57 protein-coding genes and 1 riboswitch (2 of these 58 cut by a window edge) are annotated in these 57,671 nt (G+C 28.5%); of the genes, 10 read left to right on the top strand and 47 right to left on the bottom strand.

Annotation, left to right across the window (positions count from 1 at the left end):
• The 13 genes from CLPU_RS08110 to gshAB form a co-directional block, all read right to left on the bottom strand.
• Positions 1–1,277, bottom strand: partial view of a nitrogenase component 1 gene (locus CLPU_RS08110; protein ID WP_050355159.1) — the 5' portion only. Its footprint begins 259 nt before the window's first position; the window shows 1,277 of its 1,536 coding nt (coding positions 1–1,277); the start codon lies at positions 1,275–1,277; its stop codon lies beyond the left edge, outside the window.
• Between the two features lie 11 nt (positions 1,278–1,288).
• Positions 1,289–2,629 (bottom strand): nitrogenase component 1, encoded by a 1,341-nt coding sequence (locus CLPU_RS08105; RefSeq protein WP_050355158.1) that lies wholly within the window; start codon positions 2,627–2,629, stop codon positions 1,289–1,291.
• 37 nt (positions 2,630–2,666) lie between these two features.
• Positions 2,667–3,467, bottom strand: coding sequence for an ABC transporter ATP-binding protein (locus CLPU_RS08100; protein WP_200898533.1), 801 nt, complete (start codon positions 3,465–3,467; stop codon positions 2,667–2,669).
• Positions 3,461–4,468 (bottom strand): ABC transporter permease, encoded by a 1,008-nt coding sequence (locus CLPU_RS08095; RefSeq protein WP_050355156.1) that lies wholly within the window; start codon positions 4,466–4,468, stop codon positions 3,461–3,463. Before CLPU_RS08095 ends, CLPU_RS08100 begins: the two co-directional genes overlap by 7 nt.
• Positions 4,469–4,502: 34 nt before the next feature.
• Positions 4,503–5,558 (bottom strand): ABC transporter substrate-binding protein, encoded by a 1,056-nt coding sequence (locus tag CLPU_RS08090; protein WP_050355155.1) that lies wholly within the window; start codon positions 5,556–5,558, stop codon positions 4,503–4,505.
• 172 nt (positions 5,559–5,730) lie between these two features.
• On the bottom strand, positions 5,731–5,892 hold the full coding sequence (locus CLPU_RS16665) for a YezD family protein (protein WP_082154145.1): 162 nt from the start codon (positions 5,890–5,892) through the stop codon (positions 5,731–5,733).
• A gap of 22 nt (positions 5,893–5,914) precedes the next feature.
• Complete coding sequence (locus tag CLPU_RS08085) at positions 5,915–6,103, bottom strand: hypothetical protein (protein ID WP_050355154.1); 189 nt, start codon at positions 6,101–6,103, stop codon at positions 5,915–5,917.
• Positions 6,104–6,164: 61 nt separating this feature from the next.
• Complete coding sequence (gene cysK / locus CLPU_RS08080) at positions 6,165–7,100, bottom strand: cysteine synthase A (protein WP_050355153.1); 936 nt, start codon at positions 7,098–7,100, stop codon at positions 6,165–6,167.
• A gap of 310 nt (positions 7,101–7,410) precedes the next feature.
• A complete protein-coding gene (corA, locus tag CLPU_RS08075; RefSeq protein ID WP_050355152.1) occupies positions 7,411–8,463 on the bottom strand; it encodes a magnesium/cobalt transporter CorA in 1,053 nt (350 codons plus the stop codon).
• A gap of 28 nt (positions 8,464–8,491) precedes the next feature.
• Positions 8,492–8,971, bottom strand: a complete 480-nt coding sequence (locus CLPU_RS08070) for a GNAT family N-acetyltransferase (RefSeq protein ID WP_050355151.1) — start codon at positions 8,969–8,971, stop codon at positions 8,492–8,494.
• Positions 8,972–9,010: 39 nt separating this feature from the next.
• Positions 9,011–9,841: a MerR family transcriptional regulator gene (locus CLPU_RS08065; protein WP_050355150.1), complete on the bottom strand. Its 831-nt coding sequence runs from the start codon at positions 9,839–9,841 to the stop codon at positions 9,011–9,013.
• A 149-nt stretch (positions 9,842–9,990) separates the two neighbouring features.
• Entirely contained in the window at positions 9,991–11,178 is a 1,188-nt protein-coding gene (locus CLPU_RS08060) for a cation:proton antiporter (RefSeq protein ID WP_050355149.1), read from the bottom strand.
• 65 nt (positions 11,179–11,243) lie between these two features.
• Positions 11,244–11,302: riboswitch (Fluoride riboswitch) on the bottom strand.
• A 73-nt stretch (positions 11,303–11,375) separates the two neighbouring features.
• Entirely contained in the window at positions 11,376–13,727 is a 2,352-nt protein-coding gene (gshAB, locus tag CLPU_RS08055) for a bifunctional glutamate--cysteine ligase GshA/glutathione synthetase GshB (protein ID WP_235436141.1), read from the bottom strand.
• A gap of 749 nt (positions 13,728–14,476) precedes the next feature.
• On the opposite strand from gshAB, the gene CLPU_RS08050 reads away from it, so the two are divergent.
• The gene (locus CLPU_RS08050) at positions 14,477–14,935 is read left to right on the top strand and encodes a hypothetical protein (RefSeq protein WP_050355147.1); all 459 of its coding nucleotides are present in this window, start codon (positions 14,477–14,479) and stop codon (positions 14,933–14,935) included.
• Between the two features lie 208 nt (positions 14,936–15,143).
• A complete protein-coding gene (locus tag CLPU_RS08045) occupies positions 15,144–16,151 on the top strand; it encodes a ketoacyl-ACP synthase III (RefSeq protein WP_050355146.1) in 1,008 nt (335 codons plus the stop codon).
• A gap of 89 nt (positions 16,152–16,240) precedes the next feature.
• Here the strand turns inward: CLPU_RS08045 and CLPU_RS08040 are convergent, their stop codons facing one another.
• Entirely contained in the window at positions 16,241–16,615 is a 375-nt protein-coding gene (locus CLPU_RS08040) for a hypothetical protein (RefSeq protein WP_050355145.1), read from the bottom strand.
• Positions 16,616–17,389: 774 nt separating this feature from the next.
• On the opposite strand from CLPU_RS08040, the gene CLPU_RS08030 reads away from it, so the two are divergent.
• Genes CLPU_RS08030 through CLPU_RS08020 form a run of 3 tightly spaced genes read left to right on the top strand, consistent with a single transcriptional unit; the run spans position 17,390 to position 19,191 of the window.
• Complete coding sequence (locus tag CLPU_RS08030; RefSeq protein WP_200898532.1) at positions 17,390–18,079, top strand: DUF1538 domain-containing protein; 690 nt, start codon at positions 17,390–17,392, stop codon at positions 18,077–18,079.
• Complete coding sequence (locus CLPU_RS08025) at positions 18,076–18,825, top strand: DUF1538 domain-containing protein (protein ID WP_050355142.1); 750 nt, start codon at positions 18,076–18,078, stop codon at positions 18,823–18,825. The genes CLPU_RS08030 and CLPU_RS08025 overlap by 4 nt, the downstream gene beginning before the upstream one ends.
• A gap of 33 nt (positions 18,826–18,858) precedes the next feature.
• Complete coding sequence (locus tag CLPU_RS08020) at positions 18,859–19,191, top strand: P-II family nitrogen regulator (RefSeq protein ID WP_050355141.1); 333 nt, start codon at positions 18,859–18,861, stop codon at positions 19,189–19,191.
• Positions 19,192–19,346: 155 nt separating this feature from the next.
• Here CLPU_RS08020 and CLPU_RS08015 read toward each other — a convergent pair whose 3' ends face one another.
• From CLPU_RS08015 to CLPU_RS07955, 13 genes are all read right to left on the bottom strand, one after another.
• Positions 19,347–21,074 carry a HAMP domain-containing methyl-accepting chemotaxis protein gene (locus CLPU_RS08015; RefSeq protein ID WP_050355140.1) on the bottom strand — a complete coding sequence of 576 codons (1,728 nt, stop codon included), beginning with the start codon at positions 21,072–21,074 and terminating at the stop codon, positions 19,347–19,349.
• A 229-nt stretch (positions 21,075–21,303) separates the two neighbouring features.
• Positions 21,304–21,735: a Fe-S cluster assembly sulfur transfer protein SufU gene (gene sufU, locus CLPU_RS08010; RefSeq protein WP_050355139.1), complete on the bottom strand. Its 432-nt coding sequence runs from the start codon at positions 21,733–21,735 to the stop codon at positions 21,304–21,306.
• A complete protein-coding gene (locus CLPU_RS08005; RefSeq protein ID WP_050355138.1) occupies positions 21,725–22,948 on the bottom strand; it encodes a cysteine desulfurase in 1,224 nt (407 codons plus the stop codon). Before CLPU_RS08005 ends, sufU begins: the two co-directional genes overlap by 11 nt.
• A gap of 1 nt (position 22,949) precedes the next feature.
• Positions 22,950–24,050, bottom strand: coding sequence for a Fe-S cluster assembly protein SufD (gene sufD / locus CLPU_RS08000; RefSeq protein WP_050355137.1), 1,101 nt, complete (start codon positions 24,048–24,050; stop codon positions 22,950–22,952).
• An 11-nt stretch (positions 24,051–24,061) separates the two neighbouring features.
• On the bottom strand, positions 24,062–25,471 hold the full coding sequence (sufB, locus tag CLPU_RS07995) for a Fe-S cluster assembly protein SufB (protein ID WP_050355136.1): 1,410 nt from the start codon (positions 25,469–25,471) through the stop codon (positions 24,062–24,064).
• Positions 25,472–25,483: 12 nt separating this feature from the next.
• On the bottom strand, positions 25,484–26,239 hold the full coding sequence (sufC, locus tag CLPU_RS07990; RefSeq protein WP_050355135.1) for a Fe-S cluster assembly ATPase SufC: 756 nt from the start codon (positions 26,237–26,239) through the stop codon (positions 25,484–25,486).
• Between the two features lie 331 nt (positions 26,240–26,570).
• Complete coding sequence (locus tag CLPU_RS07985; RefSeq protein WP_050355134.1) at positions 26,571–27,284, bottom strand: hypothetical protein; 714 nt, start codon at positions 27,282–27,284, stop codon at positions 26,571–26,573.
• Between the two features lie 431 nt (positions 27,285–27,715).
• Complete coding sequence (locus CLPU_RS07980; protein WP_050355133.1) at positions 27,716–28,279, bottom strand: hypothetical protein; 564 nt, start codon at positions 28,277–28,279, stop codon at positions 27,716–27,718.
• Between the two features lie 390 nt (positions 28,280–28,669).
• Positions 28,670–29,773, bottom strand: a complete 1,104-nt coding sequence (locus CLPU_RS07975; RefSeq protein ID WP_050355132.1) for an acyltransferase family protein — start codon at positions 29,771–29,773, stop codon at positions 28,670–28,672.
• Between the two features lie 383 nt (positions 29,774–30,156).
• Positions 30,157–30,846, bottom strand: coding sequence for a radical SAM protein (locus CLPU_RS07970; RefSeq protein ID WP_050355131.1), 690 nt, complete (start codon positions 30,844–30,846; stop codon positions 30,157–30,159).
• Positions 30,847–30,998: 152 nt separating this feature from the next.
• On the bottom strand, positions 30,999–31,739 hold the full coding sequence (locus CLPU_RS07965) for a DUF364 domain-containing protein (protein WP_050355130.1): 741 nt from the start codon (positions 31,737–31,739) through the stop codon (positions 30,999–31,001).
• Between the two features lie 590 nt (positions 31,740–32,329).
• Complete coding sequence (locus CLPU_RS07960) at positions 32,330–33,079, bottom strand: AAA family ATPase (RefSeq protein ID WP_050355129.1); 750 nt, start codon at positions 33,077–33,079, stop codon at positions 32,330–32,332.
• A 35-nt stretch (positions 33,080–33,114) separates the two neighbouring features.
• A complete protein-coding gene (locus tag CLPU_RS07955; RefSeq protein WP_050355128.1) occupies positions 33,115–33,555 on the bottom strand; it encodes an NUDIX hydrolase in 441 nt (146 codons plus the stop codon).
• 234 nt (positions 33,556–33,789) lie between these two features.
• Between CLPU_RS07955 and CLPU_RS07950 the strand changes: the two genes are divergently transcribed.
• The 3 genes from CLPU_RS07950 (at position 33,790) to ytaF (ending at position 35,643) form a co-directional block, all read left to right on the top strand.
• Positions 33,790–34,533 carry an AzlC family ABC transporter permease gene (locus tag CLPU_RS07950; protein WP_050355127.1) on the top strand — a complete coding sequence of 248 codons (744 nt, stop codon included), beginning with the start codon at positions 33,790–33,792 and terminating at the stop codon, positions 34,531–34,533.
• 1 nt (position 34,534) lies between these two features.
• Positions 34,535–34,837, top strand: coding sequence for an AzlD domain-containing protein (locus CLPU_RS07945; protein ID WP_050355126.1), 303 nt, complete (start codon positions 34,535–34,537; stop codon positions 34,835–34,837).
• 182 nt (positions 34,838–35,019) lie between these two features.
• A complete protein-coding gene (gene ytaF, locus CLPU_RS07940; RefSeq protein ID WP_050355125.1) occupies positions 35,020–35,643 on the top strand; it encodes a sporulation membrane protein YtaF in 624 nt (207 codons plus the stop codon).
• 495 nt (positions 35,644–36,138) lie between these two features.
• Here ytaF and CLPU_RS07935 read toward each other — a convergent pair whose 3' ends face one another.
• The 10 genes from CLPU_RS07935 to CLPU_RS07890 all read right to left on the bottom strand — a co-directional run bounded on the left by CLPU_RS07935 (position 36,139) and on the right by CLPU_RS07890 (position 45,188).
• Positions 36,139–37,020, bottom strand: a complete 882-nt coding sequence (locus tag CLPU_RS07935; RefSeq protein WP_050355124.1) for a metal ABC transporter permease — start codon at positions 37,018–37,020, stop codon at positions 36,139–36,141.
• The gene (locus tag CLPU_RS07930) at positions 37,021–37,926 is read right to left on the bottom strand and encodes a metal ABC transporter permease (protein ID WP_050355123.1); all 906 of its coding nucleotides are present in this window, start codon (positions 37,924–37,926) and stop codon (positions 37,021–37,023) included.
• Positions 37,913–38,677: a metal ABC transporter ATP-binding protein gene (locus CLPU_RS07925; protein ID WP_050355122.1), complete on the bottom strand. Its 765-nt coding sequence runs from the start codon at positions 38,675–38,677 to the stop codon at positions 37,913–37,915. The genes CLPU_RS07930 and CLPU_RS07925 overlap by 14 nt, the downstream gene beginning before the upstream one ends.
• A gap of 12 nt (positions 38,678–38,689) precedes the next feature.
• A complete protein-coding gene (locus CLPU_RS07920; protein ID WP_050355121.1) occupies positions 38,690–39,622 on the bottom strand; it encodes a metal ABC transporter solute-binding protein, Zn/Mn family in 933 nt (310 codons plus the stop codon).
• Between the two features lie 619 nt (positions 39,623–40,241).
• Positions 40,242–41,075, bottom strand: coding sequence for a putative beta-lysine N-acetyltransferase (gene ablB / locus CLPU_RS07915; protein WP_050355120.1), 834 nt, complete (start codon positions 41,073–41,075; stop codon positions 40,242–40,244).
• Between the two features lie 2 nt (positions 41,076–41,077).
• On the bottom strand, positions 41,078–42,391 hold the full coding sequence (gene kamA, locus CLPU_RS07910) for a lysine 2,3-aminomutase (RefSeq protein ID WP_235436140.1): 1,314 nt from the start codon (positions 42,389–42,391) through the stop codon (positions 41,078–41,080).
• Between the two features lie 300 nt (positions 42,392–42,691).
• The gene (locus CLPU_RS07905; RefSeq protein WP_050355118.1) at positions 42,692–43,060 is read right to left on the bottom strand and encodes a NifB/NifX family molybdenum-iron cluster-binding protein; all 369 of its coding nucleotides are present in this window, start codon (positions 43,058–43,060) and stop codon (positions 42,692–42,694) included.
• Between the two features lie 13 nt (positions 43,061–43,073).
• On the bottom strand, positions 43,074–43,445 hold the full coding sequence (locus CLPU_RS07900; RefSeq protein ID WP_050355117.1) for an ArsR/SmtB family transcription factor: 372 nt from the start codon (positions 43,443–43,445) through the stop codon (positions 43,074–43,076).
• Between the two features lie 231 nt (positions 43,446–43,676).
• Complete coding sequence (locus tag CLPU_RS07895) at positions 43,677–44,042, bottom strand: hypothetical protein (RefSeq protein ID WP_050355116.1); 366 nt, start codon at positions 44,040–44,042, stop codon at positions 43,677–43,679.
• Positions 44,043–44,273: 231 nt separating this feature from the next.
• Positions 44,274–45,188, bottom strand: a complete 915-nt coding sequence (locus tag CLPU_RS07890; protein WP_050355115.1) for a diguanylate cyclase — start codon at positions 45,186–45,188, stop codon at positions 44,274–44,276.
• A 149-nt stretch (positions 45,189–45,337) separates the two neighbouring features.
• On the opposite strand from CLPU_RS07890, the gene CLPU_RS07885 reads away from it, so the two are divergent.
• A complete protein-coding gene (locus tag CLPU_RS07885; protein ID WP_200898531.1) occupies positions 45,338–45,592 on the top strand; it encodes a helix-turn-helix domain-containing protein in 255 nt (84 codons plus the stop codon).
• 58 nt (positions 45,593–45,650) lie between these two features.
• Here the strand turns inward: CLPU_RS07885 and CLPU_RS18235 are convergent, their stop codons facing one another.
• Positions 45,651–45,833 carry a GNAT family N-acetyltransferase gene (locus CLPU_RS18235; RefSeq protein WP_115840406.1) on the bottom strand — a complete coding sequence of 61 codons (183 nt, stop codon included), beginning with the start codon at positions 45,831–45,833 and terminating at the stop codon, positions 45,651–45,653.
• Between the two features lie 137 nt (positions 45,834–45,970).
• Between CLPU_RS18235 and CLPU_RS07880 the strand changes: the two genes are divergently transcribed.
• Positions 45,971–46,786, top strand: coding sequence for an MBL fold metallo-hydrolase (locus CLPU_RS07880; protein WP_050355114.1), 816 nt, complete (start codon positions 45,971–45,973; stop codon positions 46,784–46,786).
• A 46-nt stretch (positions 46,787–46,832) separates the two neighbouring features.
• Here CLPU_RS07880 and CLPU_RS07875 read toward each other — a convergent pair whose 3' ends face one another.
• The 9 genes from CLPU_RS07875 to CLPU_RS07835 all read right to left on the bottom strand — a co-directional run.
• Complete coding sequence (locus CLPU_RS07875) at positions 46,833–47,285, bottom strand: hypothetical protein (RefSeq protein WP_200898530.1); 453 nt, start codon at positions 47,283–47,285, stop codon at positions 46,833–46,835.
• Between the two features lie 295 nt (positions 47,286–47,580).
• Positions 47,581–47,724 carry a hypothetical protein gene (locus CLPU_RS17230; RefSeq protein WP_157857715.1) on the bottom strand — a complete coding sequence of 48 codons (144 nt, stop codon included), beginning with the start codon at positions 47,722–47,724 and terminating at the stop codon, positions 47,581–47,583.
• Between the two features lie 161 nt (positions 47,725–47,885).
• Entirely contained in the window at positions 47,886–48,458 is a 573-nt protein-coding gene (locus tag CLPU_RS07870; RefSeq protein WP_050355113.1) for an AAA family ATPase, read from the bottom strand.
• A gap of 833 nt (positions 48,459–49,291) precedes the next feature.
• Positions 49,292–50,329: a sensor histidine kinase gene (locus CLPU_RS07865; RefSeq protein ID WP_050355112.1), complete on the bottom strand. Its 1,038-nt coding sequence runs from the start codon at positions 50,327–50,329 to the stop codon at positions 49,292–49,294.
• Positions 50,326–51,003: a response regulator transcription factor gene (locus CLPU_RS07860; RefSeq protein WP_082154142.1), complete on the bottom strand. Its 678-nt coding sequence runs from the start codon at positions 51,001–51,003 to the stop codon at positions 50,326–50,328. The genes CLPU_RS07865 and CLPU_RS07860 overlap by 4 nt, the downstream gene beginning before the upstream one ends.
• Before the next feature lie 36 nt (positions 51,004–51,039).
• The gene (locus tag CLPU_RS07855) at positions 51,040–53,205 is read right to left on the bottom strand and encodes an ABC transporter permease (protein WP_050355111.1); all 2,166 of its coding nucleotides are present in this window, start codon (positions 53,203–53,205) and stop codon (positions 51,040–51,042) included.
• Positions 53,195–53,974 (bottom strand): ABC transporter ATP-binding protein, encoded by a 780-nt coding sequence (locus CLPU_RS07850; RefSeq protein ID WP_235436139.1) that lies wholly within the window; start codon positions 53,972–53,974, stop codon positions 53,195–53,197. Before CLPU_RS07850 ends, CLPU_RS07855 begins: the two co-directional genes overlap by 11 nt.
• Positions 53,975–54,447: 473 nt before the next feature.
• Positions 54,448–56,277, bottom strand: coding sequence for a glutamine--fructose-6-phosphate transaminase (isomerizing) (gene glmS, locus CLPU_RS07840; protein WP_050355109.1), 1,830 nt, complete (start codon positions 56,275–56,277; stop codon positions 54,448–54,450).
• Positions 56,278–56,834: 557 nt separating this feature from the next.
• Positions 56,835–57,671, bottom strand: partial view of a DHHW family protein gene (locus CLPU_RS07835; protein ID WP_050355108.1) — the 3' portion only. The gene runs 300 nt beyond the window's last position; only the last 837 of its 1,137 coding nucleotides appear in the window; the start codon falls outside the window, past its right edge — the gene reads right to left on this strand; the stop codon is at positions 56,835–56,837.

The following is a 57,671-nucleotide window of genomic DNA, read 5'->3' as shown; positions in this document are numbered from 1 at the left end:
TGACCTATATATACATCTGGCTTTAATCTCTCAATAAGATTAGACTGTTCAAAAGGTTGCCCTGTAGCTGCATTAAATATAGTTTTGTCTTTATCACTTGGTAGAGATTCTATAAGCTCATCAGCAAAATGATCATAATGATATCCCCTCATACCAATTACAGAAACACCTAAATATTCTAGCAATTCAGCTGTAGCAAGAACACGTATTTCCCCACCTGTCAAAAGAGCAGTCTTGCCACTTAAATTCTTTTTAAAAGGTTCTAAAGCTTCTTTGAGAGCTCTATTCTCGACTTCTATAAGACTTTCAGCTTCCTTTTCTAGTCCAAAGAACTCTGCAATATCTCTGATCCACTTATTTGTATTTCTAATCCCTATTGGAATAGTTTTTAATATAAATGGAATATCATATTTTGCCTTTATATGCTCTACAAAATAATCATCATGAGTAGCACAAATTCCTATATTTAGTGCTGCATCTAACATATCTTGAAAATCCTCTGGGTGAGCATAACAAGGAAGTATTCTTACCTTTAATCCTAAATTCTCTAAAAGTCTCACTAATTCATGTTCATCTATTTTACTCATAGATGAAACATTGAGTAAATTAACTGTACGGCTTATTTTGTATTTTTCTTTGATTTCTTCTAAATCATCTTCAACGATTTTTTCAATCTTTTCTTTCTTATATACCAAGTTTCTTAAAATTCCGTGATAAACAGAGTCATATGCACTAGCCATTATCTTTGTTTTAAATCCCTCACAATGAACTGGTACAATCTTAGCTGCAACTTGCTTTTGAACTTCTTCAAGAATACCATCTATGTCATCTCCAATCAGTGCTGGAACACAACTATTTACAACAACTATAGTTTCAGGTCTGAATTCTTTTTCAGCATATAGTACTGCTTCTTTTAATTTTTTCTCTCCTCCAGTAATTACATCTGCTTCGTCTAAATTTGTATTAATCCATATTAATCCCTTTGCATTTTTATCTCTAAGTTTTTGAAAACCTGTTGTTACACCTGCAACAGAATTGTTCCCTCCTCCACAACCAATAGGTGAATGAACTATAATTACTGTATCTCTTATTGTACTTAGTATAGCTAGACTTAAGTTTAGCTGACATCCTTGAGTTTGATAAAAAGTTCTTTTGGTGTTATTGAGACAACCTTTTTTAGATTTATCTAAAAGTTTAGAACAGCATCCTCCAAAACTATTACAAGCCTTTAACCTGTCTTCACGCACAGGTGGAGTTTTTTCCTTTATATAATCCATTTAACTTCCTCCTATCTATTTGCAACAAGGGTACTAAATATATCTTCTACAAGACTCAAAGCTCCTCTATATCCTGCATAAGCTTTATCTAAAACTAATCTATTTGAGATTGGATAAGTTACACTTAAATGCGGCGCTCCTATTTTCTGAGCAAATTCTCTTTCAAAAGAACTTCCTACAATAAAAGCTGGACTAAATGAATCATAGTATCTGCTTCCGTTATTATCTGGCCATATGCTTTTGAAGTGTTTCTTTATACTAGAAGTATCAGTATCAAATACTACTTTAGGTTCAAATCCAGATTCGTAATTTTCAAATCTTTTAAGAACAGTTTCTTGTTCATTATCATTTAATGTATCAGTTATTACTACTAATTCTGGAAGCCATCCTAAATCATCTGCAAGAAATCTAGTTACACCTTGAGTATAGTTAGAGTCTCCTACTACAACAGCATATCTTTGAAGATCTATGTCACTATAAATATCTACTATTCTTTCAATATAGTCATAATAAACTTTTTTCTCTTCATCTATTACATCTTCTATCAGGATTTCTTCAATATTAAGAGCCTTTCCAATAGTTCTTAAAAATTCCGCAGTGACTTTTTCTCCTATAGGAAAAGGTGTAGTTATATAGGGTACTCCATGAACTTCTTCAAAAGCTTTTGCAGCTTCTATTCCAAAAGTATCAGATACAACTACATTTAATACTGCTTTAGATGATTGTTTCAAATCTTCAAGTGTTTCATCTTCTCCGAAAAATGTATTCACCTTAAAGCCTAATTTATTAATGAGACTTTTCAATACTCTCAAGTTTCCCTTCCAGAATACATCTTGAATAGGAACAACACCCCATAAGTTTATAGTTTTTTGTTCTTTCTCATCTGTTTTTTCTACAAAGTTTCTAAAAAGCGTTTCTAAAATAATGTCATAGCCTTTATAAGAATTTCCGCTAAATCCACCTGTTTCTGCAAATAATACAGGAACACTATGATCAGCAAATTCTTTAACTACACTTTCAGTATCATCACCTATCATATCTACCATACAAGCAGTAAGTACAAAATATATATCTCCGTCTACTATTTTAAGAGTATTTTTTATTTGTTCTCTTAATCTTTCTTCTCCTCCAAAAACTATATCTCTTTCAAATACATTTGTACTAGGAAGAGCTAAGCCAGAACAGTATCCACTTCCTACATAACCTGCTCCTCCATTTATAGCTGCTGTAAGATTTCCACCACATCCTGCAGCAGCATGTAAAATAGGTACTACTCTAGGTAAAGCTCTTATAGTTGCTAAAGCACCTCCAAGAGCACAGACATATCTTGGTCTATCTATAAATTTGCTCACTTAAATCCCTCCACCAATATCCTCTAAGTCTCTAAATCTATATATAATAACTCAACTGATTTTCTTTAGCAAAATTTAAAGTCTCAAGAATTTTTGAACGTATTTTAAAAAAGTCAGGATGATTTCTATTACGAGGTCTTCCCATTTCAACATTAATAATCTCCTTAACCTTACCAGGTCTAGGTGTCATTATGACTACCCTGTCACTCAAATATATAGCTTCATCTACATCATGTGTAACTAATATCATTGTTGTTCTACGTTCTTCCCATATTCTCAAAATTTCATCTTGCATATTCATTCTTGTAAATGCATCAAGAGCACCTAATGGTTCATCTAAGAGTAAAACTTTAGGATGATTTACCAAAGCTCTGGCTAGAGACACACGCTGTGCCATACCTCCAGATAATTGATGCGGATATGATTCTTGGAAACCATCTAGTCCTATGAGATTTATAAATTCCTCTACTTCATGACTCTTTTCTTTATATATCTTTCTAGCTTTTAACCCTACTGATACATTTCCTTTAACTGTTAACCAAGGGTATAGGGTAGGGTCCTGGAAAACAAGTCCTCTTAGGTAACTAGTTCCATGGATCTCCTCCCCATCTATATAAAGAGAACCCGATGTAGGTTTATCCAGTCCAGCAATTAGTCTCAATAGTGTAGACTTACCGCATCCACTTGAACCTACAAGTGAAATAAATTCCCCTGGTTTTATATGAAGATTAATACCATTTAATGCAATTACATCATTAGTATCTGAGCTTTTAAATACTCGATTAACATTATCTATCTTTATTTCCCCAACTGACGAACTTTCAAAACTTTTTACCATTTTATCACTCCTTTTTGCCATGAAAGAACTTTGTTTCTTAATTTAAATAGAAGTGTAATAATACTGGAAAAAGTTATTAGTATGAGGAATATGCTAGCATAAACTTTATCATATTCAGCCCATCCAGTAGCCCAGGTAATATACCATCCTAGACCTGCTTTTACTCCAAGCATTTCTGCAACTATCAATGTGGCACAAGCAACGCTCATTCCCTGGAAAAGCCCCAAGAATATATTTGGAAGTGCTGCTGGTATAGCTACTTTCAAGACTAGAAATCTTTCATTTGCTCCAAGTGTTCTTCCAACTTCAAAATAAGCATTTCTTACATTTGCTATACCTGAAGAAGTCATAAGTGTAACTGGAAACCATACAGCAAGAAAAATTAAAAAGCTACTTCCAAATATACCAGCTGGAAATAATATCATTATAAGAGGAATCCAAGTAACAGCAGGTATAGGCCCTACAGCTTTCATCAATGGATTAATCCAATAGTGTACTTTCTTATACCATCCCATTGCTACTCCTGTAATAAAACCTATAACTACTCCAAAGAAATATCCTACTCCTAATAATCTTAAAGAGTGGAGTATACTTATACCTAATACATTTCTATCTTTTATAAATGCATTTAAAATTTTATCAGGCCATGGAAAATAAGGAAGTGGAAGATGACCTGACTTTAAGGTCAAGCCATCCCACAATGTTAAAAATAGGGCTATAACAAACATAAGAGGTGCTTTTTCATCCAGCTTTATTTTTAGATTTTCGTTCCTCCTTGCTATAATTAAAAGTAATATATATATTAAAGCAAGAAAAGAAAGAATTGCTGGATAAACATTTGTAGTTTGTAAATCAAGCTTATTAGGTACTAGATAGTAAAACAAAATTACTATTAGAATTCCTATTAAAGGTGAAATGGTCCTTAGTTTTTTCTTATAAGAAGAAGCTAAGGGTATTTTTTGTTTAATATCTGTAACTTCCAAACTCACAGTGGTTTTCATATTATCACCCTTTCTAAAAATTAGTGTTACATGATTATTCTACATTTTTAAGCTCTTTATATATTTTTTCTGTTTCTTTATCTATGTCAATATTTTTATCGAATAACTCTAATTGTTTAAGTTCGTCTATTGAAGTTCTTATAGCTTCTTTGCCACCTGATATGCTTGGTTTATAGTTATATGATTTTAATAGATTTAAGTTATACTCATAATCTCCATTAACATGTTGTTTATCAACCATAATTTTTGCTGTTTCTTCTCTATTTTCATTAACCCATTTTGCAGCTTTTAAAACAGCTCTAGTTAAAGCTTCTGCTACTTCAGGTTCATCCCTTACAATAGGTCCTCTTATTCCAAGAAGACAGCAGTATTCATCCTTATAGTCTTCATCATGAGTACTTGATCTTATAACATTCACTTTTCCAGACTCAATCCATGCATGAGCTGTCTGATCCCCAGTTATAGCAGCTTGTATTTCTCCTTTTTCAAGGGCTGTAATAAGTTGTTGAGCAGGGAAGTCCTTCCAATTATAGTCTTTTACATTGAGTCCATCTCTCAAGATACTTCTATAACCAAAGTTCATAGATCCGCCACCGATTCCACCTGAAACTCCAATTGTCTTTCCTTTCAAATCTTCAAATCCTTTTACTTTAGAGCTTTTTGGTACAACAACTGAAATACATCCTGTGTGTATTCCTAAAGTAAAGTTTATATCTAAACCATTTTGTATGGGTTTAAGCCAAGTAACTACAAGACCATCACTAACATCTACTTTTCCAGTTGCAAGTCCGTCTCTAAGAGTAGGATAGTCGCCTTTTAAAAGTTCAACTTCGATACCTTCTTCTTTAAAAAATCCTTTTTCATAAGCCATAACTAAAGGTGCTTGACATATACCTCCATTTTGACCTACTACAATCTTTTTCTTAACTTTTTTGTCTTCTTTTTTATTTGTTTTTTTATCTACTTTTGATACATCTTCAGTCTTATTTGTCTGTTCATCTTCTTTACTTTTTTGACATCCTATAGAAACTAGGGCAATGCTCATTAATATTAAACACAGAGTAATAATTTTAAGTATTTTAGATTTCAATTCAATCACTTCCTTCTAATTATGTTTTCATTATTTATATGGATAAGTTCACTTAATATTTGCTAAATTTATATAAACAAAAAAGACTGTATCTCAATCATTTATAATTGAGACACAGCCTCTGATTATTCAGTCAGCAGTGTATATAAAATAAATTTTATTAAGCCAATATTTATTTAAGTCTTACTTTTTCATTTTTTTCTATCTGTACAATTTTCCCCTCTTGAATTACAGCCGTTACAGATCCATAACTTATGCTATCTATAACTTTCACAAGCTTTTCTAAGCTTTCATCGAAAGTACTATTAATACTACCATTCTTTTTTTCAGACACTCCTAAGCCCTCCAACAGAAAATTATTTGCAACAAAGATAGTTCCCTAATATATATTTTTCGTTCAAATTAACTTGGATAGCTTGGTTATCTTGTTTTACAATTGTAAAATTTCCGTCTTTTATCGTACTTAAATATCTTAGTACTATACTTCTAACACTATTATTTTTGAAAGATTTTTTTGTATCCCTCTCATGAAATCTAACAGCCATTATATACCCCCCTGCTTTATATATCCCCCTTTTTTTATTTCTTAAGTATATCTAATATAGTTTAGTCTTCTTGGAAAAGAATTGTTGATAAATATCTTTCTCCTGTGTCTGGTAATAATACTACTATATTTTTTCCTTTATTTTCTGGTCTTTTAGCTATTTGAGAAGCTGCAAATGCTGCTGCCCCTGAAGATATTCCTACAAGCAGTCCTTCAGTCTTAGCAAGGTCTCTAGCAGTTTCAAATGCTTCTTCATTTTTAACTTTAAATATCTCATCAATTACAGATTGGTTAATTATATCTGGAATAAATCCTGCACCAATACCTTGTATTTTATGTGATCCTGCTTCTCCTCCTGAAAGTACTGGTGAATCAAAAGGCTCTACAGCAACAATTTTTACATTAGGATTTTTTTGCTTTAGAACTTCCCCTACTCCTGTAACAGTACCTCCTGTACCTACTCCAGAAACAAATATATCTACTTTACCATCAGTATCTTTCCATATTTCTTCTGCTGTAGTTTCTCTGTGTATTTTAGGGTTAGCTGGATTTTTGAACTGTTGTAATATTATTGAATTAGAAGTTTGTGCAGATAGTTCTTCTGCTTTAGCTATTGCTCCCTTCATACCTTCACTTCCAGGTGTAAGAACTAATTCGGCTCCTAATGCTTTTAATAAATTCCTACGTTCAACACTCATTGTATCAGGCATTGTTAAGATTAATCTATATCCCTTTGCTGCTGCTACAAATGCAAGTGCTATACCTGTATTTCCACTAGTAGGCTCTATGATTACTGTGTTCTCGTTTAATAATCCTTTTTCTTCAGCATCTTTAATCATAGCGTATCCAATTCTATCCTTAACACTACTTGCAGGGTTAAAATATTCTAGTTTGGCTATTACTGTTCCTTCAAGTTTATTTAAAGAATTATAGTTTGTAAGTTCAAGAAGTGGTGTATTTCCAATTAGTTCAGTAAGATTCTTTGCTATATTAGTCATTTTTATCTCCCCCATAAAACAATTTTAGATTGATATTATTTTATTTAATATATATTATATTTTTTTCATTATATTCTTAAAATGTATTTTTCCTATCGATTTACTAGGAATTATCTGATAAAAAAAACATATAGACATTTACTTTGTTTAAACATTTATTTAATATATAGTATTCCTATATGTTTATAGTAATTTTACACTGGACGGTATCAAATGTCAATATATTTTCATGCGACATTTTTCTATGTTTTTTACATATGTTAAATATAAAGTTTTATTTAATATTTAATACTTCTTAATATATACTAAGTTACATCCAGTCTTTATTTTTGAAGAATCTATACATACCAAATATTATTCCTAAACATAGTATCCAAAATAAAGGATAGCTCCACTTAAGATAAAGTTCTGGCATATACTTAAAATTCATACCATAAATACCTGTTAAAAATGTTAATGGAATAAATATTGTAGAAAAAACCGTTAATGTAGTCATAATCTGATTCATCTTATTACTTGTATTAGATAAATGTATATCAAAAATACCTAATATCATCTCTCTATAAAAAGTAACAAGTTCTGTAATTTGAATTAGGTGGTCTCTTACATCTTTTAAGTATTTTTTAGTATCTTCTGATATAATGGAATCTTCATTAAGAATATCATATATAGTATCTTCTAGTGGCCAAGTCAATGCTTTAAAAATAACTAACCCTTTCCTTAGCTTATAAACTTCTTGTAGTTCATACTTTTGTGAATTACCTACGATACTTTCCTCTATATCTTCTATTTTCTCTTCTATCTTACTCAATGCAACAAAATATTCATCTACAACACCATCAATTAAAAAATATAGTAAATAATCTATATTCTTCTTTGCTATTAATCCTTCATTTTCACAAATTCTTTTCTTTGCCATATCAAAGGTATTATTCTTATCCTCTTGAAAAGTTATCAGAGTATTATGCATTAATATAAACGAAACTTGTTTCTGTATTATTTCTATATTATCTTCATCAAAAAAAAGAGTTTTTAGTGTTAAAAACATGTAGTTATTATAAAATTCAACTTTAGGACGTTCAGCTATATGCGTTATATTCTCTAATGTTAAGTTGCTAATTTTAAATATATCACCAATTTTTTTAATTAAGTCTATATCGTGTAATCCTCGTATATTTATCCATTTTAAATCATCAGATGAAAAATCCATTTCATCTAATGATTTAATATTTTTTATAGATGATTTTTCTTTACTATATGTAATTAGCTCAATCTCAACTTCTTTATCTAAATCATTTCCAGTATAAAGTATAGTTCCTGATGGATAACCAACTTTTTTTAAATGTTTTCTTGCTTGTTTCATTATTATCCCTTCTAAAAAGTATTTTTATTTAATCTTTGAGTTTAATTTCAAATTCTATTTCATGTAATATAGAAATATTATCATATCCCTTCAGCGGAATCTCAGGTTTTATCTTTCTAGATTCATTTACTGCATCTATATGAATTGCTTTTATATCAAAATCTCGTTTTTGATAAAATCGAATAGCTCTTGTATTATCGTTTGTAGTTATAAGCCATACTTTATGACATCTATTTTCCTTAGCAGTCTCGATAACTTTCTCTAATAATTTACTTCCTAATCCTTTATTCTCTTCTAAACTGTCTAAAGATACAACTTCACATTCTTTATTTTCAATATTATATGTTATAAGACCTATTATTTTATCATTTTTATATGCTATAAACCCAGGTAATTTAGATATATCATGTACTTTTCCCCTTGATACCATTATACTAGATCCCCAATTTTCTTTAATAAAACATACTAGCTGTGATCTATCTGAATCATCGACTTTTTTTATATACATACTGCTATCTCCTTATTAACTCTTTAGTATCTATTTAGTTTAAGTATTGCTATGTTTTACAGGTATTTGAATTTCTGTAATGTATTCATCTTCTACTCCTGAAAAAGATGCATCTGTAATTGTAACAATAAGTCCATCTCCTAATATTTCTAGTGAATTTTCTTTAATCCAATTTATAAGATTATGATAGTGCTCTTCTCCATTTTCATATGGACCATTAAAAACAATTGTAGCAAATTCACCTTCAGGTATTATACTGAATTCTTTAACTTCTGATATATCTTCTTCAAATAACAAAGATACTCCCTTCCAATACCCGTAATTATTAGTCATAAGTTCTTCTTTTCCAAGTATGACACTAATTAATCCATTAAATAAGCATAATTCATCTTTTAATAAATTACTAAGTTTCTTTATTGTATATTCAAATGCTATATTATCCCTGGAGTTTTTAAAGTCTAATTTTACCATTTTCCTCTTAGAAAATCTTTTTAATCTACACTTACCAAAGTTATTAATATTTTTATATTTTTTTATTAATTTTACTTTATTTTGAATGCTATTTAATCTTACATTGAGTATTTCAATTTGATTCTTGATTCTTTCTTCATTTTCTTCTAATATATCTATTACTGTATTTAAATTACGATTTTCAAAGTATTGTCTTATATCTTCTAAAGGCATTCCTAATTCTTTAAGAAAAAGAATAGAATCAAGATAGGCAAATTGCTCTATACCATAGTAACGATAATTATTATTTTCATCAATATATGCTGGTTTAAATAAGCCTATCTTATCATAATATCTTAAAGTTTGAGATGAAATATTATGAAGTCTAGCCATTTCTCCTACTAATATTTTAGGATACATTTATTTTCACTTCCTTAAAGTTTCTCATTTAAAATAGATTCTTCCTATTACTAAGTTTCTATCTCTTAATATGTGATATAAAACATCCTTCTAGTCTTTTCCTCTAATTTTATCAAATTTTTATAATAATAGTTAAAAAACTTTTTTATTTATTCGGCTTCTTTTGTTAATAGCTTATTAGAAGTTATACTAATTCCTAATGCACCTAAAGGTGCTGTAATTATTATAGATAGAATAGCTATTGCAAGTATGATGTCTCCTGATTTAACTCCCATTGATAATGGGATAGCTCCCATAGCTGCTTGTACTGTAGCTTTAGGTAAATATGATATAATGCAAAATAGCCTTTCTTTCCAACTTAAATTAGTCCCTATAACTGATATCATCACTCCTATACTTCTTCCAATTAATCCTACTAATATTATAACAACGCCTTTAACTCCTGCCTCTAATGCTATACTAGTATTTACTTCAGCTCCTACTAAAACAAATAAAAGTATTTCAGCAAATGTCCATATTTTATTAAACTTTACAGATAAAGTTTTTCCTAAGTTAGGTGCCTTATCAAAGATTATGAATCCTATAGTCATAACACCTAGCAAAGAAGCTATCTCAATTTTATTTTTTAATATATTTTCTAATGTAGTAAGTAATATAGCTAATCCAAGTACAATCAAAATCTTTTTAGTATCATGTATATCAAATTTCTTTAGTATTCTAATTATTATAAGTCCAACAACAACTCCTAATACAATTCCTAGTATTATTGATATTGGAATACCTAGTATCTTCATAGCTATATTTATATTTTTACCACCATATAGCCCTAAAAACGTACTAAATATTGTTATTGCAAAAACATCATCTATAGAAGCTCCTGCTAATATTAAGGTTGGAATTCCTTTATTAGTCCCTATTTTTTCTTCCATAAGATTTATCATTTGTGGTGTTACTACAGCTGGTGAAACTGCTGCTATAATGAATCCTAACATACCTCCTTGTATAAAAGAAAATCCTAAAACTTTTATAGATATAAATGCAATTGTAAATCCCTCTATTAATCCTGGTATACAACTTAATTTAATAGCTGTTTTCCCTACTTTTTTTAAATCATTTTTATTTATACCTAGCCCTGCTCTTAATAAAATAATTATTAAAGCAATTTTTCTAAGGTCTCCAGATATCTTCATCATTTCAATATCAAGTAAATTAAGTCCATAAGGACCTATCAACACTCCTAATATTAGCATTCCTAGAAGTCCTGGAAGCCTTAACTTAGAAAAAATCCAATTTGCCATCATTCCTAATAACATAATAATTGCTAAACTTGTAGCCATATTATAAACCTCCTTAATAAAATAAGTTCAAAAACATAAAAAACTCCTACAAGTATACCATAGTATTTCTTGTAGGAGTCATTAGCATTCAGCGATTCTGGTGAACTCCATCACCATTATTAAGTTTAACAGTAATATATCACAGTATTTAATTCTTTTCAAGTATCTAACTTAAGTAATTTTTAAGTAGTTAGTACTTATAAATCTAAAAGATCTAATATCTTTTCTCCAATATTCCTATTAACACCTTTATATGGATAACAGTGCATATATACAGCGGGATTAAAGTTAAGCTCAATTATTCCATAATTATCTTTAGTAGCATCTTGAGATATATCTTCAATAATCATATCCACACCACAAATAGAAGCTCCTACTGTTTTTGCAGCTTTAATAGCAATATCCTTATAGCTTTTTAGTATATCTTCTGTACAATCTATACTATCTCCACCTGTACTTATATTAGAATTCTCTCTTAGGTATACTGTTTCTCCATCTAAAGGAACATAATTTATATCTTTTCCTTGTTGATTTAAAAACATTTTTTCAATCTCACCAATAGTTATTATTTCAAGTGGTGTTCTATGTCCTTCACCTCTAAGAGGACTACTATTTTTTCTATTAATTAATTCTTCTATACTGCTTTTTCCATCTCCAACAACATTAGCTGGTACTCTATTAAGTACACCTTCAACTTTATCCCCTAGTACAAGAAATCTATATTCATTTCCTTTTAAAAATTCTTCAATTAAAATAGAATCATCGTGTTCAAATGCAATGTCTATAGCTCTTTCATAACTTTCTTTAGAAAATGTATCTTTAAAGATAGTAATTCCTACCCCAAAGTTCGTAAATTTAGGCTTTATAACGATACTTTTGTCCTTAAATAAAGTAAAATCTTTCTTAGCAGATGAACTATTAAAATAATCTTTTCCTATTGGAACTCTAATTCCTACTTTATCTAAAACATGTTTTGTAACCAATTTATTCTCCATTATCATTACAGAACTATAAGGATCAAGTGAAGTTTTAGTAGCTTGTTTAGTGTATTCTACTTTTTTACCATTATCTAGTGCTATAAAGTTATCTTTTCTGTCTAAGATTTCAAACTTAATTCCTCTTTTTATAGAAGCTTTTAAAAGCACTTGAGTAGATAATTCTAGATCCTCATATCCTGTAAGCTTAAATTCGTTTTCTTTACTTTCTTTAAGGTATTCTTTAGCTAGCTCTATGTGAAAATCCATGTAGGATTTTTCTAATACTTTTTCTACTATTTTATTTGCTATAGTTTTATTTGGATTTTCAAGCTTGTCAATAGCATCATCTACTACTTTTATTAAGAATTCTTCTTTTTCCCCTATGACTGATATTAATTTTCTTATCTCTTCAAATATATTTTTTCCCATATTACATAATAAGTTTTTTGTATTAAAGTTCTCATATAGCTCTAAGTTTTTATTCCTTCCAAAAGATGCTACTAACTCATGATTTTTATATGCTACCTTTTGACTTTCTTCATCAAAAGGTTCATCTTCCTGGAACAAACTAAATAGAACTAGTAAATGTACTAAATACAAAGTTTCTAAGTCTATTCCATTTTTATTAAATGGATTTAGATCTATAAATCTTAATTCTAAATATTTAATTCCATCTTTTAAAAGAGAATTTAGTGTATCTTTATTTTCCTCTGCTTTAAGTCTTACAGGACTATAAAATTCTCTAGCACTATCCAATTCACCGCTACTAATAAGCTCTTCTATATCTCTAACGTATGACTCAACATTGTCATATGATATAATGAAATCTTTTTCATTTTTATATCCATAGCTTCCATTTCTAAAGGATACTATGTCTTCAATATGGTAACTTTCTTCATTAATATTTTTCATATTATTAATTATTTTTTCATCATAAGTCTTGTGTACAATAGGACTAGCTCCAGTAAGATATATTAGTAACCATCTATATCTTAATAAGTTCTTAGCTATTTTTAAATATACTTTGTTTTTAAAGTCAGTAAAAGTTAATCCTTTTCCAAACTCTTTATATAGATTGTCTAAAAATTTATCTTTTAAAGAAAAATTATAGTGTATTCCTGAAATAAGTTGAATTTTCTTTCCATATTTTTCAGCTAATGTGTCTCTATATCTTCTAGCCTCTTTACCATCACTCGTATCATTGAAATTCGCTATATATATTTTTTCATCATCAGGTAAAATTGGTGGATTACTTTGTGGCCATAAAAGCTCTTCCTCTAGCTCTAAACTAACTATATTTTGAAGATTATCTAAAAATTCATAAGTTTCTTCAAGAGTGTCCACTACAGGTGTAACCATTTCAACTTGACTTTCTGCAAAGTCAGTTGTTATATATAAATTATTTAACCTATCGCCAAATACTTTTGGATGTGGGGTAGTCGACAATCTTCCATTCTTATCAACTCTAACATTTTCTTTCTCTATACCAAAATTACCTTTTAACAAATCTCTTTCTAAGTTATTTTCACATATATATTTAATGATTTCTTTATCTAGTCCCTTCACATCCATAACCTCCTTAAAGTGTTCATAAAATTTCCCTTTCAATTAAGTACCCTATTTATTTAATACTCTAACAATTTATTAGATTACACTGATTTATAAACATATATCATATATATCCATTTAACTATGTATATAAAATATTATCTTTGCTATTATTTAATGTATTTATTATACATTTGTAAATTACTGCGCAATAAGTATATAATAAAGATAACTATTTTATAAATTATCTTAAAAGAATACATGTGGCTAAGTCATTCATACTTGCCACACGAAATTTTCGCAGTTTATTTAAATGTTTAATACTACTTTGAATAGTTATTTCCTCTTTTTACTAGTATCATATTCTATACTTTTTAAATACAATTATATTACAAAAATTGTTCAGTATAGAATAATATACGTATCATAGTTTATTATATATAGTATATATTAGTATAATGATAATCGTAAATTAAAATTTTTATTTCTTATTATCTTGAATTATAAAAGTATATAAACTGTTTATATATCAATATCAAATTTATTAGATATTTTTTATGCTTTATCTTCATTTGATATTATAATCAAAACACATGTTCTCATCAATGTTTTTAATAAAAATTGGTGAGATAAAAGTTATTTATGTACTTAATTTGTCATATATATCATTTGTAAACAGTCTATTATCAAATGGATATGTAATAATAAGTTTCTGTTAATATCTTAACTTTTACTCTTATATATCTATACTAACCTTTAGGAGGTATATTTTTATGAAAAAGTTTTTTAAGAATATAGTTGTAGTCATACTAGTGTCTGCTGTATTCCACACACTGTGGGAATATTTAGCCTTCGAGATGTTTTATAGTACAAGTTTAGGTTCATCGTATTTTAACTCAATGCTGATTGCTGTTGCTACCGATATCGGTATTACTGTAGTTTTATACATTCTATTATCACTACTAAATAGAAGAGTTAACTGGATAATTAAAAGATGGGATTGCAAAGATTTTGCTATTATGATTTTGTATGGACTGTTTCTTAGCTTTTACCTTGAGGTACAAGCTCTTAATATAGGCAGATTGACATATTCAAAATTAATGCCATTATTTCCTGGAACAAATATAGGTTTAATACCAGTTATACAGTTTGTAGTTCTATTTCCTTTAACATTTATTATAAGTAAATTAATATTAAAAGTAGTGTACAGAAATGACAGAAATATATTTTAAATAACTTATATTTCATATCTAAAAAAATGTAGTTAATAAGATTCAATCTTATTAACTACATTTTTTTATTATTTTATCCTATATATAAGTCAACATTTAATCTTTTTACATTATTATGAAATATATTGACTATCAAGTAATTTTTCCTTAACATATATTAATACATACTAACAAATTTAAACATTTTTCCTAAAAGGAGGAATAAAAGATGGGATATCATAATATTGTCATAGAAGGAACTGGCATATATCATCCAAGTAATAAAGTTACTAATGATTACTTTATTAATCACTTTAATAATTTAGATATAGAAGTTGACGGCCTTTTAAATCATTTAGAAAGAAATTCTCGTTATCTCTCCAACGATCCTACTGAAACAGTCATCACTATGGCATATCAGTCATGCTTAAATGCATTAAAAAACTCTAATACAGATATAAATGAAATTGATATGATCATATTTGCCACAGACACTCCTGAATATACCTCTCCTTCTAATGCACTAAAATTAATGGACTTGTTAAAAGCTACAAATGCAAAAATGGTATACGATACAAATAGTAACTGCATAGGTATGTTATCTGCAATTGACCAAGCTTCTAGAATACTTAAAACTCATAGAAAATATAAAAAAGCATTGATAGTTGGAAGTTTACTTATAAGTTCTGTAGTTAGTCATAATGATCCAGTAACTTATCCAAATTTTGGAGATGCAGCAGCAGCATTAATTTTAACAAAGAAACTAGAAAGTATAGAACGAGGTTTTATAGATTCAACTCATTATACTAAAACTACTGAACATAATAATATATTAATGCCTAAAATAGGTTATTCCAAAGTTATAAGGGATAATATGGTAAATGAAGAAGATAAAAAATGGTTTTGGGATCCTTTCGATGCAGATTTCGTTTCAGAATATTGGACAAGACTTATAAACGAAGTCACAGAAGATAATAATCTAACCCCTAATGATATTGACTACTATTTCTTCTCACAATTTACAAACCCAGGTGCTAAAGAGACACTTAATCAATTAAATGTACATATAGATAAACTTGTTTATGTAGGAGATAAATATGGATATACAGGTGTTACTAGTCCTATATTAGCATTACATACTAGTTTAGAACAAAATAAGATTAAAGATGGAAATTACGCTATATTTTGTTCTGTAGGATCTGGATCTACAACAATATCAATTCTATATAAATTTTAAAAAATAAAACCCCATTTAAGTAGATTCTAAAGTTTTTTCTTACATTATCTACTTTTAAGGGGTTTATTATAATTATGTACTTTTATTTTTTATAATAATGATTTTGCATCATCAACGTATTCAACATCCCATCCTGGAATCTGACTCCCTAATCTTCTAAATTGACTTTTAGTTGTAATACTTTTTGAAACCAAATATCTTTGTTTAAAAGGTACTTCTATATATCTTCTTAGTAAAACTTCTAATATATCTGCTACTTGTGGAGTTGACGCTTTTAATTCAGATGCATCAATTATTAATTTATAATCATTGGTAGAAAATGTCTTTACAATTTTATTATAATCGTTTATAAATGATTTTCCATCCTCTTCAGTGAAAAATCCAGTTGCTTGTAAATGAATATACTTCTTCACATTATTCAAGTCCATGGTATAAGTAACATTAGCATTTTCATATTTTATCATTTTATATATTCCCCCTTCTAAAATGAGCTATGATTATTATATATTAAATTTGTGGAAATTAAAAGTTATTATTGGTATTTTATCAAAATATGTTTTAATTTAAATAATTTGTAATATTATGGTACATATCATTTCTCGACATTAAAATTATTTTTAAAATTTTTAATCTTCAATTATAAGTAAATAAAATATTAGTTGCATTTTTAGTATCTATTTTTAATATTATAGGTTATTGAATGACTATTTTTATAAATGGAAAATAAATTATATTTTCTATACCTTTGTTCCAATTTGATTAAATATTGGAAGTATAATATAATTAAGACAGTGGAGGTGATTGATTGATTAAAATCAAGAAGATCAAAGCCCTTGCTTTTATATTAATATTATCTTATATAATTTCATTTCTCATTAATGTTGATTATTATAGAGATTATATATATATATACTCAAATAATTATTCTCATAGATTATTATCTGTTGCACATATTTCTAAAACTGGATTCTCTTCAGCCTTAAATCATATAGATCATAAGAAGTTAAGTTTATCTCCTTATGAAAATGGACTTTATTATGAAAATCTAATACATGGATTCAGATTATATCCATGTCGTTATATATCTTTAAAAAATTCAAAACTTAATAATTTAATAAATTTTAAAGAAGAATTTTTTATGTCATATTTTCATGGGAGTAGTCATAAATGACTCATCTAGTTATTTATAAGTTATTTGACAATTGAATATGACTTATATGACTAGGAGGGATCGACTATTGAACCTTAAAGAAGTTTTCTTAGAAGTTATTTATGCGATACTACCAATAACTATAATTGTACTATTACTTCAAATGACTATGTTGAAATTTCCCAAAGATACCTTAATACAGTTTATAGCTGGTTCTATTATGGTTATGGGTGGATTATTCTTATTTCTCATTGGAGTAAAAGTTGGTCTATTAAAAGTAGGTGAACTAATTGGAAGTTCCTTAATGGAAAATGGTAAACTATGGCTAATACTACTTTGCAGCTTTGTTATAGGACTTGTTATTACAGTAGCTGAACCCAATGTACAAGTATTAGCAAATCAAGTTGATAATATATCTGAGGGAACTATTTCAAAAAACCTATTAATTGCTGTTGTAGCATTAGGTGTAGGTATATTTATCATAATATCTCTAATTAGAATTATATTTAATGTTCCACTTGCATACCTATTTGCAACTTGCTACGGAATATTATTCATACTTGCAAGTTTTACTTCACCAGAATTTGTTCCAATTTCTTTTGATTCTGGAGGAGTTACTACTGGACCATTAACAGTTCCCTTTTTCATATCACTAGGAGTAGGTATTACCTCTGTTACTCAAAGTAAAAAATCGTCAAATGACAGCTTTGGAATAGTAGGATTAGCTTTTATTGGACCTATTCTTTCTATGCTTATTCTAGGGGTGATATTCAAATGATACAGTCTATTTTTACGGGTTTTTCTACTATATTTAAAGACGTATTATTAGCTTTACTTCCTTTGTTTGCTGTATTTAGCTTATTCCAATTTTTCTGGATTAAGCTTCCAAAGAAGCAATACCTAAATATTTCAAAAGGTTTTTTGTTTACTTTCTTTGGTCTTGTTTTATTTCTCCAAGGAGTAAATATTGGTTTCATCCCTATTGGAGAATATATAGGTACAACTATTGGTTCTACGAGTTACAGTTGGGCGCTAATTCCCATAGGCTTTGTTCTAGGTTTTGTTGTAACATTCGCTGAACCTGCAGTTCGTGTATTAAATATAGAAGTTGAAAAGGCTTCATCCGGACATATTAGAAATGAAATAATGCTCTATTTCCTTTCTATAGGAGTAGCCATATCTGTAGCATTGTCTATGTTTAAAATTTTAAAAGGTATATCTCTATGGTATTTTATTATACCTGGATATATATTAGTTTTTATACTAACTAAATTCGTTGATAGTACTTTTGTAGGAATTGCTTTTGATTCTGGAGGGGTTGCTACAGGTCCTATGACAGTTACCTTTATTTCATCTTTGGCTGTAGGATTTGCTTCTGTATTAGAAGGAAGAAATCCTCTTGTAGATGGTTTTGGTATGATTTCATTAGTAGCTCTAACTCCTACTTTATCTATTTTAATCTTAGGGGTTTTGTATGAATTAAAAGAAAAAAGACGTAATGAGGAAACTAATCAAGAAAGTTAGTATAAAATAATAATACGGAGGGATTTAACAATTATGGAAGCTAATAATGAGTTTGATTTGATTGTTACGATTGTAAATAGAGGCTATTCTTCTGATGTAATTGACGCTAGTAAAAAGGCTGGTGCGGAAGGAGGAACTATTATTAGCGGACGTGGTTCTGGTATTCACGAGACAAAGAAGCTCTTTGGAATCTCAATAGAACCAGAAAAAGAAATAGTCCTAACTTTAATTGATAATAAAAAAACTGAGAAAGTTTTAAAAGAGATATCTGATGCAGTAGACATTAATAAGCCTGGAAAAGGTATTGCTTTTGTACTAGATGTTAAAAAGATAATAGGAATATGTCACTTGTTAAATAATCTTTAAAGATTATCTACTAATATAGTTATTTTTCAGATTTATAACTCTTTTGAAAATACTTCTATACTATGACTTTGTTCAAATGTATAAAAAGCTTTTGAGGTATCACATGATACTTCAAAAGCTTTTTTATATTAATAATACGTATCCAATATGTATCTTTAGATATTATGCATGTTTAATTTAAACTTTCTAATCATGTTATTAAGTTTTTCAGAAAGTTCAGATTGAGTTTGAGCCAATTTAGATACTCCTTCTATTGCATCTGTAGTTTGGTTTATACTATTTGTTATAGTATTTGAACTAACAGCCGACTGTTCAGATGTTGCAGAAACGCTTTGTATTGATTCTGAAATTTGCGATATAGTTTGTGCCATTGTTTGAGTTGATAGTTCAATCTCTTCTGACATATTGTTTACAATTTTAGAATCTTCTTCATAATCTGTACCTGTCTTTAAAAGTAATTCATAATTAGGTCTTACATTTTTTTCTATGAACCCTAAAATTTCACTTGAATTTTTAGAAAGATTATCAAAAGCTTGATGAACTTTTTCTACTATGTCTGTAATATTTGATACAGTTGTTGTTGATTGCTCTGCAAGACTACGTATTTCTTCAGCTACTACTGCAAATCCTTTACCATGCTCTCCAGCTCTTGCAGCTTCTATTGCTGCATTTAGAGCAAGTAAATTTGTTTGAGATGCTATATTTCCTATAGTTTCAGCCATAACTTGAATTTGATCTACAATTTTTCCAGCTTCTATTGCTTTAATTATTGTCTCATATTTTTCATTATAAATAATGTTTGCGTTCTCTATAGAGCTGGCTCCTTTATTCTTAACATTGATAGAACGACTAAATATCTCTTTTGCTAATTTACTACTGTTATTAGCTTTACTTTCCAAATCTTTAGTCATGATATTTATCTCTTCTGTTGAAGCATTGACTTCTTCTATTGTCGAACTAAGTTCTTCTATACCACTTGCAATGTCATTAGATGAAAGATTTATCTCTTCTATACTTGACAATATTTCTTCCATAGTGGCTGATAATTCTTGACTTGAAGAACTCACATCATTAGAACATGATGCTATTTCAAGTAATAACTCTCTTGTATTTTCTACTGCTTTATTTATGTACATACCTAATTCAGATATTTCGTCATTCCCATTAATATCTAATTTTTGCGTTAAATCTCCATCTCCAAATTTATTAGTAAAATTAATTATATTTTTTAACCTATTTGAAATATTAAATGATATTAAAAGTCCTAGTATTACAGCAAGACATATAGTAAATATGCCTATAACATTCGTAATGCTTACAGATTTTTTATAAATGCTTTCATTAGCTTTATCTGCTTCCTTAGCTTTTATAGTGTTTATGCTTAAAATTTTATCAAGTGAAGTAAACATTTTATCTCTAAATTCTTTTACTTCTGTAAAAGCTTCTTGTGCTTCTTTATAATTACTTTGCTTAATTAAATCAACAACTTTACTACTAGCTTGTCTATAATCATTTAACTCTTCCTTAAACTGATTTACTTTTTCTTTTTCTTCTGATGATAAATTCATTTTTTCAAATTCTTCTATATATTTATCATCTTCCTTTACATATTCATTAACCTTTTTTTCTACCTGATCAATCTGATCTCTATTTACTTCAAGAAGAATAAATAGTAAATTTTCATTTATTTCTAAAAGTACTTCTTTTATATTATGTGCATTTGACAGTGCCATAAAATTATCCTTATACATTGAACTACCATTGGAATCTATTTTTCTCATATTAATCAGTCCAATTGCTCCTATTATTCCTATAAATGAAGATATTATAAGAAAAGATATTATGAGCTTGTGTGATATTTTCAACCTATTTATCCACTTCATTTTTTACCTCCTTTGTTTATTTAATTTTTTATATATTTTCTTCTTGAAATAATAGACTATATCATTATAATATAAATCGGCTGTTAAAAACAATTTTTTGCATTTTTGTTGCGTTATTTACAAAATTGGATATTTTCATATTAAAGCGTCTATTTAAATATGAAAACTCCTTTCTGTCAAAATAATTATAAACAGAAAGGAGTTCTTATCTTCTTTTATTATTTCATTTTTATTTAATTCTTTCTAATGATACCTTTAAAGAGTGCCAAGGAAGTGCACAACATTTTACTCTTGCTGGCATGTTAGATATATTTCTTAAGTATATTGCATCTCCTAATATATTTAGTTGATCTTCATCTTCTACCTCTTTTTTTATCATACCTAGAAAAGTATTTAGTATATTCTCAACTTCATTTATATTTTTTCCTTTTATTAAATCAATCATTATAGACGTTGAAGCCTGAGAGATCGCACATCCAATCCCTGAAAATCCAGCATCTATAATAATATCTTCTTCTAGCTTTAAATGTAGTGTTATGTCATCTCCACAGCTTGGATTATGTCCTCTTTCTGATATAGTAGCATTAGGTATCTCTTTTTTATTTAATTGATTCTTGTTATGGTATCTTATTAACTCACTATATATTTCGTTAAGACTCATATCCTAGATACCCCCTAACTTTTTCAATTGCTTCTATAAATCTATCTATGTCTTCAAATGTATTATAAAAATAGAAGCTTATTCTACAAGTAGAGTTAAAACCCATAGATTTCATAAAAGGTTGTGCACAATGATGTCCTGATCTTATGGCTATATTGTACTCATCTAATATTGTGGCTACATCATGAGGATGAACGTCTTTTATATTAAAAGACACTATCCCAGTTCTATAGCTGGTATCATTACCACCATGTAATTCAATAAAATGTTTGTCTTTTAATCTACTTAAAGTATATTTTAATAATTCTTTTTCTTTATTTTCTACGTTTTCCATACCTATATTATTAAGATAGTCTATAGCTACTGAGAGAGAAACTACGCCTTCTACATTTTGAGTACCAGCTTCAAATCTATAAGGAATTTCTTCATATGTTGTTTTATAAAGGTCAACATACTCTATCATATCTCCCCCAAATAAAAATGGACTCATCTCTTTAAGTTTTTCAAACTTTCCGTACAGGACCCCTATTCCCATAGAAGCTAACATTTTATGACCAGAAAAAACTAGAAAGTCTGGATCAAGTTTGCTTACATCTATTTTTAAATGGGGTATACTTTGAGCTCCATCTATTATTACTGTTGCTGAAAATTCTTTTGCTTTTTTAATAATTTCTTCTACTGGATGTATTATTCCAAATGTATTACTTACATGGGATACACTTACTATTTTGGTTTTTTTGTTAATCTTACTTTCTATTTCTTCTTTTTTCAATTGACCATTCTTATCACTCATTATATATACAATTTTTGCTCCAGTTTTTTCTGATATCATTTGCCAAGGTACTATATTGCTATGATGATTTGTAATACCTAATACAATCTCATCTCCTTCTTTTAACTGATTTAATCCATATGAATAAGCTAAAAGATTCAAGGATTCTGTAGCATTTTTTGTAAATATGATCTCTTCTGATTTGCTAGCACCTATAAATTCTGATACCTTTTTTCTAGTTTCTTCGTATATTTCAGTTGCTTTTATACTTAAATAATGAGCTCCTCTATGAGGACTACCATTATAATTTTTATTATAGTTTCTAATGGCTTCTATTACTTGCTTAGGTTTTTGAGTAGTAGCTGCATTATCCAAATATGCAATTGTACTTCCATTAACTTCTTTTTGGAGGACTTCAAAGTCTTTTTTATAATTAATCATCTTATTTTCCTCCTAACATACGTCTAACATGCTTAACTATTTCTTCTCTCATTCGTTCATTTGGTAGTCTATCTAGTATAGGTTTAAAAGTAGATTCTACTATTAAAATCTTAGCAATATTTTTATCCAAGCCTCTACTCATAAGATAAAACATTTTATTATCATCTATTTGTCCTGCACTAGCAGCATGTTCTCCTATAACATCATCTTCTGTACAAAATAGTGCTGGTATGGCATGCGCTTTTACGTTTTTACTTAATAAAGTTACATATTCACTTTCTCCACCTCGAGATTTTTTACATCCTTTTACAAAGTTTATTGTACTTCTAAAAACTTTCCATGCATTATCAGAAAGTGCTCCTTTTGATTCTACATAGCCGTTAGTTCTTTTTCCTAAAAACTTAATATCATAACTAAAGTCCATTTTGTCATCTTCTGTTCCAGTATATAAGGATTTTATTTCACAAGAACTATTGTCCCCTATTAGTTCAACATTATAGTTAATTCCTTTTAGTTTAGACCCTAGCTGAATATCTATTATATTTACATTAGCATTTTCTTCTACGAAAACTACATTAGAGTCAAAATTTTCTGTGTTCTTTGAATATTTTTGTACCTTATATATATTTATATTACATCCTTTTTCAACATATATTTTTGTAAATCCATTATGAAATCCGTTAGTTTCATCATCTTCATATTTTATATATAAATCTAAATTACTATTCTCTCTACATACTATAAGATTGTGATCAATTATCATAGGATTCTTTTTATCTATACTAAAATCTATATTGACTTTGTTTTCTCTACTATTAGGAGAAACATCTATTAAGAATCCTGTATTTGAAAAATATTCTGATAATCTTAGAAATTTCTCACCTAGTCCATATCTTTTATTTGTATTTAAATATTTCATATATCTAATATCTAGATTCCTGATGCTGTCTATAATTCCATCAGTCTTCTTATCTAGAATAATATTTTTATTATATGATAAAACATCTTCTGGTAGTAATATCTCTTCCTTTATTCTTTTCCAGAAAGGATTTGGGATTGACTTATATTCTTGTAATTCTTTGTTTGTGAGTTCTCGTAACATTTTCATCACTCCTAACCTATAGTCCCTTCCAATTCTATATCTATAAGATTATTTAACTCTACAGCATATTCTAATGGTAGTTCTTTAGTTATAGGCTCTACAAATCCTCTAACTATCATTGATTTAGCTTCTTCTTCGCTTATCCCTCTACTCATTAGATAGAATATACTTTCATCACTTATTCTCCCTATTTTGGCTTCGTGCCCTATGTCTATATCATCATTATCTAAAGCTATTATTGGTAAGGTATCTGATTTAGACTCATTATCCAACATCAGAGATTCGCAATTTACAGAGGCTTTAGCTCCAACGGCATTCTTTGAGACTTCTAAAAGACCTCTATAAATTGCAGTTCCACCCGATTTAGATATGGATTTTGAATTTATAGTACAAGATGTTTCTGGTGCAGCCATTAATACTTTTGCTCCAGTATCTAATATTTGACCTGTAGATGCAAAAGTTATTCCAGTAAATTCTGATTTTGCTTTTCTTCCTTTAAGAATACTCATAGGGTAAAGCATTGATATCTTTGATCCAAATGATCCTGAAACCCACTCTATTATTCCATTCTCTTCAACTAGTGCTTTTTTAGTATTAAGGTTATACATATTTCTTGACCAGTTCTCTATAGTAGAATATCTTAATCTTGATCCTTTTTTTACAAATAGTTCTACTGCACCTGCATGAAGATTTTGAACAGAATATTTTGGTGCTGAACATCCTTCTATAAAGTGAAGACTAGCACCCTCATCGACTATTATTAATGTATGTTCAAATTGTCCTGCTCCTTTTGCATTAAGTCTAAAATATGATTGTAATGGAATATCTACATCTACACCTTTTGGTACATATACAAATGATCCTCCTGACCATACTGCTCCATGTAGTGCTGCAAATTTATGTGTTTGAGGAGTTATAAGAGTCATGAAATGTTTCTTTACTAATTCTTCATATTGTTTAATTCCACTTTCCATATCAAGATAAACTACTCCTTGTTTTATCAAGTCTTCTTTAAGATTATGATATACAACTTCAGAATCATATTGAGCTCCAACTCCTGCAAGTGATTCTCTTTCTGCTTGTGGAATTCCTAATCTTTCGAAAGTATCTTTTATATCTTCAGGTACTTCATCCCATGAATGATTCATTTCAGTATCAGGTTTTGCATAATGAACTATATTATCTATATCTAAATCCGAAAGATCTGGACCCCATTTAGGTATTGGCTTACTATTATATATCTGAAGAGATTTTAACCTAAGATCCAGCATCCACTTTGGCTCATCTTTTTGTCTTGATATTTCTTTTATTACTTCTTCACTGAGTCCTTTCACTGTAGTAAATCTATGTCTTTCTTCATTAGCTATGTCATATATGCTTCTATCTATATCTTCAACATAAGTCTTTTTTCTATCTTCCATTTTTATCTCTCCTTATTGACCTAGTTGCTTTTTAAAATTCTCATATCCCATTTTTTCTATGTCCTGTGCAAGTTTTACATCACCTGTAGTTACTATCTTTCCGTCTACTAGTATGTGAACATAGTCTGGATTTAAATAGTCTAATATCTTATTGTAATGTGTTATTACTAAGAAAGATTTTTTACCATCTGAAAAGTTTTTTATTCCTTCATATATTATTTTTACAGCATCTACATCTAATCCTGAATCTGTTTCATCCAGTATAGCCAATTTAGGGTCTAATATAGACATTTGTAAAATTTCATTTTTCTTTTTTTCTCCTCCAGAAAAACCTAGATTTAAATATCTATCCTTATAATCATGTGGTATCTTGAGTAAATCCATCTTTTCTTTAAGTTCTTTTTGAAATTCCATTATTGATATGAACTTTTCAGAAATTGCCATCTTAGCAGTTCTTAAAAAGTTTTCTACTGTTACTCCTGATATTTCCTCTGGATATTGAAATGAAAGAAATATACCTTTCTTCGCTCTTTCATCTACTGGAATATCATTTATGATTTGGCCTTCAAAATTGATACTACCACTATTTATCTGGTATTGTGGGTGACCCATTAATACATTTCCAAGTGTTGATTTTCCTGCACCATTAGGTCCCATTATTACATGCACTTCTCCTTGGTTTATTTCTAGGTTAAGTCCTTTTAATATATCTTTCTCTTCTATAGATACTACAAGATCTTCTATTTTAAGTAGTGGACTACTACACATATATATCTACCTTCTTTCTGATAATGATTTTCATTATTATATACCCATGTATCATTTATATTACTCACATTTTACAAGTTCGTATAAAATAATTTATATATTTTAAAATATTCCATTACAACATCAGAAATCATAATGAAAAGATAGTTCTACTTTTGAAAATGCTTGAATCTTAATTAATGTATTTGAATGCTTTAATTGTTTCTGTTGAGATCTAGTTTATTCAAATAAAAAACCTTATAAATATACTTAAATGATTTAAGTACATTTATAAGGTCACAATTATAGTATTCTTTTTTATATTAAGATCATATATATTATTTTTATATTTTTACGAGCACAACATATAATTTATTTGATCTGATAGATTTAAATTTTTAATATCCCATTTTCTCATTGGACAGTCAATTACCTCATAAGGTATATTGAGCTCTTTTATAAAGTTATAGAACTTTTTATCCAACCATGGTGGTGTCCAAGCTCCAGACCTACAAATATGAATTACTGTGATTTCTTCATTTTCATTTTCTTTTATACTCTCTAAATTTGCAAAATCCAAACTATATTTTTTACTTATTTCTTCAAAATCTTCTTGTTTTTCAAATGAATATGGACTATATATGATATGAGCTTTTTCTATAAGATTATTTTTGAGTAGTTTCCCTAGCCAGTTAGAACAATTAGTTTGAAAATAAATGGAATCGCAACTTCCGTATCCTAAGTCGGAATGTGCATCAAAAGAATATACACATTGGCATGAATGGTCTATTGCTAATTTATACGATAATTTATGGGATTCAGAAACATATACTTTTACATCTTTATTAATTCTAAATTTTTTACGTATTTTACTCCAAAAATCATTTACTTCATTACTTACATCTACTATTTTTTCTATATCTTCTCCATGAAATTTACATTCTAAATATCTACGGTACCATTGATCGTTTATATTGTTTTGATTTTCAAGATAAGAACCATTCCACTCATTTTTCATCGGTATAAAATAGTCCCAATCAATACTCAAAAGACCTTTTTTCCTCATAAAATCACCCCATTAAATTTAATTATCTTATGAGTAGTGCTTATAAGGTAGTACTAAAAAAGATATATCTTATACATAACTTTATAGTATACATAAAAACTTATCAATCTCTATTAGTAGTCCAATAACTAATATTTAAAGAGTAGAGTTTTATCATCAGTGTTTATAGTAAATTTTTAACTATTTTTATGATTTTAATCTGCATTTCTTACTATGATATGTAATAAATCACAATATATAAAGTACGGTATTATAAAAAATTTTTATATTTCTTATATTAGTCAATATCGTAAATATTAAATAAAAATTTTAATAAAATTCATATAGTTTTATTTTATAAAGAAGCTTTTCTAAATATATAAATATAAAACTCCTTTCTATTAGAATTAAATATCATTGAGAAAGGAGTTTATATTAATATAATTAATAATTTATACACTAGCTAATAATCTACTTGATTCATATTCTTTTAAGTATCCTTCATATACAACTTTAAGCTTTTCACATTTTATAAAATCTTCTAAAGTAATAAGTTCAACAGGTTTATCAAATAAATAAATATTACTATTTTTTAAGACCGTCGATACAAATTGAGAACAAAAAAAGTGATTTTTTCTTTTAATCTTAATGTTCAAAGGAATTCCTACTATTCCTAAAAGATTATATCTATAATTGTTACTATTAAATTTAAAAGCTTCTATGTTTTCTTTTAATTTATTATATTGTTCATCTGAAATTTCCAAAGAGTACACTGCACATATAGTATCTGAAAAGATAGAATACACACCTTCTTTAATGTCTTCTTTAACAAAACCTGCTATAAAAGGGTTCCTAGGAACTTTTCTACCAAAGCTATATAATTCTGTTAGATCCTTATCTAACGAGATAGATGCATGAGAATATTGTATCTTTGTATATAATCTTATTAATTTGCTTAAAAGAGTTCCTGTATAAGTTAATAATATATATACCTCTTTAGATTTACCCTTTTTCAAGTATACTCCCCCCTACATTATAACCTAAATAATATTTTAATGATTTTTAGTAAAATTTCAAATTACATTATTTTAATTTAAACTCAATTTCTCTATATAGACGGTATATTTTTTAATAATACTTTAATATCTTATATATAAATGTTATTTTTTTAGCATTTCATATTTTATAATATAGAAGTCTTTTCATACAACAAGTAACAATTTACATGTAAATAATACAATGTACAGATTCTGTATTAAATATACAAAATAATAAAAGTTAGAATGAACTTTATATAGTTATTAATTCATTCTAACTTTTAAAATTAGATCAAAACTATTAAACTTTAAGATAGTTGCTTTATTGATTATATCAAAATTAATAACTCAAATCCATTGTTCTCTATCTTAATTTTTTCTTAATTTTTTCTTTACTTTATTTACATATAAAAATGTCACTCTATCTGTAATAATTACACTCAGTATCATAGCAATTATAGTACTTAATAGGTCCATTTTATTTAGACCAAGTATTAGAATAGCTATACCAATTAATATCCAATGGATTACAAAAATTTCTGTTACATATCTACTCCAAAAATACATAATAGACTTAATAGCCTTTGGAATTTTATCTTTTACATAATTTAATATGGTAGTCCAAATTAAAACTATTGAAGTAAACATACAAACACCTAATATTCCATGTCTATAGTAATTCCCCTCATCTTTTAATCCTAAGTCAATACTTGGATTGTTATACATATATACTGCACCTATAACAAAAACAACTATAGACAATATAGCACTTATATTATAAAGTCTATCTTTATTTTCTGTTCGTATTAAAAAGTATCCAAAGAAAGCTCCAAAGAGTGGATAAACTATCCAAGGAAAGAATGGGAAATATATATAATATTCAGTTCCAAATAACGGATAAGTAAGTAAATCAATAGCGAATATACCACTTTTAGCTCCCCATAAAAAAGGAGAAACAATAGATACTAGTATCCCTATTATTGGATAAAAAATAATATTTGTATTTAGTTTTTTAAGTATGGCAATGAATATAAGTGCCAGCCCAGCAAATTGAAGAATATCAAAATCAAGAGTATTAAGAACAGAAGTATAATTTGGATCTCCTGCTTTAATTATATTAAGATAAACGCCTAGATAATATGGTATGGTACTACGAAATATATTATGTACATATCCTCCAATAAATAAAAATACTCCTCTTTTAACTAGCTTAGATGGAGTTTGTCTTTTTGAATATATAGTTCCAATTCCTAAGAGAAACATAAATACAGGTGCAGCTGGAGGTGATCCCAAGAATTCTATAAATACTCCAAACTTTGAATAATAAACTAAATCTGTAGAAAAGGTTTCAAGAATGTGAACTATAATCATAAATAAAATCGCAAATCCTCTTGCAAGATCTAGTTCTTCTTGTCTACCATCATTTAATAATTTTTCTGATGTGTCTACTATTGCAGACCCTGTCTTTACCACTAATTTCTCCCCCTTAAACGCTTTTAATTTATTAAGTTATAAAATATTTTAATAACTATAGCAAATTTAGAGACAATTAAAGTGTAAAAATTATAATATTGACATAATTTATTTAATTATGGCAGATAAATTATTTTATAACTAATTTGTATATTTTATCCTATAAAAATCAAAGTGTCAACAAATGCATACTTTTATATATAGTTATAATAGTTAAAAATTAAAATATATACTTTTTTCATTTTGATTCTTGTTTATATTACAAGAAATAAAATCATTAAATAATAAAAAAAGCTATAGTAAAACTTTACTATAGCTTTTTTTTATTATTTCCTAAGTATTCCCCAGGAAATATATTTTTTCTACTTTATTTTTTATTATAATTAATGCTTTAAATGACTACTTATTTCTTTAAGCTTTTCTTCACTAACTCCAAATGCTTTTCCTAATTTACCTTTTGAAGGAGTTTCTACATAAATTTCATCTGGCTTAATCATATTAATAGCATTCTTAAATTTCTGAATAGAATCATAATCATCTGAATAGTTTTTTAATATAGTTATATCAAGTATAAATTTCCCATTATATTGATTGTTGAATTCTTCCATATTAGATATATAGTTTTCAAGAGTATATCCATTTATAGGTCTTTGTAACTTCTGAAAGTCTTTTTCATTAGTTACTGCAAGTTCTCCAATTATTTCATCGCATTGATTTAATATGTGTTTAAATTCTTCAATATTAAATATATAACCATTAGATAATAGTTTTACATTAGCCTTATACTTTTTAATTAAGTTTATAACATCTAAGATTCTGTTATTTGCAAGTGATTCTCCATCTGGATTGATAAAAACAATATCAATTTTTTCAGTTTTAAGTATAGCTTCAAGTCTTTTTATAAAGCTTTCAGTTTCATTAAAGCTAAATGTCTTATCAGTTTTAACTTTAGTTCTTCCTAATGGACAAAAAACACAGTCAAAGCTACAGTAGTTTTCTGAAAGAGGATTTATATCTAACGTTCGTCTACCATTTTTATCAAGATATACATCACTTATTGAAAATGGATTCATCTTATCACCACCTATACTTTTATGTTTAATTATTAATCTACAATTTGTGTATATTGGTAATTCTTATTTTGTAGTTTTTTATATTACATTGTCTTAATATATTATCATATTTATTATATCTTTTACTATAATATTTAAGTAGTGATGTATTATTAGTCTTTCTTCTTAATCTTTGCCATCTTTCCACCTAAATCAAATATTTGATGACTTCCACCTTCCTTAATTGCTTGTTGAATTAAATTATCATTAACTATAACAGCACTTGCTAGAGTGTTCACTCCATAGTCAAACAAAATAGGAGCCACAGGTACACTTGGTCCAACTAAAATTACCTTTGCATTCTTTGATAATTCAAGTAATCTTGGTAACGTTTTATTTGCTAATGTGCTTCCTGTTATAAAAACAAAATCTTGATTTTTTAATATGTATTCACAAGCACAATCTGGTAAATCACCTTTGCTAGGTCTTCTTTCTAATATAGACAAGTTACATATAGATTCTATTTTTTCTAAATCTGGAAAATGCCCTATAACAGCTACATTCTTACCTCTAATTTCATCTATTGATTCTGTAAATATATCATTTTTTCTACCTTCCGAAAAGTTTGCTCCTAATTTTTCTGCATGCTCAACTGTATTGTAGAAAGAGTTTATAGCTGAAAGACCTAAGCTTGCTTCTGTAAAATTCCATGACTTAACATAAGTTGATAATTCTTTTAGTCTCATCCCTTTAATTTTTCCTAAAATACTACTCTCTCTTAGACCATCTCTAAAAGTCAAAGCAATTCCAGAGTTTTTCCCTTTTATATACGTCCATCTAAGTCCCATTATACAATCTTCAACATATATATCTTCTGGTATAGGTTCTATTAATTTATCATAAATTTCCCACATATTAATCTCCTTTAATACTAATTAATTATTTTATGACATCTTTTCATCTATATGAATAATTAGCTCTTTATATTCGCATAGAATATCAATATTAAATATTTTCATTCTGACAACAACATTCTAGTTTCATGATTTGTGAATATATAAATATTTATGATAATATATGATTCCTATAAATTTTCTTTAAAATCTACTTGAATTTTAATAGTATTTATTTATTCTTTAATAGAATTAATTCTGAGTAAGTATTTGTTTTGAAAGCTATTTCTTATGAGGTGAATTATAACTAAGTATCAGTTAATATCATTCATTATTTTGAGTTGCTAATCATAATTTATAATGCCATATATTTAACGTTATGTTTTTATAAGTATATCGTAGGTAAAAAAATAATACTTTATTGTATATATTCTTATTATCTTGATTGAAAAAATATCAATTATATTTTAAAGCTATTATATTTAAATAATATCACCAGTATTGTAAAAAATCAAAATATATTAGGTTTTAATGTCTAATAATTTATTGCTTTTATAATTATTTACTAATTTTATCTTAACGTATATTTATCTGTTCTATATTTTATTTTACTATCCTAGAAGAATCTCTAACATTTTACCTTTATTATTTAAAAAAGCATGCATAGTCTCATAATGATCTGTTTCCTCATATCTAGTTATTTCAAATCCATTCTTTATCTGATATATAATTGAGTTAGGATATGCCATTATAATTGGCGAATGCGTAGCAATAATAAACTGATATTCTTGTCTAACTAATTCATGTATCCTAGTAATCATAGTCATCTGTCGTGAAGGAGATAATGCTGCTTCTGGTTCATCTAATATATAAAGTCCTTGACCACTAAATCTATTTATAAAAACTGAAAAAAATGATTCACCGTGAGATTGTTCATGTAGAGAACATCCACCATACGAATCTATGATTTTAGGCCCACCAACGTCTTCATCAAGTTCCTCAATAGTAGTTGCAAGATTATAGAAGCTTTCTGCACGTAGAAAAAATCCGTCCTTAGGTCTTTTAATTCCTTTAACCATTTTAATATGATTGCAGAGCTCTGAATGAGAAGCTCTTGAAGAAAAATTGAAGTTCCTTGTACCTCCTTCTGGATTAAAACCATAGGCTGTAGCGATTGCTTCTAAAATAGTTGACTTTCCCATTCCATTTTCACCTACAATGAATGTAACATTAGGATGGAATTTTAGATTTGATAAGTTTTTAATAGCAGGTAAGTTAAATGGATATTTTTTAAAAGATTTTATCTTTTCTCTATTTAGCTGTATACTTCTTAAGTATTGATTTTTATCTGTGAGTTCCAATACATATCACTCCTAATTATTTAAAATATATAGGCCTAGATTCTCATATTATTAAAGCTGTTATCTAAAAATAAAATAGTCTGTTCATATAGATATGGCTGAATATCCGGATATGTTAAATTACTTGGTGGCTCATTAAAATATCTTAATTCACCTATTTCTAAGTTAGGTAAATCTGTAAACTCACTAACTTCTGAAATAAACAATCTACCAAATGATGTTACACTCTCCTTTGTAACAGAATAATCGCATACTGGTTCTATTTTAAAAATTTTTGCACCTGTTTCTTCAAATAGCTCTCTTTTAGCTGTATCATTTATATTCTCATCTATTTCTCTATGGCCTCCTGGTATCTCCCATGTATCTCTATCTTTATGTCTCACAAAAACCCATTTATTTTGAAAACGAGTGCTAATAACTGCAAACTTTAATTTACTTTCTTCTACTTGTCCAATTTTTAAGATTTCAACTTTCATATATACCTCCATCTAACATCTTCTTATATCTATATATTACCATATTCTTATTTAATATTTTCGATACTTTATTGTTCATTAAAAGCCTAATAATCTAATATGGTATATTGCTTAAATCTAAGTATTATAGAAAATTCTATTCATTTTAAATCTATATCTTCATTTAAATAAAGACTTATTTATAATTTATGGTACAATATATTGGAAATAATTAAAGGACAGGGTGATACTAAATTGAAACAAACTGAACAGATTTTAGAAAAAACATTAGATTTTAATTCTAATGATTCGAAAAGTAAATTTTTAATAGGAGTAAAAAAATCACTTCCTATAGCAATGGGATATTTTCCAGTTTCATTTACTTTTGGAATTATGGCATCAAATGGAGGAATGGATCCATTAACTGCACTGGTGATATCCTTAACTAACTTTACTTCAGCAGGACAATTTGCAGGAACTAATATTATTCTTTCAAATGGAACTTTCTTAGAAGTTGCAGTAACTACATTTATTATAAATATAAGATATATGCTCATGTCATTATCTCTTTCTCAAAAAATTGTTAAAATGCCACTTTCTAAAAAACTTATTATGGCATTTGGAATAACAGATGAAACATTTACAGTAGCATCTCTTGAAAAAGAAAAAGTTACTTTTCCATATATGATGGGACTAATAATTACTTCATATTTAGCATGGGCTTTAGGTACGCTTACGGGAGCAATTTTCTCTACATTTTTGTCTACAAGACTTCAAAATGCTATGGGAATAGCTTTGTATGGAATGTTCTTGGCTCTTATAGTGCCTGAAGCTAGAAATAGTAAAAAGGTTCTAGGTGTAATAGTTGTATCTGTATCTATAAGTCTGATTTTTAGATATGTACCTTTAATAAGTAAAATTTCTAGTGGATGGGTAATCATAATTGCAACTATAATTGCCTCAGCATTTGGTGCAATAGTTTTTCCAAGGGAGGATTAAAATGACTAAAACTTTTATATATATACTTATTATGTGTATAGTAACGTACATACCTAGGGTAATTCCTATAGTCCTTATGAAAAGAGAAATTAATTCAAAGTTCCTAAAATCTTTTTTATATTATGTTCCTTTTGCTGTTCTAGGAGCTATGACCTTTCCAGCAATAATATATTCAACAAATAATATTTATACAGGAATAGCAGGAACTCTTGTAGCCATAATACTAGCATATTTTAATAAAGGTCTTATGAGCGTAGCAGTTTTTAGTGTTCTCATTGTTTATATCTTAGGATTTGCCATTTAAAGTTATTAGCAAATTAGCAATCATTTGTTAGTTTTATCAATATAACTTATACACTAATTCTTTATTTTTTATTTAATCTTATAATTGAATACAGGATTTTAACATATAGTAACTCCCCTTGTAACCATTTATAAATATCTTAATAACATATTATAACTGGATTAATTTAAGGGGGTGCTATTATGCTTCAATCTATATTATTAGTATCTGCACTATGTTTAGATGCATTTGTAGCTAGTATTGCTTATGGAACAAATAAAATAAAAATACCTTTTAAATCAGTAACTGTTATCAATATTGTTTGTTCATCAATTCTTGCTATCTCCTTTTTCTTGGGCTCTATAGTAAAAAAGATTTTGCCAGAAAATGTTACTATAATAATAAGTTTTACAATACTAATGGGACTAGGTATATATTACTTATTTGAAAGTATTATTAAGGCCTATTTAAAGAAAAAATCATATACAAATAAAAAAGTAAATTTTAAGTTATTTGATTTTAGATTTGTACTAGATATATATGCTGATGAGACTAAAGCTGATTTTGATAATTCAAAATATCTTAGCTCAAGGGAAGCTTTATATCTTGCGCTAGCTCTTTCCTTAGATGGTATGGCTATAGGTTTTGGAAGTAGTTTAGGAAATATTAATTATATACAAGTAGTGTTATTGTCTTTAATTTCTGATATGATTGCTGTATTGGTAGGATCATTTATAGGTAGAAAAGTTGTTGAAAAAGTAAAGATTAATTTATCTTGGCTATCTGGACTAATCTTGATAGTTCTAGCCATTATGAAGTTACTATAAATATAATCTCAATTATGGTTTAAAAATATATTACTTTATTTTTTTAATTAAATTTAACTATATCCTAACAAATTATATATGACTTCTTTTTTGAAGTCATATATTTTTTATATTTAAACTTATAATATCTAATTTCTAAATATTCTTCATTTCATCTACCCTAATTGTAAATTATGCGATATGGCTTATTACTAATTTCATTCTTTCTTAATTAATTACTAATGTATTCATGACTCTAGTCCATTATTCTAAAATAAACTCTTTTTAATTTAGTCATTTATCGAACAAATATATAATTTTATCTTTCTTACATATTTAAGTTCTAACTTATAAAATGATTAAAATATAAAATTTATTAGACAAAAAAGGTTCACCTCTTAATATTAGACACATTAAACAACAAAATCTAATATACTAAGTCAGTGAACCTCTTTATTATTAAAAAAATATTTAGTTAATAATTAACTTAAAAGTAGAATCTCCATCTTACTTAAGTTAATTATGACTTTCTATAATTATATTTTGTGTTCTATTTCTTAATTTCATATAAACTGAAATAACAAAGCAAACTATGAAAGTCACTAATGTTGTAGATGCTATAGTTCCTGATATAGAAATATCCAAGTTTATAGCTACTATATAACCTATAATACTATTTATAACCCCTATTCCACAACTTGTTAAAATCATCGGTAATAATCTAGAAGTTAATAAATATGCTGAAGCAGGAGGACCTACCATGAAAGCTACTACTAAAATTGCTCCTACTGCATCGAATGCACCTACAGAGGTAAATGATACAATTGACATCAAGCTATAGTGAATAAATAATGTTGAGAATCCAGCAGCTTGAGCAAATTGTGGATCGAAAGTACCCAATTTTAATTCTTTATAAAATAACATAAAGTAGCCAATATTTATTATAAGTATTATAGACATAACTACCATAGATTTTGGACCTATATCCATTCCAAAAGCTTGTATTCTTTCTAAAGGTGCAAATGCTAATTCTCCTAAAAGTACAGAATCTGTATCTAAATGAACATTACCTGCAAATCTTGTTATAAGAATAATAGCTATACTAAAAAGGAAAGGAAATACTAATCCAATAGAGGCATCTTCTTTTATTAATCTAGTTTTAGATAAAACTTCTACCCCATATGCTGTTACTATTCCAAAAGCTCCTGCTCCTAAAAATAAAATTGGAGAATCTAGTCTTCCTGATATAAAGAACCCTAGAACAATTCCTAATAGAACCGTATGTCCGATAGCATCAGTCATCATACTCATTCCTCTTAAAACTAGAAAAACACCGGAGAGAGCGCAAGATAATGCTACTAATATTACAATAATCTGTATTTCAATTTGAGGTGTCATTTACTCTCCTCCTTCCACACAAAATATTTCTCTATCTCTTTTTAGTTTTTTATTTCTAAATAAAATACCTCTTTTTGGAGAAAAAACTATAGAAAATAAAGCTATTATTGTCATGATAACTACAATCAATGGTCCTGTAGGCATCTTATCATAAGCTGAACTAATAATTGTCCCTGATACCCCACCAATAATTCCAAATACTCCTGATAATACAACCATTATAGATAGCTTATCTGTCCATTGGCGTGAAGCCACTCCTGGAGCTATTAAAAGTGAACTTATAAGTATCGCTCCTACAGTTTGTAGTCCCACAATTATTATCATTATCATCATGAAAGAAATTATCATTTCTATTACTGATTTATGAAAACCTTGTGTAATTGCATATTCTTCATCAAATATATAGAGTTTTATTTCCTTCCAAAATAATATAATCATAGTTAAGCATATTATAGAAACTATAGATATTATACTCACATCTTTTTTAACTAGTGTTGAAGCTTGCCCAAAGATAAATTTATCAAGACCTGCTTGATTTGCATTTGGTATTTTCTGAACATAAGTTAGTAGTGTTATTCCAATTCCAAAGAATCCAGAAAGTATAATTGCTAGTAAGCTATCATATTTCAATTTCGTATATTTCTTTAATATTTCTAGAAAAATTACTGATAAAAGTCCAGTCATCAATGCTCCTAATAATAAAACTTCTGTATCTTTTATACCTGTAAATAAGAATGCTAATACTATACCTGGAAGTGATGCATGAGATACCATATCTCCTAGTAGTCCTTTTCCTTTTAATAGTGCAAATGTTCCTACAGTTCCTGCTGAAAAACCTAAGATTGCTGATCCTATTAAAACTATTTGCAAAGTATAGTCTGAAAAAAATTCTCTAATTAGCTCCATATACTCCCCACCTTTCTTCGAGTATATTTTGATTTATTCCATAAGCTTTCTCAATGTTAACACTATTAAATTTCTCCTCTGCAATTCCTTGAGTTATAACTGTCTTGTTAAGCATAATCACCCAATCAAAATATTTTTTTACAGTACTTAGATCATGGTGTACCACAATTACTGTTTTTCCTTGGTCTCTAAATTCTTTTAATATATTTATAATTACCTTTTCAGTTAAAGCATCTACTCCTTGTAAAGGCTCATCCATAAAATAAATATCTGCATCTTGAGCAACAGCCCTTGCTAAAAACATTCTCTGTTGTTGTCCGCCTGATAGTTGACCTATTTGTCTTTTTCTTAAATTCTCAATTTTAAGTCTTTTTAAAGCTAAATCAACTCTCTTATGATCTTCTTTTTTTAAACGTCTTATCCATCCGATTTTACCATATAACCCCATAGAAACTGCATCTTCTACTGTAGTTGGAAAGTCCCAATCTACTGCTCCTCTTTGAGGAACATATCCTATAGATTTTCTCATTTGTCTATAACTCTTTCCGTAAAAATCCACTGTACCTTTTATCAGTTTTAGAAAACCTAATATACTTTTTAGTAAAGTTGACTTACCAGCTCCATTAGGTCCAACAATTGCTACTAATGTTCCTTTTGGAACTGAAATATTTATATCCTTAAGAACTAATTCATCATGATATGCTGTTGAAAGATTTCTGATATTTAAAGCATTTTTTTGTAATTCACTCATTTTAATCTCCTCCTATTTTAGAGCATTTACAATCGTATCAATATTTTTCTTGTACATTCCTATATATGTTCCTTCTTCTGTTCCATAGTTTCCTAATGCATCAGAATAAAGCTCTCCTCCTATTGATACTTCAAATCCTCTACTTTTTACTGCTTCTTGTAAAGCTTCAATGCTTTTTTTAGGAACTGATGATTCTATAAATATAGCTTTAATTTTTCTATTAACTATAAAATCTGCTATTTGTTTCACATCACCTGTTCCTGTTTCTGATGCTGTACTAATTCCTTGTAATCCTTTAACTTCTACCCCGTATGCTTTTCCAAAGTAAGTAAAAGCATCATGTGCAGTAATTAGTACCCTAGAATTAGGATCAATTTCTGAAATCCTACTATTGGCATATTTCTCTAAGTTCTCTAATTCTTTTAGATAGTTATTTAGATTTGACATGTAAAAATCTTTATTTTTAGGATCATTATCAGCTAACACATTTGAAACATATTTTGCTGATTCACTCCAAAGCTTAATATCAAACCAAATATGTGGATCAGGAGTATTGGTATCTTTATCTAATATAAGTTTATTAGAATCAATACCTTCTTCTAAAGAAAATACTCCTTTACCGCTATTTTTCATTTTGCTAAGAACATCTCCCATTTTTCCTTCTAAATGTACACCATTATATATGATTATATTTGCTGAATACATTAAATCTACATCCCCTGCACTTGCTTTATAAAGATGTGGGTCAATTCCTGGTCCCATTAGTTGCTTCACTTCTAATTTATCTTTTCCTATATTTCTAGCTAAGTCTGCAATCATCGTCGTAGTTGCCACAACTTTCATTTTTCCATTGTCTTTAGATGTGTTAGGTTTTTCTTTGACATTACACCCTGATAATCCGATAATTAGTATAAAACTTAAAAAGTAATATAAAAATTTTTTCATATCATTACCTCCTATATTAATATGTGTTATATATTTTTAGTACTTATTGATAAATATCCAAAAGTAATTTAATATGAATATGTATATCTAATAATATTTTTTTGATAAAATTATTTATTTAACTTCTTATTCTTATTATAAATGATAATGATTATCATTATCAAATATGTTACATGTTATTATTATTCTTTATTTAATATCTAAGTAATTTAACACTGTATATCTTTAAATACCTTTAAGTTTATCGAAATCTTATATATGTATTATTACTAATATATTAAATGATCTTTTATACTTCTCTCTTCTTTATATGTTACGATCTTCTTTATCAATTCTTATTATTTTAATATATATAACAATTCATAGACAAAAAATATAATAGATTCTATTTAAATATTTTACTCTTTCACTAATTCTTCTATCTTTAGAATAGATTTATTCTACTTGTAAAGTAATTATTGCTTGTAAAAAACCTTAACAAAAATATTTTATTGTTATCCTAAATTCATTAAGTAAAAAAAGAGTTAAGTTTCAACTTTAAACAGATCCAAGCCAAAACTTAACTCTTTATAATAAAAAATCTAAATTACAAATGCTTATTACTTTCGATATCTAGCATTTATAAAAATTTATACCAAACATTCATATTTTCAATCTGCCCATCTATATTAGTGTTATTTATAAGAGTACCTCCATATTCATATCCCATTCTTACAAAAGTAGAGTTCATACCATAAGATACAGACCTTGATATTGAATATGCTGTTTTTATATCTAATTCTCTTAGTTCTTTTTCCATTCTATTTAATAGGTGTAAAGATAAATTTTCTCCTCTATATTCAGGATGCGTTGCAAAGTCTGTCATTTCTGCATTTGAATCATTCTTATAAAGTTCTATTGAAGAAAGTGAAATTAATTTTTCATCATACCAAGTACCAAAGTATACTACATTATCATTCATAGTTTTTTCAATATATTCTTTATTAAATATAGGAAAGGGATAAGACTTGAAAGTTAACTTGTATAATTTAGCCATGTCTTCTATATCTTCCAATCTAGCTTTTCTAATTTTATATTTTTTATTTAAACTTGGTAGCTTTTCATATCTTTTTTTAGATTTGCAAAATGACAATACCTCTCTTGTTGTATGACTAAATTTATCTCTAGACCTATCATCTGAAAAATATTTACCCATAAAGTAGCAATCTTCTTTGCCTAAGTAAAACTTTTCAGCCTTAGCCTCTATTTTAAATCCATTCTTAATGAATAGATTCTTAACAGAAGATGGAACTTTGGCGAATACTTTAGTATATTCATTTAGCTCTGTTATTTTATCTACTTTTTTTATCAATTCTTCAGTATTGTTTTTATCTATTTTCATAATATACACTCTATTATTTTCTTTTCCATGTTGTATTATAGAGTTTCCTACTTTTTCAACTATATCAGTCATAGTTAACACCTGTTTCTTTCTTCACGATCTAAGTTTTTTGGAACTATTGTAAAACTACTATCATGATCAGATAAGAGTGATGCTACACCATCTGTATGCTCTTTTTTGTGTTTCTCTAAATCTAAAGTTAAATCACACTTATCACATTTTAAGTCACAAGATGTATGTTCATAATTATCTGGAAACTTATATGTTGTAATTAAACCTTCATAATTTCTAAGAACAACTTTATTTGTAGACCAAGATATTAAATAATTAGGCATCACCGGTATTTTACCCCCACCACCTGGAGCATCAATTACATAAGTTGGTATTGCAAATCCACTAGTATGACCTCTCAAGCTTTCTATTATTTCAATTCCTATTCCTATATTAGTTCTAAAGTGTTCAAGCCCTTCTGAAAGATCACATTGATATAAATAATATGGCCTTACTTTATTTTTAACAAGCTCATGAACCAGCTTTTTCATTATTCCTGGACAATCATTTACATCAGCTAATAAAACAGTTTGATTTCCGAGAGGTATTCCTATAGAAGATAATTTTTTAAGTGCTATTCTAGAATCTTTAGTTATTTCTCTAGGATGATTAAAGTGTGTATTAATCCATATGTTATCGTATTTTTTAAGAACATTAACTAACTTATCAGTTATTCTATATGGAAGGACGACTGGTGTTCTAGTTCCTATTCTTATCACTTCCACATGTTTTATCTTTGATACTTCATCCAATATCCACTCTAAATACTCATCTGAGAGCATAAATGGATCTCCACCAGATAGTAATACATCTCTAATGTTTTTATTATTTCTTATATAATCAATTCCTTTTAATATCTCAGATTTTGAAGGAATACTACTGATATCTCCTACTTTTCTTTTTCTAGTACAATGTCTACAATACATTGCACAAACATTACTTACATGAAGTAACACTCTATCTGGATATCTATGAGTAACCCCTTCTACAGGACTATCTTTATCTTCATTTAAAGGGTCCTCCATATCACATTTTGAAATACTAAGTTCTCTTATATCTGGAAATGCTTGTTTGAAGATAGGATCTTTCTCATAATTATCAAAATCAATCAGAGACAAATAATATGGAGTTACTGCCATAGGAAATTTTTCTAACGTTTGTTCAATTTGTTTTTTCTTTTTTTCATCTAACCTAATTTCTAAAATTTTTTCTACATCATCTACATTTTTTATAGTGTTTTTAACTTGCCATTTCCAATCTCTCCATGTTTCATTATGATTGTTAGATAATTTTTCTTCTTTAGTTCTTGTCTTTATAATCTTTAAAGCCTCTCTCAAAATATCATCCTTCCTGGAATTTTAATTAAAATAAAATAACACTCTAAATCATTAATGATTTAGAGTGTTATATATTTTCTACAAATTTATGGAAATTAGTGATTATTGACAGAATATCACAATATAGTATCTAAGTCAAATTATGTCTATTTCTTGGTAAAAGCTAGAGAATGTCTGACTTAAAATTGGCTAGCTTTTATTTAAGATATCTCTTTATATTGCTTACTTCTTATTATTTATCATCTGATATAATATATTTCGAGCATAGTGTATTTTTCAACATAATACTAATTAATCTCTTTAATGTGCACAGTTATGATGGTTACAACTATTCTCTATCGAAAATTCTGCTAGTTCATTTCTTTTTAATAGTTCAATATTCTTTAATACAGTTTCTTCAGTAACTTTATATACCTTTATACCTTGATTATTTAACTTCATTAATGCTCCTGCACCAATTCCACCAACTAAAATAGCATCAACTGATTCTCCTCTAAGTGCTTTAAGAGGTTGACACATTCCATGCGCATGATTTAAGTCACCGTTCTCAATTACTTTTATTTCTTCTTTTTCTAAATCATAAATTAAAAAGAATGGAGCTGATCCAAAATGATTATAAGCTATACTATCTACGCCTTTGTTTTCTTGAGCTGGAATACATACTTTCATATTCTTTCTCCTTTCAATTTTTACTTATAGTTTTTTGACAACACTTATTTTTATTTGCCTTACATGATATCCTACATTCATTTGGCATGTGGATACCTAACTTACAGCTACTTATGGTATGGTCATTACTAATTTGTTCAATGAACTTTATCATCTCTAAAATAACTGGTTCTTGCAAATCATAATGAACATAATAACCTACTTTTTTCCCAACAATAATACCTGATTCTTTGAGAACTTTTATGTGCTGTGATACTGCTGCTTCTGAAATATCTAAATGCTTAGCAATTCCTTTAGCACAAATCCTTCTCCTTGAAAGTATAATCAGTATTTTTAGCCTTGTTTCATCACCAAGTGCTTTAAATATTTGAACTATTTTGTCCATGTTTCACTCCTTTATATTTAATTAAGTAATTACTTAATTAAATTATATTTTACTTAATTATTGCTGTCAAGAATGATTTAGTATTTATCTACTTATATTCATACTTATATCTTATATACTTTATATATTTTTACCTGAACATAATTAAACCCCTCTTAATAAACATTGTAGTTTTTAACTACTTTATATGTCTAATAAGAAGGGTTATTTATATAAGAAGTACATTCTTAATTATTTTGTAGATTTTCCAAAATACTTATTCTCAAAAAACTCCATTTTCTCATGTGCTTGTATATGTGATTGTTCTTTATAGTAATAATCAACTATTGTATCTTTATTATCTACTACAAAAACTATTTCATCCCATTCTATATTTTCATCTCCCATTGTCATAATCCACATCTCTTTAAATATTTTATATAATTCATCAGGTATATTCCAATACTCAGTTTCTCCATCTTTTAATAGTATACTGTCAGAAACTCTCATACTACTTTCAGATATTTCAAATTGTACTAAAATCTTTTCCCAGCTAGAGCTAAAGTTTTTCTTAATACATTCTATTATTTTGTCTATAAAATCCTTATATTTATCCATGTCGTTTCTCCTTTGTCTTTATTTACTTATAAAATATTTTTTCTTCAGCTTTTAGTAAGTTTAGATACATTTTAAATACCTTAATTTAAGACTTATTAATATATATTATATTTTCTTATATAAAAAATCAAAGAATATATTTTTCATATGATAACCTAAAGTATTATTTCAAATATCTTCACTTTCAATTGTACAAACTAACAATAATCTTCATGTAATTATAATTTTAAACTAGTCACTACTGTCTAAATTCATCTTATTTATTAATATGTCTAATTTATTTAGATTCTCTTTTGACTCTAGATGCTTGTTAATAAGTTTATCTAGCTTCACACTAATTCTTAATACTTCTTCATATGTCTCTTGGTAATTAGATTTCATTAATGAATTAAGCTTATATCTAACTTTTTCTATTTCATCTTCTATATTTTTATTTTTTTTCTTAATCTTTCTTTCATACATATTTTTATCAGCTATTTTAAAAGAATTTTCTAAGCTTTCTATATTATTAATTAACGCACTACCTATACTCAAATTAATATTTATATTACTCATGTTTCTACTTAAATTCTTTTCAATGTTTTTAGTAAGCTTTTTATCTGTATTAGAGTTAGAAATTATTATAAATTCATCTCCACCATATCTAATTCCTAGATCATTTTTATCTATACTGGCTTTTATAGAATTGGCAACCTTTTTTATACATTCATCTCCTGCTAAATGTCCGTGGCAGTCATTTATATCTTTTAAATTATCAATATCAATTACAAGCATTATTTTATAATCATTTAGTTTTAAAACTTTCTGTTTATCATGAATTAACTCTTCCCACAGGTTTCTATTATATAGACCTGTTAATCTATCTTTATATTCACTATCTAATAATAATCTATTATCATTACTTAACTCAACCTCAATCAAATAAATAATACTATTTTTTAAGATTTTTTTATCTATATATATTAAATAATCATTCGTTGTTATTTTCCCAAAGGTATTACTTTCTATATATTTATTTAGTTCCAAGTTATTAACAAGTGTTTTTGCTACTTCTCTAATACCCTTACTTGAATATATAATATTTAATTGTTGGTCTAAAATTATAAAAAATTTTTCATTAACACTATTAAATTTAATATTTTTCATAAATATTAACCCCTTTTGTTGTATATCCCTTAGCAGGAATCATTTCTAATTCTCTATGTTATAGATTATACTATAGTTTTTCTTTGAAGACTATAGTCCGTGGACTAATTGACACATTCTTTTGACAATAATATTCAAGGAGGGGTTAAATGATGGAATTATCACAAGCTCTAGCTATAGTTTTAAAAAATAATAGACATATATGTAAACTTTCTCAAGAAGAACTTGCCCACAGATGTGGTTTAGATAGAACATATATTAGTTTGTTAGAAAGGGGTAAACGAAAGCCAACTATTAATTCTCTATTTGCTATAAGTAAACACTTGAATTTAAAACTTAGTGAATTCATAGATCAAATTGAAAAACTTTTGGAAGAAAATAAAGAGAACATGGATGATATGTAGGTCTTCTACACTTTATCCATGTTTTTTTATAATTACTTAATTATTAATATAGTCTACTTTAAATATCCTTCTTATATTCTCTTTTTAATAAGCTATATACATAATCATCATATAATTTCCCATCTAAGTCATGATGTTCCCTTAGAACACCATCTAACCTAAATCCTAAAGATTTTAATAACATATTTGATTCAATATTAAAGCTCCCTACTTGAGCTGTAATTTTATTAATATTTAGCAAAACTAAAAATAAATTATTTTATTAATACATTTATTCTTTTTATTTTAAATTTAATATATCGATTTTATCATAAAATAATGTGTTATAAAGCATACTAATAATTATTATTACTATTTTAAAGATTGGAGGTTTTAGCAATGTCTCCTGAGTTACTTCACAAAATATCAAATATGACCATGAAGTCAGAAGAAATTACTAAAGATATAATTCTTATACAGTTTACTATAGTAAATGCATGTATAATCAGTAGTCCTGATGGTTGGTTTCTTGTAGACACTGGTATGGAAAATTCGGCTGATTTTATTATCCAAGTTTCAGAAGAACATTTTGGTAAAGACAGTCGTCCAAAAGGAATAATACTTACTCACGGACATTTTGATCATATAGGTTCAGTTATTAAACTAACTAAACACTGGGATGTACCTGTATATGCCCATGAACTTGAAATTCCTTATTTGAAAGGAAAAAAAGATTATCCTAAGGGTGATTCAACAGTTGGTGGGGGAATGGTTTCTCTTTTATCTCCTACATTTCCTCATCATTCTATCGATTTAGGTAATCGTATACATCCATTACCTTCTGATGGCAGCATTCCAGAAATGCATGATTGGATATGGATTCATACTCCTGGTCATACTCAAGGACATATTTCTTTATTTAGAAAAAAAGATAGAGTTCTAATAGTAGGAGATGCCTTTACAACATTAAAGCAAGAATCTATGTTGTCTGTATTAACTCAAAATAAGGAAATAAGTGGTCCTCCTGCATATTTAACTACTGATTGGAATCTAGCAGAAAAATCAGTAAGACGCCTTAAAGAATTAGATCCATCTTTAGTAATAACCAGCCATGGTTTGCCTATGAAAGGTGAGGAGTTAACAAAACATTTTGATATGTTAGTAAAACACTTTAAAGAAATTGCCGTTCCAGAACATGGTCGCTTTGTTGATTAAAAAAATAATCTGTCTCAATTTCTATAATCTTGAGACAGATTATTTTTTATAAATTATTATTATTTAATTTAGAAATAGCTTTTTGTAAATCAATATCTGCATCTAACATTGCCTTCTTTCCGCTTAAATTTGGATTATCTAATTCTCCACCCATGCTCTTTATAATTTCTTTAGCTTCATTAGAGTTATTCTCCTCTGTCTCTACATTAACAGTATAATTAATATTTGTTATCTCTTCAAATTTTCCAAAACCGCTAACCATAGGACTAGCTGCTGTTAAACCAGAACTTCCTCTATCTGTATTATCTGAACCAGAATGTATTACTAGGTCAGAAAGGCTTGTAGCGTTTCTTGTACCTGCAAGATTAATTGTAACATTTCTATCCTCTATATAATGATCATTAATATCTACAAAGGCACCTTTAAAACCTGCATCTTTAAGTTTTTCAACAGTTTCATTTGCTACACTAATTTCACTAAAAAAACCTTTAATTTTCATCTGTATTCCTCCAATATATAAATTTAAATTAATATATAGTCTTTCATAATTTCACATTTTTAATACTATGATAATTAAGATACTGTTAACCTTGTAAGTTCTTGTCCAATGTACTTAGGTTTTCTATATTATTGTAATCTAGAAAAAGTTATTTATATTACTACACGTGAAGATTATGCTCCTTACTATAAAGATGATATTAAAGTATACCAACGTTGGAGCGAATTAAATAATGAATAAAAGATAAGAACAAAATATAAAGCCTTATCATAAGATAGATGAAAATTGCACAGACTTACTTCGTTTTTCTAGTGGAGTAAGTCTTGTATTTTGTTAAATACCTCAATGGTGTATCGAATATCTTTTTTACTCTATGTATATGAAATATCTGTAACCACTTTTTATTAGTCTTAAATGTTTCATTCTTTTTTCTATCCATAAAAATACCTCCTATTGTAGTCTTTATTCTACAATAGGAGGTGCTTATAAAGATAAACTTCAGCCATACTAAAGGTTATAAAGTATCATTTGTTAAATGACAAAAAAGTTGTTTACTAAGATCGTTACTCAACATTTTAATCCTTTCCAAGTTTGGCAATTTTAAAGCTCCCAAGATACTACATTTTTAATTATAAAGCTTGCCCTTTCTTCGACTCTCATTTTAGGTACCTCAATAAGTTCGTAACCAAGATGTTTATAAGTTTCAAACATGATTTTATAAGTTGCTACAGCTTCTTCAAAATCCTGTTTTCTTTCATGATCGGTTTTGTATATATCTTTCCAAGGTGGTAAAATAAACACTTTCTTGTTATAGTTATACTTTCTAGTTGCTAATTCAAGTTTCTCCGAAATTGGAATATTAATTAAGTGTGTATAGGCAAGAGTATCCGGAATGCCTCTATCAAAAAATAAGGGTTGCTTCAGAGGGTTCATCAATGCTGAAATATAACTTTCTATTGATTTATCTAACATTAGATCACGATATTTTTTTACATTTTTCCAAGGTAGGGCATCACCTTTGGAAGAAACCTGTGTTTGAATGATTTCTCTTGCGACTTCAGGAACGTAGTTATAGTCATTTTTCTGTATTTCATCCAACAAAGTCGTTTTACCAGAACCAGGCCCCCCGGTAATAATGATAAAATCATCTCTGAATAAATTACTATTAGTCATTTTCCAATATTCTCCTTAGTATTTATTATCTTATTAAAAATCCTTATCCACAAAAATGATACGTCCAAACCTTGATTGAGTTGACTCAACCGATCTTCATTAAAGAAGATACGACTATACTCCACTCACTATAGTTCAATAATCAAGATATACATCTTTTTTATAAACTGTATGACTTTATTTCAAATCTACAATAAGTGTGGCTTTAAAATAAAGTTTGATCAAAACGAATTCATTCTTTGTGAGGTATTATACAATTTTTATAAAAAAGTTTGATCATTTTATATCTAAACAATCGTTCCCAATTGTTGAAGTACTTTTTTCTGATTTTTGTTTTGCTTTTAAAACAGCTGCGGCATTTGTTAGAAATTGTTTTTTCCATTTCTGCAATTGAATGAATTTCATGTTCCGAAGCTAGTTCACCTAGTTACTTTTCCCTTTGCAAAAGACTAAATAATACAATGCACCAAGTGCATAGGGGAAAGCCAGCAGTAGAATTTCTAAAACATTCTTTAGACTCCAGAAGCCAGCCAAGATAACTATGGAATCTATCAGTAGGTACGTGGATAGTATAATCAGCCAACCTAAACACAATTTTAAAAAACTTATATATCGTTTTTTCAAATTCTCCCATTTTATATTGGTGATATTTTTGTACAATCTTATTAACCAATCCTTGATTCAACCATATAAATTCTGTAGGTTTAAATAATTAAACTTTTACTATATCAACAATTTTTAACTTCCAAAAAATTGAATAATACAATAATTGCATGGTTGTCTTTTATTATTTATTTATCTTTTATACTTAACATCAGACTCAGTATGACAGCTTATTGTTTCACATTTGGAAATATTAGTGATATGATCAACCCCGAACCAAGCTCTGATTTTGCATCCAACTGAATTGCTAAATCATAAGCCATCTTGCTCACTAAGAAGAGTCCCATACCTGTTGCTTGTCTTGTATAAGTACCTCTACTTCCAGTAAAGCCCTTATCAAAAATAAATGGTAAATCTTCTTCAGATACACCAGGTCCATTATCACTAATATGTAAAATGGTTTGATCACTCACTTCATCATAAACCATTTCAAACTTCAAAATTGGATTATCCTGATTCTGTACAACGTATTTAGTACTATTAAAGATTATTTGCTCTAATATAAAAGCTAACCCCTTGCGATCAGATAAAATTTCTACTTCCTCACCTGTGAACTGTATTTGAAAACCGACTTCATCTAGTAGTGTCTGATGGTCTTCAATTGTCTGTTTACAAAATGCTAGTAAGTTTATAGACTCAAAAATATAATCTTTATGAGTAGCCCCAAGTCTTGCAAAATACAAAATTCGCTCTACGTCTCCAAGCATTTGATCTCTGACATGAAACATACGTCGTCTAACAAGCGGAGACATTTCGTCACTGCGGTTATCTAATACCAATGTCATTAATGACAGAGGCTTTTTAATTTCATGAACCCATCCTTCTATATAGTTTTCATAATCGGTCAACTCAATAACTTGATCATTAAGTTCCGACTGATATGATCTTATGACACTTCCCATTCTACGGATAAATGACCAATGTGTTTTAGGAGATACCCGGCATAATCTTTCTTCGTTCGTCTCATTCGGTTCTAACAAAAAATCTTGAAAGGCAGCTTCTATTATTTTTTGCTTTCTAATTATAATGAATACAGACATCGATATCATCGCTAGAGTAAAAACAATCATTAGCCCTACTAACATCTTAAAGGTTTCTGGATAAGCCAACCAAGCTAAAAAGCTAAATAGAAGATCTGTAGTAATTAAAATAAAAAACCATAGTTTATAAGCATTAAAACAATCATAGATTTGCTTTATCCATCTCATAGTTTCACTTGCCCCCTAAGTCTATAACCCTGACCCCTTATTGTTTCAATTTGATTTTCCAAGTTTAATTGTCGCAGTGTTTTTCGTAAGCGAGTGAGATTTACTTGAAGTGCATTTTCGTCTATATATTGGTCTGTTCCCCATAAAAGTTCACTCAGTGTTGACTTGGATACAATCTCAGGTCTATTCTGTACTAAAGCCAATAAAATTCTTCCTTCATTAGCTGATAATAATAACGATTGAGATCCCTTATACAAAGTAAAGGTATTTGGGTCTAGCAAAAAACTGCCACCATCTATCAAGTCTGGTTGTCCTTCAAATCTTCTTAGCAGGTTCTGAACGCGCGCTAATAATCTATCTCGATTACATGGTTTTGTGAGATAATCATCTGCACCTAAATTAAGACCATGTAATTCATCTTGTAACTTATCTCTAGATGTAAGAATTAATATTGGACCAATCCCTTTTGATTTTAGACTTTTGCATATTTCAAATCCTGATTGTTCTGGCAAATTAATATCTAATAAGACTAAGTCTGGTGCCAAAGTGGCTATTTGAGCAACTATATCATGGAAGTCTGTAATTGCTACTGTTTCATAACCAGCTTTTTGCAATATATCCATTAACTCTTCTCTCATAAATGAATCATCTTCAACAATTGTAATCCTCACCACTTCAGCACCCCCTTCAATGTGAAATTTAACGGTTCCTTAATCTATATTTGGCTTCCAACGCAATTTATCTATCTCATGATCTGCTGAACGGACAACTGCTACTCCATAAATCACGAAAATTGCGATTACTACACATGCAAAGGTAAAGGCAATAGGATAAAGTAACGCGTTGTCTTCGATGCGAATAATAACAAATGAAATCATAGCCCTTATCCCAACAGCTCCACTCACGCATGCAAGAGACATAGGTAACAGAAAAGTCAACATTACCTGTCTATGCATAGATTTTTTCATTTGATTACGTTTTGCTCCCAACATGGAAAGCGTTACATAGCGTTGTCCAGTCTGCTTCATCTGTGTCAAAAATTGTAAAGCTAATACCGTACAAGCAATAATCAAGAATAAGAATCCCATATATAGTGTCGTATAACTTCCAGCAACAACATAGAAGAGTTGACGTCCAAAGTTTTGCAAATAACTTTCAAACTTGAAGCCTGAAGATTTTAATAAGTCTCTAGCTTCCATCATTGGTTTCATTAAACCTTGTTGGTCCTGCAGCTTTTGTGGGATGCGAAAATTCCAATATGACATATAGGATTCCGTATTTAATAATGATTCAAACATATGGTCAGGGACAATAAATGCTGAAGTAATTTCTACGGAACGGTCTGCTACCAATCCTCTCATTGTAATTGATGGACGTATATAGATTGCCTGATCATGAATGCTCATCAAGCTTTGTCCTTCTTTTAAAGCCTCATCAAGAATACTATCTAGTACAGGCATGCTTTCTAGATTATCCATCGGCATAAAATCTGGATTAAAGTATAAAGCAATTTCGTCTGAATGCAGGTTCAGCGGTTTTTCCCCTATGGCTTCTAAAAGTCCATTATATGATGATTCTGGAATGAGGTAAGGTGCTTTTGCATCAATCTCTAGGGCCCCAAACAGATTAAGTGCTTCAGGATTTTCTCGACTGATACTGTAACCCTGCATTTTTCCGGATAAAATCTGCTCTTTATAGTTGCTTGGCAAAGCCATAATTAGCTGCTCTCTTAATTTAGACCAGTCTACCAGCGACAATGGCAAGTCGTCTTCCCCACTTCCATCCTGAAATTTCATTTTTCCAATTTTTAATAAATTCAAGTCCGCTACATATGGTACCATTTTTTCAGAAGTAAGAAATTGCTCAATCTTTTGATTATCCCCATTAACAGTAAAATCATATAACGAGGAACTCCTAGTAAAAACACTTTCTAAACCTATAATAGTTGAAGCACCATTTGTTATCAAAATGATCGACAACGTGATTAGGATCGATGTTATAGCAACAGAAGTGGATTTATTAGCTACGTTCTCTTGAAACTGCCTTAATGTAAATGTGTGCAGCCCTTTAGTAGATTTACGCTTGGACAAGCTTGCCAATAAGCCTAGTAGTTTTCCAAATCCCCTCATAAAAAGGATCGTTCCTAAACTTCCGAGAGCCAATGCCACAAACAGAAGCAGTCCTCCAAAGTCCATAAAACGATATAGAACGATCCAATATGCCACGCCTAGTAAGATAGAACCTGCTAATATATGAAGTATGTTGCTCTTAACATGCCCCATATCTTGCTTCTTATCCATTTGCTCATTCAGTAATTGATGTACCTCTTGATTAAATAATCTTCCACCAAGAATGACTAATGCTATAAACTGAATGAATAAAAAACCGATAATCGTAAAGATAATCGCACTTACCGACAAGCTTATTTGATGACCGATAATGCCTTGTCCGACTAATCTGGAAACCGTCAAGCTGATGATTTCTGCTAAAAATCCGCCTATTAAAATGCCGCCAATGAGTGCCAAAACAGAAGCAATGAGCCCCTCTGCTAAGAGTTGAAGAACAAGGCGCTCTTTGCGCATTCCTAACATAAGATAAAGTCCAAACTCTTTGCTTCTCCGATTTAATTGGTACCGATTGGCAAATAAAATCAAGAAAAACAATAAAAACAATGCAAATACATACACAATTGGCATTCGAGCTAAAAGTTTATCGATCGCATCACTTTCAAACTCCTTTAAGAATAAAATAACATCTTGTCTCCCAAGTGAAAGAATGATATAAAACGAGGCTACTGCTGTTACAAGTGTTGCAAAGTAAATTAAATTTTCCTTACGGCTTCGTTTAGCATTACGATAAATCAGCCTAGAGAACATTTGCGCTTCCTCCCCCAAGTTGAGCTAATAACTTTAAAATTCTTTCATAAAATTTCTCGCGAGACTCATCTTGTTTGCGGCGCAGTTCATGAAATATGACACCATCTTGAATAAAAAGAATTCTTGAGCAAAAGCTTGCTGCATTAGGATCGTGGCTGACCATTAAAATCGTTCTTCCACTACTTCTATTAATACCTTCCAACTTATTCATTAAAATTTTTGCAGAGCGTGTGTCCAATGCCCCTGTCGGTTCATCCGCAAGAACGATATCTGGATCAGAAATCAAACTGCGTGCAGCGGCTACCCTTTGCTTTTGTCCCCCAGACATCTGAGATGGGAATTTGTTAAGGATATCTGTAATTTCTAAAAAACTTGCTAGCTCATCTAATTTAGCTCGTGCTTTTGTAAAATCCACCCCATGAATAGATAATGGTAATAGTATATTTTCTTGCCCAGTTAGATTATCCAGTAATTCAAAGTCTTGAAACAAATATCCAATTCGACTACCGCGATACTCAGCTAAATTCTTACTGTCAAAAGCACTGATGTTTTTACCATTTAAAAGTACACGCCCAGATGTTGGTTTTATTATTGTTGCAATGCAATTTAATAATGTAGTTTTACCAGATCCACTTGGTCCCATTATTCCTAAGAATTCTCCTGGGAGAATATCAAAACTAACACCGTTTAAAGCTTTTGTTATATTGTTTTTCTTTCCATAGTTTTTTTGTAAGTCTTGAACTTCTAGTAATTTTCCTTGTCTAACCACTGTATAACGCTCCTTTCTTATTATCATTTTTCGAAATTATAATCAAATTGATCTATATACATTATAACCAGTATAAAAGACTAGAAACACTTACAAATGATGTAAGGAAAAAGGAATGATGCTGATATGTATATTTTTTCGCTTCTTTCAACTTCTCCATATTTTGTATTTCCGGATGTGAAATCGAGATATTTTCATATGGTATATGTTTGTTTTTTACACTCACACTTTAATCTCGTTGACCGACCTAATGAGGAGACACCTTGAATCTTTAACTACGACTTATAGTCCATGCCACTGCTAATTCCCCGACCTTCTTTAATCCATTTATCGACTTTAGATGTTCTTTTTCTTTTCGCCACAAAAACACCCCTTTAGATAATCATATCCAAAGGGGCAAAATGGTGCAACTTTTTTATAAACGGTACAACTTTATTTCAAATCTACAATAAGCAAACTACTAATTATAAAATCTACTCAACTGTAACTGACTTAGCTAAGTTTCTAGGTTTATCAACATCACAGCCTCTTGTAACTGCAACATAATATGAAAGTAGTTGAAGTGGAACTACAGAAAGTATTGGTGTAAGTAGTGAGATAGTTTTTGGTAAATACACTACTTGTTCAGCTACTTTTTCTATATCTGTGTTTCCTTCAAGAGCAAATGCTATAACCTTAGCACCTCTTGTTACAACTTCTTTTATATTGCTTACCATTTTTTCAAATAGTTCTCCCTGTGTTGCAAGAGCTATGACTGGTATACCATCGTCTATTAGAGCTATAGGCCCATGCTTTAATTCTCCTGCTGCATATGCTTCTGCATGAATATATGATATTTCTTTAAGCTTTAATGCACCTTCAAGGGCAACTGCATTGTCAAGTCCACGCCCTAAATAGAACATGTCTTTATGCATATGATTTCTATCTGCAAACTTTTGAAGTTCTTCTTTTTCTTCTAAAAGCTTTTCAACTTTTTCCGGTAATTGTATCATTTCATCTCTTATAGTTCTATACTCTTCTACTGACATATTTCCATTTAGTCTTGCTAGATATAGACCTATTATATACATTGATATAAGCTGAGTTGTATAAGCTTTTGTTGATGCAACCGCAATTTCTGGTCCTGCCCATGTATAGAATATATCATCAGCTTCTCTTGCAGCTGAGCTTCCAACAACATTTGTTACAGCTATAACTCTAGCTCCGGATTTCTTAGCTTCTCTAAGAGCCGCAAGTGTATCTGCTGTTTCACCTGATTGACTTACAACTATCATAAGGGTTCTTTCATTTATTATTGGATCTCTATATCTGAATTCTGAAGCTATATCAACTTCAACTGGTATTCTGGCTAATTTTTCTATTACATATTTTCCTACTATACCTGCATGATATGCAGTACCACATGCTACTATAAATATCTTATCTATATTTTTTATATCATCTGATGTAAGTTTTATATCATCAAGTTTTATCTCATCTGAATCAGGTATTATTCTTGATGTCATAGTATCTTTTATAGCTTTTGGCTGTTCATGTATTTCCTTTATCATAAAGTGTTCATATCCACCCTTTTCAGCAGCTTCTGCATCCCAAGTTACATGAAACACTTCTTTTTCTACTTTCATTCCTTCAAGAGTCATTATCTCTACATTGTCTCTTGTAAGAACTACTAGTTCCTTATCTTCTAAAAGATATACCTTTCTAGTCTGTGCAAGTATTGCTGGAATATCTGATGCTATAAAGTTTTCACCTTCTCCAATTCCTACTATAAGAGGGCTATCTTTTCTTATAGAAACAAGTTTATCAGGTTCATTACTACTTACTACTCCAAGCGCATATGAACCTTCTAATTTTTCAACTGCTTGTGAAACAGCCTTAACTATATCTCCCTTATAATAGTAATCTACAAGATGAGCGATAACTTCTGTATCTGTTTCTGTTAAAAAATTATATCCAAGTGATGTTAGCCACTCTTTTAGGTATAAATAGTTTTCTATTATACCATTGTGTACAACACTTATAGTTTTATCTTTATTAAAGTGGGGATGTGAGTTAATATCTGATGGCTCTCCATGAGTAGCCCATCTAGTATGCCCTATACCCACTACACCATTAATAGGTTTTTCTTCTAACTTTTCTTCTAGGTTTAAAAGTCTTCCTTTACATTTTTCTATTTGTATTTTATCATTGTCGATAATAGCAACACCAGCTGAATCATATCCTCTATATTCTAATTTCGACAATCCTTCTACTAAAAGTGGTGATGCCTGTCTGTGTCCAATATAACCTACGATTCCACACATATTTTTTTCTCCCTTCATCAGTTAGAAAAACCCATGACCACACCCTTTTGTACTGAAATTACTCTCAGCTTTGTTAGGCTTTTAACGTTGGTCAGCCGCAGGGCACCCGCCGATAATTTCGATTAACCCTGTCCTCGTCAACTTCTTATGAAGTCCTGGCGCTTACTTATTACTCTTTTTTAGTTCACCTCCTATATCAAGTTCTTTATATGGGTTTTTTCGTAAGAATAATTATATTATATATTAATAAAAATTGTAAATAGTAAATTTATTATTACAAAAATACATCAAATTTGACAAGGTAAATATTGGTTAAACGATAATATTTAACGAATTTATGTTTATATGAATATTACATTTAATATACTTCTTATAATCTTCTTAAATAAAGATAGATGGTCACAAATTATAAATAATAGCAATTTACGAAAGTTTTTTTACTTAAATTGTCAGTTGATATATTCCATATATGGCTATATAACCAAAAAATATCGTATGAATTAACCTAGTTTTCTAATAATTGGTTTAATCATACGATACTAATATCAGTTTCTTAATCAAGAAATATTACTTATAGCTGAATCTTCTGAGAATGTCTTTACATTATAGAGTATAAATATATCTTTTATTTTGTTATCTTTGATTAATTTACTTATATCTTCATTATAATATCTTAAGTCTACTATATATATTTCAGAATAATTTCCAGTTAAAAAAGGAATTAAACTGTTTGCATAAGAATCTTTAACTAATAAAAGTTTCTTTTTATTTTTTGTATTAGTAGTTACCTTTATTAATGGCTGATTTCCTCCAAAGAATACAGTATATTTATCCTTTTTCTTTAGATTCTCTAATTTATATAAAGAATCATCTTTCTCTTTGTTATCTAGATATTCAACTCTTACTTCTTCATATTTTTTAGGAATATAAAGATTAATACTATCAGGTTCTAAGTTTCTAAATCCACCTTTAGAATATAATGATCCATAAAAATTATCTGTAACCTTTTCAGTATAAAAATACTCATTGTCATGATATTTCAATCCCATGGATTTACAAAGCTTTTCATAAGCATAATAAGCACCTTTTGTAGTCCAATGATGATCTGTCTTATAGTAAATATATTCATCTTTATGTTCTTTTAATTCATTATATACATCAATAAATTCAACATCTTTGTCTAGTAAGTTTTTAACTTCTTCTATATATTCAAGTTCCTCTTCATGTGGCGCATATTTTGGAAGTTTTTCCTCTAAAACTTTTATAGAATTAGGAACTAACATAAAGTATTTATTCAATTTAGGATTATTCTTTGCAAATGAATTTATGGCATTAATCTTTTCTTTCAAATCTTTCTTATTATATTTATTAAATTTTTCCATTAAGTAATTATC

The organism is Gottschalkia purinilytica, from assembly GCF_001190785.1.
Taxonomy (GTDB): Bacteria; Bacillota; Clostridia; order Tissierellales; family Gottschalkiaceae; genus Gottschalkia_A; species Gottschalkia_A purinilytica.
The sequence above is the reverse complement of the archived record's forward strand: the minus strand, read 5'-3'. Positions and strand labels throughout refer to the sequence as shown.

Coding starts and splice junctions, on each gene's coding strand:
- CLPU_RS07955 (WP_050355128.1), bottom strand. CDS start 33,555: ATGAAAGTTGAAATCTTAAAAATTGGACAAGTAGAAGAAAGTAAATTA.
- ablB (WP_050355120.1), bottom strand. CDS start 41,075: ATGACTGATATAGTTGAAAAAGTAGGAAACTCTATAATACAACATGGA.
- CLPU_RS08025 (WP_050355142.1), top strand. CDS start 18,076: ATGATACAGTCTATTTTTACGGGTTTTTCTACTATATTTAAAGACGTA.
- CLPU_RS07905 (WP_050355118.1), bottom strand. CDS start 43,060: ATGAAAGTATGTATTCCAGCTCAAGAAAACAAAGGCGTAGATAGTATA.
- CLPU_RS07885 (WP_200898531.1), top strand. CDS start 45,338: ATGATGGAATTATCACAAGCTCTAGCTATAGTTTTAAAAAATAATAGA.
- corA (WP_050355152.1), bottom strand. CDS start 8,463: ATGAAACAAGCAAGAAAACATTTAAAAAAAGTTGGTTATCCATCAGGA.
- CLPU_RS08095 (WP_050355156.1), bottom strand. CDS start 4,468: ATGAAAACCACTGTGAGTTTGGAAGTTACAGATATTAAACAAAAAATA.
- CLPU_RS08020 (WP_050355141.1), top strand. CDS start 18,859: ATGGAAGCTAATAATGAGTTTGATTTGATTGTTACGATTGTAAATAGA.
- CLPU_RS07925 (WP_050355122.1), bottom strand. CDS start 38,677: ATGAGTGAATTACAAAAAAATGCTTTAAATATCAGAAATCTTTCAACA.
- CLPU_RS08085 (WP_050355154.1), bottom strand. CDS start 6,103: ATGGCTGTTAGATTTCATGAGAGGGATACAAAAAAATCTTTCAAAAAT.
- CLPU_RS07920 (WP_050355121.1), bottom strand. CDS start 39,622: ATGAAAAAATTTTTATATTACTTTTTAAGTTTTATACTAATTATCGGA.
- CLPU_RS07875 (WP_200898530.1), bottom strand. CDS start 47,285: ATGAAAATTAAAGGTTTTTTTAGTGAAATTAGTGTAGCAAATGAAACT.
- CLPU_RS08070 (WP_050355151.1), bottom strand. CDS start 8,971: ATGTATATAAAAAAAGTCGATGATTCAGATAGATCACAGCTAGTATGT.
- sufD (WP_050355137.1), bottom strand. CDS start 24,050: ATGTTACGAGAACTCACAAACAAAGAATTACAAGAATATAAGTCAATC.
- CLPU_RS07965 (WP_050355130.1), bottom strand. CDS start 31,739: ATGTGGGAAATTTATGATAAATTAATAGAACCTATACCAGAAGATATA.
- CLPU_RS07865 (WP_050355112.1), bottom strand. CDS start 50,329: ATGAGATGGATAAAGCAAATCTATGATTGTTTTAATGCTTATAAACTA.
- CLPU_RS07870 (WP_050355113.1), bottom strand. CDS start 48,458: ATGACTAATAGTAATTTATTCAGAGATGATTTTATCATTATTACCGGG.
- CLPU_RS07890 (WP_050355115.1), bottom strand. CDS start 45,188: ATGAAAAATATTAAATTTAATAGTGTTAATGAAAAATTTTTTATAATT.
- CLPU_RS07945 (WP_050355126.1), top strand. CDS start 34,535: ATGACTAAAACTTTTATATATATACTTATTATGTGTATAGTAACGTAC.
- glmS (WP_050355109.1), bottom strand. CDS start 56,277: ATGTGTGGAATCGTAGGTTATATTGGACACAGACAGGCATCACCACTT.
- CLPU_RS07930 (WP_050355123.1), bottom strand. CDS start 37,926: ATGGAGCTAATTAGAGAATTTTTTTCAGACTATACTTTGCAAATAGTT.
- CLPU_RS08045 (WP_050355146.1), top strand. CDS start 15,144: ATGGGATATCATAATATTGTCATAGAAGGAACTGGCATATATCATCCA.
- CLPU_RS08015 (WP_050355140.1), bottom strand. CDS start 21,074: ATGAAGTGGATAAATAGGTTGAAAATATCACACAAGCTCATAATATCT.
- CLPU_RS07895 (WP_050355116.1), bottom strand. CDS start 44,042: ATGGATAAATATAAGGATTTTATAGACAAAATAATAGAATGTATTAAG.
- CLPU_RS07900 (WP_050355117.1), bottom strand. CDS start 43,445: ATGGACAAAATAGTTCAAATATTTAAAGCACTTGGTGATGAAACAAGG.
- cysK (WP_050355153.1), bottom strand. CDS start 7,100: ATGACTAATATAGCAAAGAATCTTACTGAACTAATTGGAAATACACCA.
- CLPU_RS08100 (WP_200898533.1), bottom strand. CDS start 3,467: ATGGTAAAAAGTTTTGAAAGTTCGTCAGTTGGGGAAATAAAGATAGAT.
- sufU (WP_050355139.1), bottom strand. CDS start 21,735: ATGAGTCTTAACGAAATATATAGTGAGTTAATAAGATACCATAACAAG.
- CLPU_RS07970 (WP_050355131.1), bottom strand. CDS start 30,846: ATGAATCCATTTTCAATAAGTGATGTATATCTTGATAAAAATGGTAGA.
- ytaF (WP_050355125.1), top strand. CDS start 35,020: ATGCTTCAATCTATATTATTAGTATCTGCACTATGTTTAGATGCATTT.
- gshAB (WP_235436141.1), bottom strand. CDS start 13,727: ATGGATGTGAAGGGACTAGATAAAGAAATCATTAAATATATATGTGAA.
- CLPU_RS07855 (WP_050355111.1), bottom strand. CDS start 53,205: ATGTTCTCTAGGCTGATTTATCGTAATGCTAAACGAAGCCGTAAGGAA.
- CLPU_RS07935 (WP_050355124.1), bottom strand. CDS start 37,020: ATGACACCTCAAATTGAAATACAGATTATTGTAATATTAGTAGCATTA.
- CLPU_RS08060 (WP_050355149.1), bottom strand. CDS start 11,178: ATGGCTACAAGTTTAGCAATTATTATGTTATTAGGAATGATGGCAAAT.
- CLPU_RS08050 (WP_050355147.1), top strand. CDS start 14,477: ATGAAAAAGTTTTTTAAGAATATAGTTGTAGTCATACTAGTGTCTGCT.
- CLPU_RS07880 (WP_050355114.1), top strand. CDS start 45,971: ATGTCTCCTGAGTTACTTCACAAAATATCAAATATGACCATGAAGTCA.
- CLPU_RS08065 (WP_050355150.1), bottom strand. CDS start 9,841: ATGTATCCTAAAATATTAGTAGGAGAAATGGCTAGACTTCATAATATT.
- CLPU_RS08005 (WP_050355138.1), bottom strand. CDS start 22,948: ATGATTAATTATAAAAAAGACTTTGAAGTCCTCCAAAAAGAAGTTAAT.
- CLPU_RS08040 (WP_050355145.1), bottom strand. CDS start 16,615: ATGATAAAATATGAAAATGCTAATGTTACTTATACCATGGACTTGAAT.
- CLPU_RS07985 (WP_050355134.1), bottom strand. CDS start 27,284: ATGAGGAAAAAAGGTCTTTTGAGTATTGATTGGGACTATTTTATACCG.
- CLPU_RS17230 (WP_157857715.1), bottom strand. CDS start 47,724: ATGGATAGAAAAAAGAATGAAACATTTAAGACTAATAAAAAGTGGTTA.
- sufB (WP_050355136.1), bottom strand. CDS start 25,471: ATGGAAGATAGAAAAAAGACTTATGTTGAAGATATAGATAGAAGCATA.
- sufC (WP_050355135.1), bottom strand. CDS start 26,239: ATGTGTAGTAGTCCACTACTTAAAATAGAAGATCTTGTAGTATCTATA.